This is a genomic window from Paenibacillus sp. JCM 10914 (assembly GCF_001315105.1).
Taxonomy (GTDB): domain Bacteria; phylum Bacillota; class Bacilli; order Paenibacillales; family Paenibacillaceae; genus Paenibacillus_AQ.
In genome coordinates, this window is record NZ_BAZR01000021.1 from 1 (window position 1) to 57,671 (window position 57,671).

Genomic DNA, 57,671 nt, shown 5'->3' on the forward strand with positions numbered 1-57,671 from the left:
GCAACAGGTTCAGCAGGAGTAACCGGCCCAGCAGGAGTAACCGGGCCGACAGGTTCAACAGGCGCTACGGGGGTGACAGGAGCAACAGGAGTCACCGGTCCAATCGGGGTTACAGGTCCAACAGGGGCAACCGGACCAATTGGAGTTACTGGCTCAACAGGCGCTACGGGTTCAATAGGCCCAACCGGACCAATCGGAGTAACGGGTGTTACCGGTCCAACTGGGGCTACCGGAGCAACAGGCCCAATCGGGGTTACCGGTTCAACGGGAGTCACCGGCTCAACCGGCCCGACAGGACCAATCGGAGTAACAGGAGCAACGGGTTCAACGGGTCCAACCGGAGCAATCGGAGCAACTGGTGTGACCGGCCCGACAGGAGCGATCGGAATTACCGGCTCAACGGGAGCAACAGGTCCAACCGGAAACACCGGGTCGACGGGTCCAACGGGTCCAACAGGCGCTACGGGTTCAACAGGTCCAACCGGAAACACCGGAGCGGTCGGCCCTACAGGTGTAACCGGAGTTACAGGAGCCACAGGTCCGATCGGAATAACTGGTCCGACGGGTGCAACGGGTGTAACAGGTCCAACCGGTGTGACGGGCGCAACAGGGGCAACCGGAGCAACTGGCCCAATCGGGGTTACCGGTTCAACGGGAGCCACTGGTAATACAGGAGTAACGGGAGTAACAGGTCCAACCGGAAATACCGGATCGGTAGGTTCGACTGGCCCGACCGGAGCAATCGGAGCAACTGGTCCAACAGGGGCAACCGGCAACACTGGTGTTATCGGTTCGACAGGATCCACAGGTCCAACAGGAGCCACCGGCCCGACAGGGACCATCGGAGTTACCGGTGCAACAGGAACAACAGGCCCAACCGGAAACACCGGAGCAACGGGTGTGACCGGTCCGACAGGGGTTATCGGAGTTACTGGCTCAACAGGGGCAACGGGTTCAATAGGTCCAATCGGAGCAACGGGTGTGACCGGCCCCACTGGAAACACCGGCCTAACAGGAGCAACAGGAGCGACCGGAGCAATCGGAGCCACGGGCTCAACAGGTCCAACCGGGAATACGGGAGTCGCAGGTCCGGTCGGAGTTACCGGCTCAACAGGAGCCACAGGTCCAGCAGGAGTAACCGGCCCGACAGGAGCGATTGGAGTTACTGGCTCAACAGGAGCAACGGGTGTTTCCGGTGCAACTGGGACTACCGGAGCCACAGGCCCAATCGGGGTTACCGGTTCAACGGGAGTCACCGGTCCAACTGGTAATATCGGTGTCACCGGTTCGACAGGATCCACAGGTCCAACAGGAATAACCGGCTCAACCGGCCCGACCGGAGCAATCGGAGTTACTGGCCCAACAGGAGCCACTGGTAACACAGGAGCCACTGGTAACACAGGAGCAACAGGCCCAACCGGAGCCACCGGTCCGATCGGAATAACTGGCCCGATCGGGGTAACAGGTTCAACGGGTTCAACAGGTCCAACAGGTCCGACAGGACCAATCGGAGTTACGGGTCCAACAGGAGCAAGCGGCCCGACAGGTCCGATCGGAGCCACAGGTCCAACAGGATCAACGGGGGCGGTCGGCTCGACTGGCCCCATCGGCGCCACCGGTGTAACAGGAGTAACCGGCCCGACAGGATCAATCGGAGTTACTGGTTTAACGGGGGCAACGGGAGTAACAGGGCCAACCGGAAATACCGGATCGGTAGGTTCGACTGGCTCGACCGGAGCAACGGGAGTAACAGGGCCAACCGGAAACACCGGGTCGACGGGCCCGACAGGAGTAACAGGTTCAACAGGATCAACGGGTGTGACCGGCTCAACAGGAGTTACTGGTCCAACAGGGGCAACCGGACCAATCGGAGTTACTGGCTCAACAGGCGCTACGGTTCAACAGGACCAACAGGAGTAACCGGCCCGACAGGCAACACAGGCAACACGGGAGCAACAGGTCTGAGCGGAATAACCGGCCCGACGGGTGCAACGGGTGTGGCAGGGGCAACAGGCATAACGGGAGCAACCGGAAATACCGGAGTGATCGGTTCGACTGGCCACACCGGTAACACTGGGCCAACCGGAGTAACGGGTCCAACGGGCGCCACGGGTCCTGCAGGAGCAACCGGTATTACCGGAGCAACGGGAGCCAGTGGTCCGACGGGTCCAACCGGTCCAACCGGTACAGTCGCTTTAGGTTACGGATCATTATTTGGTTCAGCCACGACATTAATTACCGTCGTGGATAATACTCAAGTGACGTTTACCGGTGCGGGTCCAACCTTAAATACGGTGTCCAATGTAGCAGGTGGCAGCATTACGGTGAGTGCGGCAGGCACATATAACATTGATTATGCAATCACCGTACATTTATCTGCTACGTCAACTCTGCTGGGGTCTGCCAACCGTCTCGTAAGTTTTTATGTACAATTAAACGGCACGACGCAAGATGCCAGGAGCATTGGAAGTTTCTCCATAGAGAACTTTTCAGGCGTTGCAGCAACTCTGGGCACGAACGGTCAGGCCAATAAGTCATATATAACAACCTTGAACAGTGGCGATGTACTGAGAATTATCATGAATACTTCAGGCTCGGGTAGCTCGGCAACTTATTCCGGTCAAGTATTTAATGTCATTCGGATTGGGTAAGTTGAGATTTTCTTTGTTTGGTGAGGAAGGACATTTGTCACCCTAAATGTCCTTCCTTTTTTTCATGCAGTAACTTCCTGTAACTAATAGTTGTCTATATGTTCGGTGCATGGTATTATCTCAGCAAAAATGTGAGGTGTTATTATGGATTTGAGGTATCCAATCGGTCCCTTCGTTCCACTAGAACCTCCCACGAGAGGGCAATTGCATACGTGGATCCGCGATATTGATGAACTGCCGGACAAACTGCATCAGGCAGTCAAGGGCTTGACTAACGAACAGCTCGACATCGCATATCGGGATGGAGGATGGACGATTCGGCAAGTGGTGCATCATGTAGCGGATAGTCATATCAACAGTTACATTCGATTTAAGCTGGCTTTGACGGAAGATAACCCTACCATTAAACCATATGATGAGAATAAATGGGCAACTCTTCACGATGCCATGACAATGGATATTGAACCATCGCTCCAATTAATAGAAGGAACACACGCCCGGTGGATTTCTACATTAAGCAATATGGGGGAGTATGAATTTAAGCGTACGTTTTATCACCCTGGACTTTTACGTGAGACAAGCCTGGCAGCTTCAACAGGGATGTACGCTTGGCATGGTAAACATCACACTGCTCATATTACATCGGTAAGGGAACGACTTGGCATTTAGTGACGTTCGGTTTCCACAGTAGGGAATATCTTCAATCCTAGAGTAGTGTGTCGTAATATCTAAATGGATTGTCGTAATTTTATACTGTGAATTGGGCTTTCTGTGTGATAGATTAATGGCATAATGTCTTAATATTTAATACTGAGGTGACGACGATGATTAGAATCGGAAAAATAAGTTATTGGCATGTACACGCATGGGATTATACAAAACAAGCTCAGGAGCACCCGGATGCTCAGATCGTAGCAGTATGGGATGAGAATCCTCAGCGCGGTAAGGAGGCGGCAGAGAAACAAGGCGTACCGTTCTTCGAATCATTGGATGACATGCTGGCTCAAGAAGACATTGATGGCGTCATTGTAGATGCCCCGACTTCCATGCATAAGGAAGTAATGTTGAAGGCTGCTAAAGCAGGCAAGCATATTTTCACTGAGAAAGTAATTGCAGCGACTCTGCAAGAAGTGAACGAGATTGTGGAAGCCGTTCAGAACAACCATGTAAAATTGACCGTGTCGCTTCCAAGATTAAATGATGGATACACATTAGCCATTCAAGATATATTGAAGCAAGGACTGCTGGGCAAGGTAACGCTGGTTCGCGTTCGTCTGTCTCATAACGGTGCAACGGCCGGATGGTTGCCAGAGCATTTCTACAGTCTTGAAGAATGCCGCGGTGGCGCACTAATCGATCTGGGTTGCCATCCGATGTATTTGACACGTTTGTTCCTGGGAGAAGAAGTTGTGGATGTCCATGCTAATTTTGGATACATAACAGGCAAAGAAGTGGAAGACAATGCCGTCGCCTCGCTGTCAACAGCCTCTGGAGCTGCAGGGATTGTGGAAGCTGGGTTTGTTAATAACTTCTCGCCGTTTACGATTGAAATTCACGGCACCGAAGGAACCGTTTTATACGGAACACCGGATAGCAAGCTCCTGATTCGTTCTTCTAATAAAGAAGAATATAAGGATGCGTGGGTTGAGGTTCCAGTGCCTGCGAATCGTGCCAGTGCATTTGATCAGTGGGTTTCTCATGTTCAGGAAGATACAGTGGCTGAAGAGAACGTGGCTCATGCCATTGAGCTGACAAAATTGATGGAAGCATCCAATCGCTCGGCTAAGGAACGACGCGCGGTACGACTGGATGAATTACAAGCTTAATTTACAAGGATGATATAACAACATGAGCCATCATTTTCCATATGAAGCGATGAAGGACCGTAAGGATTCATTGGAGAGGCTTGACCTGCGAATTCATTGGGGCCATTACGAGATCAGAGTGTTGAGGTTTCACCTCACCTCGTTTCCGCCTGGTAAGATAGTGTCCTTTCACAAACATGCTGAATATGAATTTCATTTCATCCCGCGCGGCAAGGGTACGGTTATTATGGAAGAAACACCGTTTGCACTCCGAGAAGGATTATTCTATTTGACGGGTCCTAATGTTCTGCATTATCAAGAGGCGAGTTCGGACGAAGCCATGGATGAACTCTGTTTGCACGTGGATATCATAAAGCGTGACCCATATCCTGTTTCAGACCGGCCAGAGGAAGAGTCTCTTCCTCTGGTCGATCCGTGGGAAGTGGCAGAGGCAGAGGACTGCATGGAGAAGATTAGCCGACTTCCGCTGAAGCCGACAACGGACCTACATCGTGCCATGCCGTACTTTCTGGAGGCATTTCAGGCCTCGCAAGACAAATTTCCGGGTCTGTATACGACGATCAAACAATGTATTATTCAGATTCTGTTACGTGCTGTGAGAGCATATGAAGCAGAACCATTGGAGACGGATTATCCCTCAAGGGATATGAAGGCATATCGCTACCAGTTGGCATTAGAGTATATCAATGCGAACGCGTCTGGTGAAGTTGTGCTGGAGGATGTCGCAGATAAACTGCATATCAGTTCGCGTCAATTGCAACGTATCTTTAAAGATCAAGCGAAAGGACGATCATTTAGCGAGATTCTGGAGCATGTTCGGCTGGAATCCGTCTGTCGACGATTAACGGAGACGAATTGGCCGATAGACAAGATCGCTCTGAGCGAAGGATTTTCCAGTGGCAGTTATCTGCACACGGTATTTCGCAAAAGATACGGTTATACGCCATCGGCTTATCGGACGATGAATGTGAAATAGTAGGGGGAGTAATAGCAATGAGCAGAGCAATACGAATTGGAATTATAGGCAGCGGGGGAATTGCCGGAGAACATGCTAAATACTACAAGCAAATTGATGATGTACAGATCGTTGCTGTAGCCGACATCCTCCCAGGTCGGGCGGATCAATTCATTGAACGTCATGGTTTACAAGGTGCGATTGGATTTGATGATCATCGTAGAATGTTGGAACTGGAGCTAGACGGTGTGAGCATTTGTACGCCGAACGTGGCCCATTATGCAACGACGGTGGATGCGTTGTCTGCCGGCAAGCACGTCATGTTGGAAAAGCCGATGTCCGTCACGTTGGACGAAGCGATTGAAATGGTGCAAGTCTCGAAGAAAACGGGTTATATGTTGAACGTCGGGTTTCAGCCTCGCTATGACCCGAACATGGGTCTCATGAAGAGTCTGATACAGAAGGGTGAGCTTGGCAAGGTCTATTATGTGGAGACTGGCGGCGGTCGCCGTCGCGGTATGCCAGGCGGAACCTTCATTCGTCAGGAAATAGCCGGAGCTGGAGCGATGGCCGATATCGGTTGTTATTCACTGGATATGGCGTTGAATGCTCTTGGTTATCCGAAACCGCTGACCGTATCGTCGTATACCTCCAATCACTTTGGAACCAATCCGAAGTATCATTCGGAGTCGGGTTCGTTCAATGTTGAGGATTTCGGTGTAGCGATGATTCGCTTTGAAGGCGATCTGGTGTTGAACTTCAAGACCTCTTGGGCCATGCATATGGATACGCTTGGGGCAACCATGTTCCTTGGTACCGATGCGGGGATGAAGATTACGCCGGCGGGATCTGGTCCATGGAGCGGAGTATGGGACGGCAAGGTAGGCTCGATTTCCTTGTTTCATGATATTCAAGGTCACCATACGGAGAGTCCGATTCCATTGATCCAGCATCAAATCAACGTCTTCCAGGAAAAAATCAAAGATTTCGTCGACGCTGTCCGTGAAGGCAAACCGGCTCCAATCCCTGGTGAGCAGGTGCTACGCAATCAAGCGATACTGGATGGCATTCTGCGCTCATCTCAGAGCAAAAAAGAAGTAGAGATCCATTTACCGGATCTGGATTAATGTTGCAGCCTAGCCGTACCTTGTGTACGGTTTTTTTTATTATGATTTTATAGGACGCAGTCGAAATCGAATAAATCGCTTCCAATTACAACATCATTATGATAAGATAAACGCGAACTATTGTTCTTGTTTATTGAATCTTTGGATTATCATATACAACAATGGTAGGGATGGTGGAACTGAGATGACGGATCGATATCCAGAAATTGACGAAGTAATAGCCTATATTCATAAGAACATTTATGATCCGTTGCCATTATCCACCTTAGCAAGTTATATCGGTTACAGCCCTTACCACTTCTCGCGGATATTCAAGGATAGGGTCGGGATTCCCCCGCTCTATTATGTGTCCTCTCTCCGCCTGGAGAAAGCTAAGGATTTACTGTTGAACACCCACTTCAACATCCGGGAGATTGCCCTTGAGGTTGGACAGCAGAGTCTGGGTACATTCACTACGCGCTTCACAGAAAGGGTAGCTTGACGCCATCGCAGTTTCGCAATTCTATGGAGGATGCGGATAAGTACTTGAAGACGCTGCAGCAATTGAATCAATGGCGTGAAGCTGTTCCGATCGAGAATCCGAATCTGACGGTTGAAGGAACGATTGAAGCTGAAGCTGCAGCACCTTTTCAAGGAGTGATCTTAATCGGCTTATTCGCGAAGCCCATCCCAGAAGGCTTTCCTTTATATGGGACTTTATTGTCTTCGCTCGGTTCTTTTCAATTCAGCAATGTTAAACCTGGCACCTATTATCTGATGGCCACCTCTGTTCCATGGGGGATGCAGGCTGTTGATTTCCTGCTGCCTCAGACGACAACACTGCGCACGCGATCCAGGGAACCTGTAACGGTTACCGCTAACAGCAAGACACCGCCTTTACAAGTAACCCTACACGTACCTCGATTGGACGATCCGCCCATCCTCATTTCATTACCATTGTTAATGGATCATTTTCTTAAACGAGTCGAGCCAATATTACGATAATTACAAAATAAATTTAAGTGTAGGGGTGGGATCCATGGGTACAACCATGGATTTCATCCTTTTCTGATGGATTCAGTTGACATTATCAGTGCGATTCAGGATACTTAAACAAGAGTCGAGATGCCGCATTGTGTGACACGCTAATCGACGATAACGTAAGTCGTGTTAAAATATGATAGAATTATCATAAAGAATAACATGTGTGCTCACATCTTTTCATACTTGGAGGGAACTATGGAACTCATTACACTGGCCGAAGTTCAGGATCGAATCGAACAGTTGAAGAACCAGGATTTATATATTCATTTAGAAATGACGACGGGCGCTTATGCTGCCCATCACGATAGCTCGAAGCATCCGGCAGCGAATTTTATTACGAATGCTACCATTCGTTATTCTAACGGATCGATTTCCGGGAATGGACCGTATCGCGTTGGATTAAAGATGGAACAAGGCTGGATCTACACCGAAGGATTGACTCATTTCGAACAGAGCGAGACAGGCAGACTGATCATGGCTGGTCATGATACACAAGGCAAATTGGTTGTGGCACTACAGCTGAGCCCGGAGCCATTTTAAAGATAGAGAGAGGGGAGCAAGGAACAATGGGGAACAACATACTGGTGATACTACCGCATCCGGATGATGAAGCTTTTGGTCTGTCTGGGACGTTAGCTAAATTAATCGTTGACGGAGCACACGTTACTTATGCCTGCCTAACATTAGGTGAGATGGGACGTAACATGGGAATACCGCCGTTCGCGAATCGGGTCACGCTGCCTGTTATTCGCCAAGCGGAACTGGAAGAGTCGTGCAAAGCGATTGGAATTCAGGATCTGAGATTGCTGGGCTTCCACGACAAAACCATTGAGTTCGAGGATCAGCCTCGTCTGGATGGCGTAATTGGCTCATTGCTACAAGAGATCAAACCGACACGCGTCTATACATTCTACCCTGGTTATAGTGTACATCCGGATCATGATGCAACAGGGACTGCGGTCGTACGCACGATTCAACAGCTGCCGCTCGAGGAAAGACCTGAAGTGCATTGTCTCGCATTCTCCAGAAATTGCGAACAGGAACTTGGAAGCCCCGACGTAGTGGAAGATGTATCGATGTTCATGGTGCAGAAAATGAATTCGATTCAGGCGCACCGCTCGCAGTTTCAAGCGGCCGAGCTGCTTGGCGAGAAGCAGATGAAAGCCAAAGAAGTTGAGCAGCGGTTTGGTACGGAGCGTTTCTGGACATATACATTTGCATAATGGAATCTTTGAATAGGCGAGGGCCGCACAGTGTGCGGCCCTTTATTGTTATGTTCGGAGTATTAAAATAGGGTTTACTGCGATTTGCAAAGACGTTATGAATTAAGAGATTACTTCACTTATCAGTAAAACTGATAGGTGTTATAAGAACTATGTAATTGACCGCCCCCCTTAGCTATGATAGGTTCGTAAGAGTAGGATTTTAAAGTATATCGTAATACTAGGAATTTATCATGGATGCTTTGGTGAGGTGGATAATAGTTGGAACTTCAAGTAAGTAACAGTCCGTTTAATCAAGAGCAGGTGGAGTTGTTAAACCGCCTGTTGCCAACACTGACGGAATCGCAGCGAACTTGGCTCAGTGGATTCATTACAGCAATGCAAGCTACGGCAGCAGCCTCTGCGATTGCTACAGCTCCTATCGGCGATGTGTCACGGTCTGGGAGCGTAGCTGCACCAGCACCCGTGAGCTCCGCACCGAAAGAAATCACGATATTATTTGGATCGCAAACAGGGAATGGTCACGGTCTGGCCAAGAAATTATCTAAGAAATTAGAAGAAACCGGGGCCCTCGTCACCTTATCCTCCATGAGTGACTTTAAGCCGAATAATCTGAAGAAACTTCAGAATCTGCTGATTATTGTAAGTACGCATGGTGAGGGAGAGCCTCCGGATAACGCGATTCCGTTCTATGAGTTTTTGCATAGCAAACGGGCACCGAAGGTAGAAACGTTGCAATATTCCGTACTGGCGCTGGGGGACACCTCGTATGAGTTCTTTTGTCAGACCGGCAAGGATTTTGACAAACGTCTTGAGGAATTAGGTGGTACGCGTCTTTCACCTAGAGTCGATTGTGATGTGGATTTTGATGAGGCGGCTGCCGAGTGGATGAATGAAGTTCTCACATCCTTGAGCGGAAGTGGAACTGGATCATCCGCAGTAGAAGAAGTAAGCGCGGTTGCCTTGAGCAGTAGTACGGAATCGGAATATTCGCGTAGCAATCCGTTTCGAGCCGAGGTTCTGGAGAACCTCAATCTGAACGGTCGAGGATCAGACCGGGAAACGCGTCATATCGAGATATCGTTGGAGGGTTCCAATCTGCAATATCAACCAGGCGATAGCTTGGGATCTATCCGGAGAACCACCCGGGATTAGTAGATGAGTTCATATCGGAGATGTCGTGGAGTTCGGACGATACCGTTTTGGTGAATAAGAGCGGAGAGGCTCGTTCGTTGCGTGACGCTTTGCTGCGACATTTTGAGATTACCGTGCTGACCAAGCCGTTGGTTGAACAAATTGCGAAGCTTACTGGTAATCAAGGACTTCAAGAATTGTTGGCACCAGGCCGCGAACAGGATTTTAGAGATTATATAACAGAGCGGGATCTGCTGGATTTGGTTCGTGACTATGGATTGCAGAACGTAAGTGCGGCTGAATTCGTCTCGATACTCCGCAAAATCCCGGGTCGCCTGTATTCGATATCCAGCAGTCCGAGCGCATTTCCGGATGAAGTTCATATTACGGCAAGGACGGTCAGATATGATGCACATGGAAGAAACCGTAATGGTGTATGTACGGTACAATTGGCAGAGCGTATAGCAGCTGGAGACACTTTGCCAGTCTATATCCAGCACAATTCGAACTTCAAGTTGCCTGAGGATCCGAACACGGCTATCATCATGATCGGTCCCGGTACGGGAGTAGCTCCATTCAGGGCCTTCCTTGGGGAGCGAGAGGAGACTGGAGCTGAGGGGCAATCCTGGCTATTCTACGGTGATCAGCACTTCTCTACGGACTTCTTGTATCAAATCGAGTGGCAGCGCTGGCTCAAGGATGGCGTGCTGACGCAGATGGATGTAGCTTTCTCCCGTGACACCGATCAAAAAGTATATGTACAGCATCGGATGCTGGAAAAGAGCAAGGAGCTGTATCAATGGCTCCAGGACGGGGCGCACGTCTACGTGTGCGGCGATGAGAAGAAGATGGCACATGATGTGCATTCGGCTCTGGGAGCCATTCTTGAACAGGAGGGCGGCTTAAGCCCAGAAGAAGCTGCAGAGTATCTAACTTTAATGCTGCAACAGAAACGTTACCAACGGGACGTGTATTAAGCTGCAATCGGACTACCCGAAGGTTACGAGAGGAGAACAGGGATATGTCGGATAACAATTTGCTATCACCGAATAGTGCACCGCACAGCGATGTTGAAGATATTAAGAGACGAAGTAACTATCTGCGTGGCAGTCTGACGGAGACGCTGGAAGATCGAATCACGGGTTCGATTCCAGAAGATGATAACCGGTTGATGAAGTTCCACGGAAGTTATATGCAGGATGACCGAGACCTGCGTAATGAACGGCATAAGCAAAAGCTGGAACCTGCCTTTCAGTTCATGCTTCGAGTTCGGGCAGCAGGCGGCGTTGTCACGCCGGAACAGTGGTTGATGATGGACCGTGTTGCACAGCAATATGCGAATGGAACGATCCGCTTGACGACGCGTCAATCCTTCCAACTCCATGGCGTTTTGAAATGGAACCTCAAGAGCACGATTCAGGAGGTTAACGAATCGCTATTAAGCACGCTGGCTGCTTGCGGCGACGTGAACCGCAACGTGATGCTGAACCCTAATCCGTATCAATCTGAGATTCATTCGGAAGTGTACGAGTGGGCGCGTAAGGTCAGTGATCACCTGGACCCGCGTTCCCGCGCATATCATGAGATATGGCTCGATGGCGAGAAGGTAGTAGACAGTCGTGAGGAAGCGGAAGAACAAGAGCCGATTTATGGTCCAGTGTACTTACCACGTAAATTCAAGATTGGTATGGCGATTCCTCCATCCAATGATGTCGACGTTTACTCACAAGACTTGGGTTACATCGCTATTGTTGAGGAAGGCAAGCTGGTCGGGTTTAATATTAGCGTGGGCGGTGGTATGGGGATGTCTCACGGCGATCCGCTGACCTATCCTCAGGTTGCAAAGGTAATCGGTTTCTGTAAACCTGAGCAAATCATTGATGTGGCTGAGAAAACGGTCATGATTCAACGTGATTATGGCGATCGGGCGGTGAGGAAGCATGCTCGTTTCAAATATACAATCGATGATCGAGGTGTTGATTGGTTTATCGATGAACTGAACGCCCGTCTTGGATGGAATCTGGAAGAGTCACGTTCGTTCCATTTTGATGATAATGGTGACCGTTACGGCTGGGTCAAGGGAACGAATGGTAAATGGCATTTTACTATGTTTATCCAGAGCGGCCGGGTAAAAGACGATGCCGACTACTTATTGATGACAGGTCTTCGCGAGATTGCCAAAATACACACTGGCGATTTCCGACTGACAGCAAATCAGAATCTCATCATATCCAATGTGACCAGCCATAAGAAGAAAAAAGTCGAGGAACTCATAAAACGATACGGACTTACTGACGGTATCCATTACTCTGCGCTTCGTAGGAACTCGATGGCCTGCGTATCATTGCCTACTTGCGGACTTGCGATGGCTGAATCAGAGCGTTATCTCCCAAGCTTGCTCGATAAGATCGAGCCGATGCTGGAAGAGAACGGCCTGCGTGAAGAGGATATCGTCATCCGGATGACGGGATGCCCGAACGGATGCGCACGACCGATGCTCGCAGAAATCGCGTTTATTGGCAAGGCTCCAGGCAAGTACAACATGTACTTGGGCGGTGGTTTCTCTGGCAACCGATTGAACAAGTTGTTTAAGGAGAACATTGGTGAGCATGAAATTCTGGATTCGCTCCGTCCGATGATCTCTCGGTATGCAGCAGAGCGTGAGCAAGGCGAGCACTTTGGCGATTATGTTATTCGTGCAGGTTATGTAAAGGAAGTATTGGACGGACAGCAATTTCACGCATAATGCTATACACTTTCGAACCGGAGCTCTCCTTGAGGAGAGCTCCGGTTTTTTGTTGACGAAAGAGTAACCCACTGCTAAAATATAACCATTGGTTAATAACCGTTGGTTATAAATATAGTGGAGAGGGTGACGATATGTTTGCAGGACATTTCGGATTGGCTGCAGGGGTAAAGGCTAAGGTGCCGGAGGTGCCGCTTTGGGCACTGATGCTTGGAACGCAATTGCTTGACGTTGCGTTTGTTCCTTTATTGATTGCGGGAGTAGAAACGATAGACGATAAGCACGGTGGCGGTTATGGCGGTGCGATCATCCATGCCGATTATACGCATTCGCTGTTCGGTACCATGATCATTGCTCTTCTGGCAGGGCTTTTAGCCAGACGATTATGGGGCAAGCGGGCAGGTTTTACTATAGGAGCCGTCGTGTTCAGCCATTGGATTCTTGATCTGATCATGCACCGTGCGGATATGCCGCTTTTACCAGGCAATATAGGAGATTTGCCTTTACTTGGCCTTGGGGCGTGGGAGTACAAGAGCCTCTCGATCGGACTAGAAGTTGCACTGCTGGTTGTTGGATTCTCGATGTACTTATTTTCTATGCTAAAAGGACAGAAGGAAAGAACAGAAAATCTGCTTACCTTGCTTCGGGAGTGATGGGGCTCCTGCTGGCACTTTCACTTATTACTGACGTGATGGGACTTTTTTAAATCGAATATTCAAAGATTGGCAAAGTCGTTAATCAGAGGGGGCTATGCACATGAGCTTTATTTTGTTTATGCTGCTCTTTACTGTCGTTTGCGGGTGGCTCGATGCCCGGTGCTCGAACTAAACGCCGCATTTGACACTTGAAACAACGGTAGTTACAATGTCCATAGTATCAAGGAGGGCTGCTTGTGACGACCAAACAGAAGCAAAAGTCGGAGGAAACGATAAAAAAAATCGTTGCGGCATCGGAAATACTTTTTGCAAGTAAGGGGTACGATTCTGTAACGATGCGAGAAATTGCCAAAGAGGCAGGCTGCTCGCACACGACGATTTATATTTACTTCAAGGACAAAGAAGCGCTGCTTACGCATCTTTCCATGCCACCGCTTCAAGCGCTCCTAGTTAAGATCGAGGCCCTGCTTGGAGAAGAATTTGATCCTGAGGATATACTGAAGGCTATCAGCCTGGAGTTTATCGTTTTTTGTCTAACCAATCGAAATACGTACAATCTTTTCATCGCGGTAAAGTCGGTGCAGGTTGACGACAAAAACACTGACATGGAGCTTAATCAATTGCGTAATCTGATGTTTGGTAAATTTACTGGGGCTTTACAGGCTTGTCTAAAGTTGGGTTCGGATGATCAAAAGCTGCTAATGTACTCCCGAATTTTATTCTTCTCCCTTAATGGTATTGTCGCTACTTATACGAGTTCAGAGGAGTCGGTTGAACAGCTTATGAACCGACTTTCCCCTACTTTTGATGAAGCATTTGAAGTGATGCTTACGGGATTTAAACACAGAATTAGCATGAATAAATAAGAGATAAACGTCTAGCCGAAACTCGGATAGACGTTTTTTTGTTAGTTTCAGCAGCCAACGTTGACAGATGTGCCTGGGATGCGTTCCATCATCGCTCCAGGCTTCTAGTGGCATTCATGCTCTTTTTAAACAAAGGAATGAGCATGATTGTGCCAACCAGAAATAAGAGGGCGCTGGTTGAGAAGACAGCGAACAAGGAATATTGATTTTTTAGTAATCCGCCTAGCGACATACCGATGACCATCATGCCCATGAAGATCGGCGTCAGGGCGCCGCTTACGCGTCCGATGTAAGGACCTTCCGTATTGGTCAGAATCAGCGTGTTGATCCCGATGTGTATGGTGGGATTGAAGAAACCATTGATCACTTGCAGCAGCAGTGTGAAAAAGATGCTCGTTGACCAGCCGATGCCCAGGTTGCCCAATGCACTGACGATTAGGCCAAGTGCCAGCAAGGATTGCGGCGATATTTTTTTGGCTAACACCATGGCAACGGCGCCTCCAACAAGCATCGCAGTGCCGCTCGCTGTTAACAACCATTGCAGAAAAGATTTATCTTGCCCGAGATTCTCAATGGTGACAAACAGCATCATGGGTTGAATTAGCCCGACTGCAAGCCCGGCGGCGGCGAAGGTCATGCCCAGTGTTCGCAAAGTACGGTTATTCCAAACATAGCGAAGACCTTCCATCGCTTCTTGCAAGAGGTTCCGTTGTTCGGATCTGGATTGATTATGTTGATCTCTCGGCAGAAAGGACAGGGTCAGAGCGGAACCTAGGAATAATACGCCCGTTACGATAAGGGATGCTTCAATGCCGAACGTCTGGTATACATATGCTCCTGCAATGGGGCCGATCACCATAAAGAAGGCGACTAAGGATTGAAACATGGCCATGACGGATTGAAGCTGATCTTCCGGTACATGCTGTTTGAACAACTTCATCGCAGAAGGCTGTGAGAACTGAGACATTATGGCAGAAAAGAATGTAACGATCAGCAGCGCTTGCCAGGAGCCGTTATGAATAGCAATCAGTACGAGAAAGACGGAAACGGCCGACAATACATCCGCACGAACCATGGTTCGTTTGGGACGCCAGCGATCTGCGAATGTACCGCCTATAAAAGCGAACAGGAAGATGGGAGCATATTCGGCGACGGATATAAGTGAGACATACATGGGATTGTTATCTGTTAAGTCTGTCACATATAACAGAATCGCAAAGTTTCGGACCCAAATGCCAAGGTGCAAGAGAACACGTGACATGATGATTGTTCGGACATACAGGTTGTTAAGCAAAACAATGATTCTCCTTTCGTAATCAGTGTGAACTGAAGGAAAGATGAAAAACAAACTAATTGTATATTAGTCTGTTTATACATAGACATAATAATATTATATCTATAAATAATCAACAAAAATAAATTTTGTCTACTTATGCACACCAAAAAAGACACATCCCGCATGTATTCATAAGCGGGATATGCCTTTTACAGATAAAATAAACTTCAACCGAAAAATACCAAATTACAAAATCATGAACTTTCGAGCGGCTAAGGATTCGAGATGAAAGAGAGATGCAAAGTTTACCCGCTTCAAAGCGCATCGTTTAGTGCCTTTTTCATGGGGCGAGTTTACCTATTTTCCTACGATTTAAGCGCTAAACCTTGTTCGTGCTACTTAATAGAGATATAATGGACAAGGGTATTTATTGAATACCGGCTACAGATTCAATAATGAAAGTGAGCGGAAATGTATGGGCCGTAAATGGAATAATATTAAAGAGAAAAAAGCATCCAAAGATGCGAATACAAGTCGCGTCTACGCGAAGTTCGGTGTTGAGATTTATGTGGCAGCCAAGAAGGGCGAACCCGATCCAGAGTCGAACCGTGCGCTGAAAGTTGTGCTTGAACGCGCTAAAACATACAATGTGCCCAAAGCCATTATCGATCGAGCTATGGAAAAAGCCAAGGGCAGCGGGGACGAGAATTACGTGGAGCTTCGTTATGAAGGCTTTGGTCCGAATGGTTCCATGATCATTGTTGACGCCTTGACGAACAACGTGAACCGTACAGCCCCGGAAGTACGCTCTGCTTTTAACAAGAACGGCGGTAACATGGGCGTAAGTGGCTCGGTATCTTATATGTTCGATCCAACGGCAGTGTTCGGAGTTGAAGGTAAGACATCGGAAGAGGTCATGGATTTGCTGCTTGAAGCTGATCTGGATGTGCGCGATATCCTGGAAGAGGATGACGCGGTCATCGTCTATGCAGAACCGGACCAGTTCCATGCCGTGCAGGAAGCATTCAAGGCGGCAGGCGTTACTGAGTTTACGGTATCCGAGTTGACGATGCTGGCACAGAATTTCGTTTCTTTGCCGGCAGACAGCCAAACACAATTCGAGAAGCTGATTGATGCGCTGGAAGACCTGGAAGACGTACAACAAGTCTACCATAACGTAGAATTCGAAGAGTAGAACATAGATAAGGCATCCCATACAATCTTATGGGATGCCTTATTTTTATATATGGGGCTTATTCTTCGCTCTGCACAAGAATCACTTCTGCTGCTGTGATTGGCGGCAAAGATTTGGTCATAACCGGTGAATGATAAGCAACAATCTTGGTACCTGGTTTCAGTTCAGCTTCGAATCCGAGTGGCGTGATTACCTGCGTATCCTCGGAGATGTTAAGGATGACGTCATTATTTGTATTCTGATCCGAGCCTACGTTGATATAGAGTTGATCTTTGGTTGCGCGCTCAGTTGCTGTGATGGTACCTTCGATCTTAGGGGCGGACACCTCGGATACAACAATCTTATCCGCATGAGTCTGGGCAGGATAGATCATCGTCATCACCTGGCCATAGAACGCTTCTACACGCACAGATTCCTTGAGGGCATCTGCTGTCAACGGTTTACCATCACCATCTACAATCTCCGTGTCTTTATCAACGGTGAGAATTACATAGTTCACGCCGCCAGTCTCTAGCGGTGAGCCGATAACGGTGACTTTGCCGTCTTCCACGTTCGTGACGATTCCTTCCGTGCCTGCAGGTACTTCATGCTCTGGCTCGCCAGCTTCGGTCTGAACTTGAATGTAATTGGTTGTGGACTGTGGCGGCATACTCAGTGCAACGGCAGGGCCATAGAAGGATTTAATCGACATACCTACTTCCAGATCGCTGGATGCTAGAGTAGTGCCTTGTTGGTCCACGATTTTGATTTTTGGATCAAGGTGAAGAATGATGCTCTCATCATATCCTTCATAAATACTGGTTCCTTCAACAAGAATACCACGTTCATTGATTTCACTGATTGTGCCTTCAATTCCCGTCATGTTGTAATCCATGGCAATCAGGTCAATGCTTGACCTTGGGCTGGCAGGCTCTTCGTGATGGCAGGACTATAGAAAGCCTTAACTGACTGGTTGTTATCCACGATCGATTGCAGTTCGACCTTATTTCCCTTGGCATCAATGATCTTCGTATCTTCTTGAATTGCCAATCGGATCTCGCTTTGATCCGAGGCAGCCAACCCGCGGCCAGATACAGTAAGCCAAGTGCCGTGCTCATCGCTAACATAATTGCTAATTTGTCCCATGGTACCAGGTACCGACTTGACCTGGTGCTGGACGTTTCCTTGTCCCGTATGAGTAGAAGCAGGAGGGACGTCTTGGGCGCTTGCCATTGGCATCGCTACCATCGCCATCAAGGCTGAAGTTGCTAGTACTTTGTAAATTTTGTTCATCGTTGTAGTCCTCCAATGTATAAATTATCCTATTCGAGTTAGGACGCAGTCGAAGTCACATTCAAATGGTAAAATGTACTTGCTGCTTCGTTATCATAGACGTGAGAGATATGTAAATGTTGCAGCAACCCACAAAAAAATCGGTAAGTCTATCCACTTTTCAATAGGACAAAGGCCACCTAGCTCGTGAGCCCGGTGGCCTGCTGTCACTTGTGTTACGAACTTGAAGAACTTGAACCCACCAATTTCGGCGTTCGAATTAAGAGTGCCAATATGGTAATGATCGCTGTAAAGACGAAGATCAGATTGAATCCGGTTTGAATTCCGAATGCATCGGACACTTCACCGATCAATAAACCAACAACAGCACCGCCGAGCCCGGAGGCCACATAGATGAGACCCTGCAGCGATCCGGCTTGCTTGGTAAGCTTCGAGGCAATGCCTTGCGCGGTCGGGAACAGCACCGATAGTGCCAGACCGAACAGCATCATCATATAACTGGCGTTGACAACGAAAATGCGGCCAACTACGAGAGCGATTAGGGCGAATACCGAGAAGCCAATCAACGTCCGTCGCTCACCCAACTTCAAGATAATGAAGCCGCCGACGAAGCGGCCAATGGTAAAGAGAAACGCAAAGCTTGCAATGATGTAAGCTGCGGTTGATTGTTTCTGTGCGAGATCCATGCCTGCAATATCCAGCGAAGTGTAAAGAATCGGGAAGAAGTTTAAGAATCCGGCTTCCGCTGCGACATAGAACAGAATGAACAGGATCACGAACAGGATCTGACGATCCTTGAACAATCGGGCTACTGATTGTAAGCTGACTTTCTCTTGTCCTTCCAGAACGGCTTTCTGATTGGGCTTGAACATGAGCAAGGCGATGAGGATAAGAGCAATTACAACGGCAACGCGATATAGAAAAATCTCCAGCTAATATTCTGAGCAAATATCACGTTAAGCAATAGCGGCGTTGCAATCATGCCGACACCGAACAAAGCGTTCGCAAGATTGAAGACAAAGCCTGACTTTTCTTTGAAGAAAGTAGGAATAAGCGTCGCAACCGACACGGTCATCGATCCGATACCAACCCCGACGATAATGTAGAATCCGAGGAAGAACGCAACGGTATACGATGAGCCGGTTCCAATTAAGCCCAGGATCATCAGAAGCGTACCGACCGTCATCACGATCTTGATTCCTTTACGGTCAGCCAATATACCGGCCACGAGGCTGGCTATAAGAAATCCGATTTGAAAGACGGATACCATGATACCAACCTGACTAAGGTCCAGATTAATATCCGTTTGCACCTTCTCCAGAATCAGACCCTTGGTGTTCTGAATACCACCGAGGACGAACATGGTTGCGAAGATGAGAAAGTAAATGATCGGACGCTGAAGTTTGTGCATGTTAGTTCATTCCTTTCTCTCGGTAAGACTGGATGGCGTCGAATAGCTCGTCGCCTGCCCAGCCGTAACAATAGTAGAGTAATTCATCCGCAGCACTGCGCTCGCCGGCCTTAATCGCTTCAATCAAATTATTCGGCGAAACATTCCACATCTGAATTCCGCTATAGATGCGAATGGCGGGATCCGAGAGTTCGCGTACGATGTTATTCTGATCCGCTACAAACTCGATCGGGAATCCTTCTTGCTTGAATGTCTCGTAGGACAGGTCGTACGGCAACTCAAAGAAGGACTTAAACGCCTTGAAGGCCTGCTCTTGTTCTTCCGGCGTGTTGGCAAGATAGGTGATCAGACCTTGTACATCCGCACCCCCGCCAAGCTTGTGATATGGAAAATGCTTCAGCGCCGGCGCATGTTTGGTGATCGTCTTATAATCTTGTCCAAGCACCCAGCTGTATGCGGGTGGCCAGAGGTCCAACCATAAAGTGAATTCCTCATTCACCTTTCTGACACGGCGGATGAGACGTTCTACGAAATCCGTTACGCTCTGCTGACGGAACGCAATCCAGGCTTGAATAACAGAATGATTCTTAGCGAATTCAACAGCTTCATGAAAGTTCTTATCCGCAAACAGTTGTATCCACTTCCGCACCTCCTGTTTCAAGTCCTCGACATCGATGTGTTGTTCCTTCATCATCCGTTGACAATGCGGGCAGAAGCAAGTAAGCAATCCGTAAGGGTTCACTTCCTCGCCACCCCAATCGGGATAACGAATACGGTCAATCATGTACGTCGTAAATCCGTAACGTTTACGCAAATCGATGAGCGTCTTCTCCCAGAAATCAATGACATCCGGTGCATTAGGACATAGCCAGTGAGGAATCACGTTTCCATTCACATCGGTGACCAGATTGTTCTCCAGCAATTTGCCTTCGAAGTGCCCATTCAGTATGTTGAGCCATGGTATGATCTCGTATTCTTCCTCTACGAGCGCATCCTTAATGATCATTAAAGGGTCATGTTCGTCGGTCAGAGTCGATTCTCTGCGCTGATCCAGACCAGCATCTTCATAAGAAGGGAGTATGGCGTGCATCGTTCCGTTTCCGAAGACAACGTCATGAACCTGATTCCGCGGCAGATTGCCGATGGGGTTGGGATTTCTCTCGAAGATCGTGTTGACTTCTGGGAAGATATAACGTACATCTTGCAGCTTTCGAATATACGACATAATCTGGGGCATACCCTCATCAATGATGTCATGTGGATGGATTTGAATGCCTGACATGTTGCTCACGCTCCTTAATAGAGTTGTTTATCATTCATGTAGTGCAGCGATGGATAGGCCTGCTTCAAGCCTAGAATCGCAATGCCTTGCAGTGCCGATTGATGCTGAAGCTCGGAGATTTCAATAGATACGTCTTTCACATGGCTTGTATGCAGCGAGACTTTAGCATTGAGTTGTGGCAGGGATAACGATGAAGTCACGCCACCCATAAGCAGAATTTTCTCCGGGTTAAGGATGGATATGATATTGAGAATGCCCATTGCCAGGTGATCCTCAAACCGCTGGATGAGGTGAGTAGCTTGAATATCGTGATTGCGCGCCATTTCAAACACTTCGGCTGCAGAAACCTTTCGTCCAAGAGTCTCATAAGCTGCAGCTTCCAGACCGGAGCCGGAACAGATCATTTCATAGTGACCTTTCTCTGACGGAGCATATAACTGTTGCGGCTGGAACATCATATAACCTATCTCGCCGGCAGCATTGTGTGCACCGCGAATGACCTTGCCATCGATCAGAATGGCTGATCCAAGCCCCGTTCCAATGCCGATGAGGACAGCAGAGTTGAGTTTCTGCAAGGCCCCTGCATACATCTCGCCAATAAGGGCTGCGCGTACGTCATTCTCTACGGTAACAGGGACGTTAAAATGCCGGTTGAAAAATTCACCAAGTCCGATGTTCTCCCATTGCGGTAAATTAGGCGAGCCTTCAAGCACAATCCCGCTCGTGGGATCGACGATTCCGGGTGTGGCGATGCTAATAAAAGCAAGCCGTTCACGCGGCTGGTTGGACTGTTGAATGAATTCCTCCAGATCCCCTGCCATTAATTCAAGGAATTGTTGACTTGTATCACAGTGGTAAGTGGCAACGGTATGCCTTGCCATGCATTCACCTGCGAGATTGAATTGGCCAAAATGCAGAGTGGTTCCACCTAGATCAATGGCAATTCCATACGCAGCGAACTTCGCAAAGTGAAGTCGAGTGCCGCGCTTACTAAGATCGGCGTCTTCTTTCTCATCGTAGATTAATCCTTCCTCAATGAGGGTTTTGACGATGTCCGACACCGTTGCCTTCGTGATACCCGTTTGCTTGGCAATTTCTGTTCGGGAGATGGGACCCGTGTCCTTAATGGAATTGAGTACAATCTCTTGGTTCATTTTGCGGATCGTGCTGGGCAGATGTACTTCCATATTCATTCATCACTTCTTTCTACATTCAGCTAATCGTTTACCATTTAAGTATATAATATAAACCTAATTGGTTGTAAATCCTTGATATCTTGATCGATTAGATACTGTTTGTTATTGTATCCGTTAATATAAGTTTATAATATATCCTTAATGAAAACGATGTCAATGGAAAAATTATCGGTCCTAGTCCAGAAAAGCTCATTATTCTAAACCCGATCGGGGTTCTGATCCAATTGAATTGAAGACGACAAGCGATTTACGTCCACTAAATCGGGTATAATTAACGTAATACATAGGAGGGGAGCTGGTTATGTTTGGCTAAACAAACGACAGACATTATTGAGCGTTCATTGGAGCATTTGCTGGAGGAGGTCGCTTTTTTACCGCAATTGCAAGGGGCTGACCGCACGAAGGCATTCCATTCCCTTGGGGCGATACTATCTACCCCGAATCATATTCATAAGTCTTTTCTACGGATTGTTCGTGAGAATGGTGAGGTGTTTCGCATTCCTGCCTTTCGCATGCAACATAATGATACGCTTGGACCTTATAAAGGTGGCATCCGCTTTCATGAATCTGTCAACGAGGAAGAAGTCATAAATCTCGCAGCTTTGATGACACTCAAGAATGCCCTGCATGAGGTTCCTTTCGGTGGTGGTAAGGGTGGAGTCGCAATTAATCCGAGAGAATACACCGTGCGCGAAATGTATATGATATGTAAAAAATATGTTCAGTACTTCAGCGACGTCTTGGGACCAGACAAGGATATTCCGGCTCCGGATGTTGGTACCGGTCAGCGTGAGATGGATTGGATGATGAGCGAATATAAGAGCATCAATCCCGGCAAGCCGTATCTGGGGAGTTTTACGGGGAAGAGTGTTATGAACGGTGGTTCTCAGGGGAGAAGAGAGGCGACGGGGAAAGGAGCCTACTATACACTTCGATATTTATTGCATGACTACTTGAATGAACATCAGGAACGGCTAGTCGATACGACTTGTACTTATGCCCAGACGGCACTGGCCAAATGGAAACAGCCTTTATCGGTTGCGGTACAGGGATTTGGCAACGTAGGTTCAGTTGCTGCATTGGAAGCTTATCGATGTTCCTATCTAAATAACAAGGTAGTCGCTGTGAGTGATCGAAATGTGACCCTCCTGAATCAGGAGGGCTTGGACATATCCTCTCTCGTGTTATTCAGCTCGTCTAATAATGGAGAGCTGCCACGGACCAGCGACGAATTAATGGAGGCCGGGATTCAGGCTGAGATCAGGGACAGGGAAGAGATATTGTATTTGGGCGTTGATGTGTTGGTACTCGCGGCACTCGAAGATCAAATCAGGGAAGATAATGTGGAACAGGTCAAGGCCCGTATCCTTGTTGAAGGCGCTAATGCACCAATCACCGGCGAAGCGGATCAGATCCTGGCACAGCAAGGAGTCATTGTCATTCCGGATATCTTGGCTAACGCTGGCGGTGTAATCGTGTCTTATTTTGAATGGCTGCAAGGAAGGGAAACGTTGTTCTATACGGAAGAAGAAGTGTACACGATGTTGTTCGATAAGATGAAATCGACCATGAATTCAATCTTTCATTCTTATCTGGGCACTGGCAAGCCTTTGCGAAAGATATGCTATAGTCACGCTGTTATGAAGCTATCCACCAATCTGTATATACAGGGCAAGTTGTTTTGATAGATAAGCCATAACATAACCGCCGGCAACGTTACTGTTGCAGGCGGTTTTTTATCCGTTAGAGAGATGGCAGATGGATGGTGAACGTTGTTCCTTGTTCGGGTATGCTGAAGACGTCAAGTGTACCGCCATGGTTATGTATAATGTTCTTCGTGATCATCAAGCCTAGACCAGTCCCGCTATCTTTGGTAGTATAGAACGGCTCTCCCAATGATTTCATCTGTTCCGGAGTCATGCCAACCCCTTGGTCTTTGACGATAATCTGTACATCTTGGCCTATCTGCTGAATATCAATGGTGATGATACCACCGTGCGTCATGGCTTCCAGCGCATTTTTCAACAGATTTATGAATACTTGCTTGAGCTGATTCACTTCGCCTCGGATAGTCACAGGGGTGATCGGATAGTGTGGGATGATCTCAATATCTTTCAGGGCCGCTTGTACCTTCATCAAGGTAATAATCTGCTCCAGCATGGCGAATACATCAATCGGTCCACTTATATGGGCAGTTTGAGGCTTGGATAGCACGAGAAGTTCGTTTACGATCAGCTCGATTCGCTTCAGCTCCGATTCAATAATATCGAAATAGAGCGGACTGCTGCGCTCCCCGGAGCGCAACAATTTGAGAAAACCATTAATGGAGGTCAGCGGATTGCGAATCTCGTGCGCAATGCCGGCCGCTAGCTGCCCTGCCGTCGTAAGTCGCTCGGATTGCATGATCCGGTCTTCTTCAATACGTTGTTCCGTTATGTCTTTGAAGACACCAATGACCGCTTTCTCTCCTTCATGAGTAATGATGAAGCTGAAGCCGTGCACTACTTTCTGTTGGCCGTCCAGGCAACGAATGACGTAGGTAATCTCACCTAGCGTAGAAACTTCAGCGTATCGCTGTCGCCGATCAAAAAGATCTTGGTGAGAGGAAGCATCGACAATCGTGTTCGTGGACATTCCCAACACATCGCTGAGCTGCCCGGCCTTGACTAATCGCAACCCTGCGGGGTTTGTATATTGCACAATGCCTTTCCTAGTGATAAGTACGGCCAAGGGCAGTTGATCTAGTAATTGTTGGTAGGAGTCGTTTAATTCCATGAGTGTGTTGTTTTGCTGCTCTAACTTATGCCGCATCAGATCAAGTGGTGTTTGATCTGTGAATTGAATCAGATAACTGGAAGACATGGCATGTTCGTGTTGTATCGCTTGCATGTGAACGGCTAATTTTAAGGGTGAAAGGGACTTGCGCGAACAGGTGGTCTCGAAGGATTGCAACTCATGCTGATCGGACTCAGTAAGGTTACGAATTCGATGCGATATTTGATCCCATAGATCATGGATGCTCTGATCGTTCACGTCTCCTGAAATGAGAGCCGCTTGCGAATAACCAAGGAGTTTACATAATGCAGCATTGACTTTAAGTATCGTCCCTTCATAGGATACAATCGCCATTCCATTCATAGCATGTTCAAAAACAAAACCAGGATTTGAATTGGACAGCACTCAAGCCTCTCCCTTCACATATCGTTAAGGATGCAATTTACCCATATTATATGCTCGGGATTCTATTTCATCAATTGGAAGAATGAATACGATTTCACCTGCAACAAGATATCATCTCAGATAGGGTTGTCGAACTCGTAAAGCAGTACATGGATTCGATATCCAGTTTCAGTCGGATCTTGATGGAAGTGGGTTAAAATTTATGCATCATGTTTGTTAATTTTAACTTTAGTTCCTCGGAGATGGGAGTCATGGGAAGTCGAAGCGTGTCTGTAGCGATCATTCCACCGTGTTTTAACAACCATTTCATAGGGGCTGGATTCGATTCTTGAGTTAGCAATTCAAGGAAAGGACGAATGGAACTGAATTGCTGCTCGGCTTGTGGGTAATGACCAAGCTTGATGAATTGATATACACGGGAAAATGCGTCGGTATTCCAATTCGCGGTGGCAAGTATACCTCCAGCAGCTCCTCGAACGAGCATATCGTGAAAATGTAGATCATGGCCACATAGAATCGGCTTCGTATCATAAACTGCAAGTTGTTCCATAAGCTGCATGGTGAGTGTGCTATCCTTCATACCAATGATCCCTGGAATATCTAATACCCTGCGTATCGTATCAACGGATAATGCGATTCCAGTACGTAGCGGGACCTCGTAGAGGATGACGGGAATTCCGACAGCTGCAATTCGCCGAAAATGCTCGATAATACCGCTATCAGACGGTCTGCTATAATAGGGTGTAACCACCAGAACCGCATCGGCTCCTAAGGCTGCCGCGGCTTCGGTACGCTGCACGCTGGACATGGTGTCATTCGTACCTGTACCGACGACGATGGGGAGGCTTGCTTTACACTCATCCATGACTTTTCGCGCGGCCAAGACCATCTGGGCGACTTCATCCACGTCACCGTTGGGGATTCCCCTGTCGTACCGTTAATAACCAGCCCCTGGATGTCACGGGAGACAATGTTCCTTATATAGGTGCGGTAGGATGCCAAATCTAATAACCCCTCATCTGTAAAAGGTGAAACCACGGGCACATAAATCCCTTGTAAATCATGTTCATTTAACATGTTGTTTCCTCCGATCTGATGAATTTGGTTATAATTTATCACAAATCACGAATCGATATTATCTATAGTATTCGATCTCTAATATCAATAATATTGATGAGAGGTGCTGATCAGTATGGAGCTTACTTATCTACAGACATTTCGAGAAGTGGCTCTCCGGCAGAGCTTCACGAGGGCAGCGGAAGAATTGGATTATGCGCAATCGAGTGTAACTACTCAAATCCAGAAGCTTGAGAAGGAATACGGCGTGAAGTTGTTCGAGCGATACGGCAGAGGGTTGCGCCTAACGATGGCTGGAGAAGAGCTATTACAATACGCCAATCAGATATTGGATTTATATCAGCAGTCGAAGGAATCGCTGGCCAAACAAGGTGGAGGTACACTAAGCATAGGTACCATCGATTCTCTGGCTGCCTATTATTTGCCACCCATTATTCATGAGTTGAAGAGGAAGTACGGCAATCTCTCCATACGCCTGCAACCAGATCGCGAAGATCATATAATGGAGAAAATCAGTCGAGGGAACTATCATATTGGGCTTATGTTAGGTCAACATCATATAGACTCATCCTTGCGCTGGATTACGATTCGTAACGAGCCGCTGCTCCTGATCGGGAATCCCCAGCACCCTTTATTGCGATATTCCAGCATAGAACTTGAACATTTACGCGAGGCAGAGTGGATTCTACCTGAGGACGGCTGTAATTACCGTATCATGTTGGAAAAGCTGCTTCGTGCTCATCATATTCCCGTTCGAATAGGTATAGAATTAGGCAATCCCGAATCAATTAAACGATACGTGATGTCGGGCACAGGAATCGCCTTGCTCCCGCAGATGGTCGTTGATCAAGAGATTAAGCGTGGAGAACTATCCGTGCTGCCTTTTACGCACTCTGAAATTCAATTAGACATTATGATGGTTATTCATCCTAAGAAGTGGGTCTCTCATGCACAGCAAGAATTGATGGACAGGATGATGGCCGAGCCGGAATGAAGCCGATTGCGATATTGCATTTCATAGAGAGATTCAGTATGATTTAGCTAACAATGTATAGATTTATGTGTGACTGGCGCTGCATGGGTAACCATGAGGGAGCACGTAGATGACAACGGCCGTACGCCTGGGCAGAGGTAAGGGAAGTTTATTTCCCTTACCTCTTTATTATTTTCGTGAACAAGACATGACAATGAAGGGGACATGCACAATGTTGAACACGACCAAATTAATGCTGCTTGGATCGGGAGAACTTGGGAAAGAAGTCATCATTGAGGCTCAGCGGTTGGGGGTGGAGACGGTAGCCGTGGATCGTTACGCGGATGCGCCTGCCATGCACGTGGCGGACCGTCATTACGTGATCGATATGCTGGAGGGAGCGAAACTGCGCGAGATTATTGAACAGGAGCAGCCGGATCTCATCGTACCGGAAATCGAAGCGCTTGCGACCTCAGAACTGGTGAAGCTGGAAGAAGAGGGGTTTCGCGTGATTCCGACGGCAAGAGCGGCTAAGCTGACCATGGATCGCGAAGGGATACGGAGACTTGCTTCCGAGACACTTGGACTGCCTACAGCGGGCTATCGGTTTGCGAATACGTACGAGGAATTCGTGGCTGCGGTGCAGGACATGGGATATCCATGCGTAATCAAGCCTTTGATGAGCTCTTCAGGTAAAGGTCAGAGCGTTTGCCGCTCGGAGAGCGAGATTGAAACATGCTGGAATATCGCTATGGAAGGTGGGCGCGTTCAAAATGGCCGAGTGATTATTGAGGAGTTCATCACATTTCAGTCCGAGATTACCTTGCTAACAGTACGCTCTGTAGACGGCACCAGTTACTGCGCACCCATCGGTCATATTCAGGAGAGTGGGGACTATGTCGAGTCCTGGCAACCGCATCCGATGTCAGAGCAACAAATCGAAGAGGCAAAGTTCATTGCGAAGACGGTTACCGACGAGCTTGGCGGTTACGGATTGTTCGGCGTTGAGCTATTCCTGACGGAAGATAAAGTATACTTTAGCGAAGTATCCCCACGGCCGCATGATACTGGATTGGTAACGCTGGTTACACAAAATCTGTCCGAATTCGCTCTCCACGTACGCGCGATTTTGGGATATCCAATCCCGGAGATTGAGCTTATCGCACCGGGGGCAAGTCGACCTCTGAAAGCGCCGGGAGAACTTGAGAATTACAAGATATCAGGCGCTGCGCAGGCACTAGCGGTTTCGAACACACAGCTTCGAATCTTCGGTAAGCCTGTAACCAAGATCGGGCGGCGGGTTGCCGTAGCTCTATCCACTGCAGGTGATGTGGAAGAAGCTCGTTCACGTGCCAAGCAAGCACTCGATATGCTGCAGGTAGAAGAGGTTTGAGATGAAAATGGTGTTCCACATTGCTGTCTGAACATTTTTGAACCATTCTGGGCTCTTTCATGATAAGATACACTGGAATCATACTTATATAGAGATATAAGCGATCATCATGGCATAGGAGAATCTACATGAAAGACATGACACAAGGCAGCCCGATTAAGTTGATCGTGATGTTCACCATCCCGTTATTAATCGGCAACATGTTTCAGCAATTTTACAATATGGCGGATACGTTGATCGTAGGGCGTACCATCGGTGTCGACGCCCTTGCAGCAGTAGGCTCGACAGGAAGTATTCTGTTCTTTGTTATCGGGTTTGCGCAAGGCTTGACGGCAGGCTTATCGATTATAACGGCACAACGCTACGGGGCCAAGGATATAGCCGGCGTACGTAAAAGCGTGGGTACGAGTATATGGATCAGTCTTGTATTCAGCATCTTCCTGACCATCGTCAGTGTGATATTTACGCGACCGGTGCTGGTTATGATGAATACGCCCGCAGAAATCATCGACGACGCTTATTCTTACCTGATCGTAATTAACTGGGGTGTCGGGGCAGCGGTACTGTTTAACCTGCTTGCGAATCTGTTGCGGGCATTGGGAGACAGCAGGACTCCGTTATTCTTTCTGATGCTGGCGAGCATCCTTAACATTATTCTAGACCTGTTATTTATTCTGGTGTTCAAAATGGGACTGGGTGGCGTTGGGTTGGCAACGGTTGTGTCTCAACTGTTCTCCTGCCTGCTCTGCATGATCTACATCCATAAGAAGGTACCACTCCTTCAACTAAAGAACGCCGATTGGTCCATCGATTGGAAATTCATCGGCAAGCATATGTGGGTAGGCTTTCCAATGGGATTCCAGGCATCGATAATCGCTATCGGAGCTATTATTCTGCAGATTACCCTTAATGGACTCGGCGCAACGGCGGTTGCTGCATACACCGCAGCACAGAAGATCGATATGCTGGCGACGATGCCGATGAGTTCGTTCGGAATCACGATGGCCACTTTTGCGGCTCAGAACTATGGAGCGAATCAGATCGAACGCATCCGGCTCGGAGTTAGACAATGCATCTGGCTTTCCGGCTCATTCAGTATCGTGGTGGGACTGTTAGTGATTCTGGCCGGCCCGGCTGCCGTTACGTTATTCGTTGGTCAAGGTCATGAGGACATTTTGAACTATAGTCGTCTCTATTTTATCTCAAACGGCAGTACGTATTTGCTGTTATCCTTGCTGTTCATTTACCGTTTCACGCTACAAGGACTTGGACAGAGCTTCATTCCAACCGTTGCGGGGATCATGGAACTCATTATGAGGGTTCTGGCTGCTATCTTCCTGACGGCACAGATTGGCTTTCTTGGAGCAAGTCTGGCGAACCCCTTGGCCTGGGTCGGTGCGGTCATCCCGCTCGGAATTGCGTATTACATGAGCATGCGGAAGCTGACGGCCATGCCAAAGCCTGCACCAACAGCGGCCGAAGCGTAGCATTAGCGAGCATAACATAAAATCATAAACATGAATCGAAGAACGAATCCGTATCTTGTCATAACAGAAACTTATCTGTATGACCAAGGGACGTGATCCGTTCTTTTTTTATGCAGTAAAAAACGTAAAAGTAAGACATTCCTTATTCGAATGAAACAGAGTAAGATCAGATTAAATCCAGTTCGCCCATAATAAGGGAATTGCAGGAGGGGTTACATTGTATAAAGTGCTGTTGGTTGATGACGAAGCCGATGTTCGAGAAGGCCTCGTGCAGGAGATTGATTGGGAATCGTGTGGATTTGCAGTGATAGGTACAGCAGAGAATGGAAGGGAAGCTTCCGACCTTGCCGAACGATTGGAACCGGATGTGGTTATTACGGATATCAGTATGCCATTTCTTGATGGGCTTCAACTGGCTGCCTGGATCAGAGAGCATCAGCCACTTTGCAAGATTGTCATTTTGACCGGATATGATGAATTTGATTATGCCCGACAGGCGATAACGCTTAGTGTGGATGAATATCTGCTCAAGCCGTTCTCGGCAGACAGCTTCACAGATCTTCTGCGAAGAATCAAAGACCGAATGGATACGGAACTTGTGGAACGAGAGGATATTCGTCATTTGAAGGAGCATTATCGTACAAGTCTGCCCTTGTTGCGCGAATCATTTCTAGCTTCGCTGCTAACCAGAAAACTTCCCCGCACCATCATCGAAGAGAAGATGCGGAAGTACGGACTAACGCTAGGAGGGGGTTGCTATTTGACGGCGGTGATAGCCGTTTATCCTTCAGCTCTCCTCGATGAAGAGGCTTCCGGAAGCTCGCTTCGCGATTCAGGGGATCTAGATTTGATGCTGCATGCCATTTTGAATATTGCGAAGGATTCGCTTGGTTCCTTATCGCTTGGAAGCGCATTCATATACCAGGATAACATCGTGCTCTTGTTTATGAATCAGGATGGTGCTGCTGCCGCATGGCTAGAACACGTTCAGGTTACATTGAACCGATTATTAAAAAACATTCACCATTACTTGAAATTGTTCGTCACCATAGGGGTTGGCTCCAGAGTCAGGGACTTGTCCGAATTGAAATTATCGTACCAGGATGCATTGCTGGCACTGGATTATCGTCTGGTGCTTGGAGCTGAGAAGGTGATTTATATTGATGATGTTGAACAGCCCAGGCAGGAGGGCATCCGGTTGGATGAACTTAAGGAACAGACGCTGATTCGCAGCCTGAAGCTCGGAACAGAGGAGGAATTAACGAATTCGATATCACGCATTTTTGATGAACTGATTGGTATTTCATGCACAATACATGAGGTTCAGATCTATTTGCTTGAAGTCGTCACAACTGTGCTGAGAACAGCAAAAGAATCGGGAATTGAATTGGAGGATTTATTCGGTCCAGGATTTCAATTGCATGCGGAGATTTTTAAATTCTCGGGGATTCCAGAGGCGAAGGCAGGGCTGCTTGATATCGGGTTAATGATCCGTAGACAGATCGTGAGTACGCGTCAGCACACATACAAGGATATCGTGCAAAGGCCATTTCCTATACGAGGGAGAACTATGGTCAACCAGAGCTAACGCTTCAGAAGCTGTGTGCACATTTACATATTAGCGCGGGCTACTTCAGCGGTGTATTCAAACGAGAGACTAAGATGACCTACGGGCAATATGTGATGCAGATACGGATGGAGATGGCCAAAGAGCTGCTTCGTTCATCTGATCTGAAGGCCTTCGAAATCGCTGAACGCGTCGGTTATGCCGATCCTAATTACTTCAGCTTCTGCTTTAAGAAACAAGCCGGGATATCCCCGAAGGAATATCGGGCACAGATGAGGGGGTAAGCGAGGATGAAGACCACCTATACGAGGTTCCTAAGTGTCCCCAAAATGTCCCAACGTTTCGTAAGAAGATTTCGTGCATACAGCATTCAATCGATCATTATGTGGTCCTTCTCGGCGTTTATCTTGTTGATTGTTGTGGTTGTAGCCGTGCTTCTCTTCAACAAGTTCTCTCGCTCAGCGGAGCAGAGCGTATATCTGAATGCGCAACAGATCGTGGATCAGGTTAGTTATAACCTGGAGGATTATGTGGATGGTATGGCACAGCTTTATCGGGCGATTGAAGAAAATATGCTGGCAGACGGGCAGTGGGATGACGAAGAAGTTACCAAACAGCTGGATACGATTATGAGAAGTCGGGACGACATTGTATCGATTGCTCTCTTCAATGAAGAAGGAGATATGCTGCGAAATCACCCTGAGCTCCCCTTGAAAGCAAGTGCCAGAATTACCGAACAGAGCTGGTTTCATTCTGCGATGAGGGTGTCAAACCATCTTAGTTTTTCTTTGCCCCATGTTCAGAACCTGTACGATAACACCTTTAAATGGGTCGTGACGATGAGCAAAGGCATTACGGTAATTCATAACGGTGAGCCGATGTACGTCATCTTGTTGGTTGATATCAATTTCAAGAAGATCGATGAGTTGAGCAGCCGCATCAGCCTTGGTAAAAAGGGCTATGCCTATATTATCGACGAAGGCGCAGGTAATATCGTATACCATCCACAGCAGCAGTTGCTGTACATGGGACTCCGCAATGAGAGTGTCGAGAAAGCCTTAACTTCCTCCAACAGCTACATCGACGAGTCGGCGGGAGTCAAGCGATTGAATACGGTCAAATCCGTTGTGAATATCGGTTGGAAGATTGTTGGTGTATCCTACCTGGATGAGATGATGACAACGCGGGAAGAAGTCAACCGCTATTTGATTCAGGTGGTTGTCATCGTACTTGTGCTTGCGATTGTGATTTCGATGATCCTGTCCACCATGTTGACCCGGCCTATACGTCGTATGGGGAGGACAATGAAAGCGGTGGAACGGGGGGATTTCAACGTCGAACTTCCGCTTGAAGGACCGCTTGAAGTGATTCAACTGTCGAGTCGCTTTAATCTGATGGTTCATAAGATTCGCCAGCTTATGCTGCAAATTGTGAAGGAGCAGGAGTCCAAACGAAAGTACGAATTCGAAGCGCTCCAAGCACAGATTAACCCGCATTTTCTCTATAATACGCTTAATTCCGTGGTGCGAATGGTAGGTCAGAGCAAGAAGGAGGATGTCATCACGATGATCACGTCCCTTTCCAAGTTGTTCCGCTTGAGTCTAAGTAAAGGGAAAACGACGATCAGCGTAGAGGAAGAACTGGAACACGCACGGCATTATTTAACGATCCAGCAGATGCGCTTCAAACAGAGGTTTGATTTTCAGATTGATGCGGATGACGCTTCCCGGGCATGTTACACCCTTAAGCTCGTCTTGCAGCCGCTAATCGAGAATGCCATCGTGCATGGTATTGAGTATCTGGTAGATCAGGGACATATCACGATCAGAGCAGCAGTTATGGATGATGTATTGGAATTGACGGTTACGGATAATGGGGTTGGCATGACAGCGGAGCAGGTCGAGTCCATCCTGGATCAAGAGCCTAAGCGTCCACCGGAGAGGTTCATCAATACGGCGGGTTCCGGTGTAGCTGTTCGAAATGTACATGATCGAATCCAGATCTATTACGGGATGTCCTACGGGTTGGAATTTGAAAGCGAGCTCGAAGAGGGGACCACCGTTCGAGTCCGCATACCTGTCATTCACGATCACGAGAAGGGAGGAGACGAATGATGATGCGATGCACAGAACGAATCATTCACAGCCATCTCAAGTCAATCGGTACAGCCGGATATGCAGTACTTCTAGGCATCGCTATGTTAGCGATTCTTCTCTCTGCTTGTCGTGCGGATTCTGCCGAAGATGTGACGCGTACATTGCCGCATATGACACTGGTTGCGCCTGTGCACGCCGAAGAACAAGGTGATGCGATTCGATTAGGCGCTGAAGCCGCTGCGAAAGAATACGGTTATCAACTGGATTATATCTCTTTAGAATCGAGCGACGATGCGGCTGAACAGTTGGCGGCGGCTATGGTTGCACTGGACAAGGGCACAGCAGCCATTCTGATCGATCCAGCCTCAGAGGAAGTATTGCAAGAGCTTAGTCAGCATGCTCAGCAATTGGATACGCCGGTCATCGTATTGAATGATGAGCGGATGCTCCCGGGTGTTATGGCTGCCATAGCCATCAATAACAATGATGCCGGGCGTAAAGCTGGCCAACAGCTGGCTGAGCTGCTTGATCAAGACGGTGTTGTTGCTATACTGCGTTCCGATCGAGCGGATCCGGATTTAATCGCTCGGGAACAAGGCGCTAAGAGTGTACTAGGCGAGATGAGCGGTATTACGTTGGTGGATGGAGCAGCTTGCGGTAAACGGGAGGACGCGTGTTGGCAAGCTGCGAAGCAACTGCTCGACCAGGGCGGGATCGATGGTCTGTTGGCGCTGGATATCCAGGCATCATTAGGAGCGGCTCAAGAGGTTGTGAGACGCAAAGAACAAGGGGAGACCAAGATCGTGACCTTTGGCAGCGATCTGAAGCAGTTGCAGATGCTTCAAGACGGCATCATCCATACTTTGGTCGTTCAGAACGGGTTCAGCACGGGCTATCTCGGAATAGAGCAGGCGGTGAAGGTGCTTGATGGATGGAGGTACGATAAGCCCGTCGTATTGGAGACTAAGGTTATCGATGCGGATAACATGTTCTGGATGGACAATCAGAAGGTGCTCTTCCCGTTTGTGAAATGAAAATGATGAGGATTTTGCTATAAAGGATGAGAATTTTGAATTCGAAACGTTCCATCATTACGTCATAATGGCGGTAGACAGTGAATGACGGAGAGTGATGTACCGTTCATATCATTGATTATCGAGGAATCAGGGAGGTCAACCCAAGTGAAAAAGAAATGGTTGTTTGTTCTTATGACAGGCATCCTGCTGACTACGGCGGCTTGTAATAACGGTGGCAGCAGTGCAACTGGAAGCGGGGATAAGGGAAACGGAGCGGCGAATGGGGATACGCCTCAAATTGGAGTAGCTATCTATAAATTTGACGATACGTTCATGACGGGTGTACGAAACGCAATGACCGATGCATCGAACGGCGTAGCCCAAGCTTGATATTGTGGATAGTCAGAATGCGCAGCCGACCCAGAATGAGAAGATCGATCTGTTCATCTCGAAGAAGTACAACTCCATGATCATCAACCCGGTGGATCGAACAGCTGCCGGAGTACTCATTGACAAAGCGAAAGCAGCGAACACGCCGGTTGTCTTCTTGAATCGGGAGCCGATAGCGGAGGATATGAACAAGTGGGATAAAGTCTATTATGTCGGGGCAAAGGCAGAGGAATCCGGCACGATTTCCGGTCAGCTTATTGTTGACTATTGGAAAGCAAATCCTTCTGCAGACAAGAATGGAGATGGCAAGCTGCAATATGTGCTTCTGCAAGGTGAACCGGGACATCAGGATGCGGAACTGCGCACGAAATTCTCGGTGCAGGCGATTCAAGACGCCGGCATTGAAGTCGAAGCGCTTGCGGTAGATACAGCGATGTGGGATCGAGTGAAGGGCCAAGAGAAGATGCAGGCATTCCTTGCATCCCATGGCGACAAGATTGAAGCTGTGCTGGCTAATAATGATGACATGGCTCTTGGCGCGATTGAAGCTTTGAAGGCAGCCGGTTATTTCACAGGCGATAAATTCATACCAGTGGTTGGGGTGGACGCCACAGCGCCAGCAATTCAAGCCCTGGAGGATGGCACGCTGCTTGGAACGGTTCTGAACGATGCCAAGAGTCAAGGGAAGGCTTCTGTAGCTATTGCCGCGGCACTATCCAAGGGAGAAACGCCGAATAAAGATAACACCGGGTTTGATATTACGGACGGAAAATATGTCTGGATCGCGTACAAAAAAATAACGAAGGACAATATCGCCGACGCAAAATAATAACGGAGTCTAATGAAGGGGCAGCGGCCGTTTGTACCGTTGCCCCTTTGTATATCGCATAAATCTAAATTTCGAATCCGGCAGCGAAGGGGGCATCAAAGATGGAGGAGCCTTACGTGCTGGAGATGCGCAATATATCCAAAGCATTTCCAGGCGTTCAAGCGTTAAACGACGTTACATTCAGACTACGACCAGGCACCGTTCATGCGTTGATGGGTGAGAATGGAGCCGGCAAATCAACATTGATGAAGTGTCTATTCGGAATCTATAAGCCAGATGAAGGCGAGATTGTGCTGAACGGCCAATCGGTTGTGATTCAGAACTCCAGAGATGCGTTGAATCACGGCATCTCGATGATTCATCAGGAGCTTTACCCGATTCCTTTCCGCAATGTGATGGAGAATATATGGCTCGGTCGCTTTCCCATGTTCGGGTTCTGGCCGCTCAAATTCGTGAGTGAAAGGCAGATGGAGGAAGATACCCTGCGTTTGTTCCGAGAATTAGACATCGATATCGATCCAAGGGCGACAGCAGGCTCGCTATCCGTCTCCAAGATTCAATCGCTTGAGATTGTGAAAGCCGTATCGTATCACGCCAAGGTAATTGTCATGGACGAACCGACGTCATCCTTGACCGGTCATGAAGTCGAGCACTTGTTCAGCATTGTTAATAGATTAAGGTCACAGGGTGTTTCGATTATCTATATCTCGCACAAGATGGAAGAGATCTTGAGAATATCGGACGATGTGACGATCATGCGGGACGGAAAGTATGTCGGGACGTGGTCGGCCGATGAATTAACGACCGATCTGATCATCACGCGCATGGTAGGAAGAGATCTGACGAATCGTTATCCGGAACGGACACATGTTCCAGGCGAGCCGCGAATGCAGGTCAATCAGTTAAGTTCTGTGGATCCCCATTCGTTTCAGGAAATTACTTTTGAATTGCGCAGAGGCGAGATTCTGGGGATCGGCGGATTGGTTGGCGCCCAGCGGACCGAACTGATCGAGGCGATGTTCGGGCTGAGAGCTATCTTTTCGGGTTCAATCCGGATAGACGGCAAGGAAGTCAAGATCAAATCTCCCTCCGATGCCAAGCGCAATCATATGGCTTTATTAACGGAAGAACGAAGGGCTACCGGGATATTCCCGGTGCTCTCCGTCTATGACAATACGGTCATTGCGAATCTGAAACGGTATGAGAACTGGGCTTTCCTGCTAAATGAACGCAATGGTATGGCAGATGCTAAGACAAACGTGGAGAAGCTCCGCACGAAAACGCCATCCGTTGCAACCCAGATCAGAAATTTATCAGGGGGCAACCAGCAAAAGGTGCTGCTCGCGAGATGGCTGCTGACTGAACCCGAGATTCTGCTTCTGGATGAACCGACTCGCGGGATCGACGTGGGTGCCAAGTATGAAATCTATTCCATTATTACGCAGTTAGCTTTACAGGGAAAGAGCATCATCATGATTTCCTCCGAGATGCCCGAGCTTATAGGAATGTCCGATCGGATCATGGTCATGAGCGAAGGACGTCTAACCGGAATTCTGCAAGGACACGAAGCAAGTGAAGAGGAGATCATGAGGCTTGCCGCACAGCAGCGGGTAGCTGACACAGGAGGGGAAATGAGATGAATCCGCAAGTCATCGTGAAAGTGAAAGACTATTTGGCCCAGCGAGCCATCTTTGTAGTGCTCATATTGCTCGTGATTGGCATTGCTGTAGCAGACCCTAACTTCCTGGCGTTCTCTACCTTAAGGGACATATTACAGCAATCATCTACGATTAATCATTGCGTTAGGTGCGGCCTTCATTCTTATTACCGGGGGGGTGGATTTATCCGCTGGACGTGTGGTTGGTCTGACCGCGGTCGTGTCGGCTTCCATGCTGCAGATTGATATCTATACGAATCGTTTCTTTCCCGATCTACCGCAAATATGGGTAGGTGTCCCAATTCTCATCGGGATCTTTGCCGGGCTTCTGGTCGGTCTGATTAACGGGTTTATTGTAGCCAAACTGCACGTACCGCCTTTTATTGCCACATTGGGTACCATGGTCGGTATTTACGGTGTGAATTCGATTTACTTCAACATGGAGCCGAATCAATCTCAGCCTATTGGCGGCTTGCGAGACGATTTCACAATATGGGGCAGTGGTTATATTGACTTCGGTGGCGGGTATTCACTTCCTTACATCGTTCTGATCGCGGTCGCTGTGGCGTTCATCTGTTGGGTGATATTTAATAAAACCCGGCTCGGCAAGAATATGTACGCGATTGGCGGCAACGTGCAGGCCGCACACGTATCGGGCATTAACGTGGCCCGCAATCTGATTGCGATTTATGCCATCTCGGGTGCACTGTATGGGATTGCAGGGGTGCTTGAGGCAGCCCGAACCGGTGGCGCGACCAATAACTATGGTAATATGTATGAGCTTGATGCGATTGCAGCTTGCGTCGTGGGCGGCGTGTCAACCGCAGGAGGGATTGGGACGGTTCCAGGCGTTATGGCTGGCGTGCTTATCTTCGGCGTCATCAATTACGGCTTAACCTTCATCGGCGTTAGTCCTTATTGGCAATTGATTATCAAAGGATTGATTATCGTTGCTGCGGTTGCCTTTGATATTCGAAAGTATATGGTGAAAAAATAACTGAACGTTTAGCCGCCGGAGTAGATCCTGCGGCTTGTCCTCGTTTAGATCAAGGATCTAACGGTTACATTAACAAAGAGTCAACTCTCCATTGTAATCGATGAATAGATTTATGATCTGAACAAGAGGAGGAGCAGTAATCATGTCTGATCAAGATCAATATACGAAACAAGACCCAACCACACAATACCCGCAAGCCGGTCCGGAATGGAAGCAGCAGCAACCAGAGCCTGGCATTCAGAAGGAAATGAAGCCGATCCCGGATTGCGGCGAGACGAGTTACCGGGGAACAGGACGATTATCCGGCCGTAAAGCCGTCGTAACGGGTGCAGATAGCGGCATTGGACGAGCGGCTGCGATTGCTTTTGCCCGCGAAGGTGCAGATGTGGTACTGTCTTATTTACCTGAGGAGGAAGTGGATGCTCAGGAAGTTGTGAAGCTGATTAAAGAAGCTGGTCGCACGGCGATCGCCATTCCAGGTGATCTGAAGGATGAAGCCTACTGCGAGAAACTGATCACCGCCGCCGTAGAGCAACTGGGCGGTATCGATATCCTGGCTAACGTGGCGGGTAAGCAGCAGTATGTGGAAGACATAGCGAATTTGACAACCGAGCAGTTCGATGCGACATTCCGAACGAATGTGTATTCCATGTTCTGGCTCAACAAGGCTGCCGTCAAGCATATGAAGCCGGGGGGTTCCATTATCAACACCTCCTCGATCCAGGCGTACAAGCCGTCCCCGATTTTGCTTGATTACGCAACAACGAAAGCAGCCATCAACACCTTTAGCAAAGCCTTAGCCCAACAAGTAGGCAGCAAAGGAATCCGGGTGAATGTCGTTGCACCAGGTCCTGTATGGACCCCGCTTCAAGTGGCGGGAGGACAACCCGAGGAAGCTCTAGCAACATTCGGTTCGCAGACGCCGCTGGGCAGATCGGGCCAGCCGGCCGAGATGGCATCGGCTTACGTGTATCTGGCAAGTCAGGAGTCAAGCTATGTCAGTGGAGAGACGCTGAATGCAAACGGAGGTTCACCAACGCCTTGACGGGAACCTCGTCTAGGAAGCCGTTCTTTCGTAAATGGTGGGTATCACGCCATTTCACGCAAGAACGGTTTTTTTACGTCTAAATCTGCTATTTGGCCCAGTCGCTCCCCAAAGCTCCCTCATTACTTCTACATAAGTTTCCGTTACAATGTAATGATGATAGAGACCATATGCTGCCCTGACAGCTTATCCTATAAAGGACGAAGGAGAGTAACTTGATGAAGACGATACTAATCGTGGATGATGAGCCCCATATTCGAGAAGTACTGGCTTCCTATCTGGAGCAGGAGAATTTTCGGACGCTCGAAGCCGGAGACGGGGCGCAAGCTTTCCAACTTTTTCGTGATCATAACGTGCATCTCATGCTGCTGGACCTCATGCTGCCCGATATGACGGGCGAGCAGATTTGTCGTGATATTCGTGCATTCAGTTCGGTGCCGATCTTAATGTTGACGGCAAAATCGGCGTACCATCATCGAATTACCGGCCTGGGCATGGGCGCTGATGATTATATTGTTAAGCCGTTCGATCCCCGTGAGGTGGTGGCCAGGGTCAATGCCGTGCTGAGAAGGTCTGATGATATGCAATTGCTCTCGGATGTTATGGTATATCACAACGGAGCATTTACGGTGAATTCTTTAAAGCGAGAGGTGACTTGTCATGGACAACCTGTTAATCTGACCCCGAGTGAATACAAACTCTTGTTATTATTGGCCAAATATCCTCAGCGGAATTTCTCGCGCGAAGAGCTGGTTGAACGGGTGCTCGGGTTTGATTACATGGGGGATGTTCGCATTATAGATCAGCATATTAAAAATCTGAGGCACAAAATAGAAGAGGACCCGAAGGAACCGAAGTATATCGTGACGGTGTATGGGTTTGGATATCGCTTCGGGGGTGAGCCCGAATGAGAACACGACTCGATATTCGTCTGGCTGTTGTACTGATCAGCATGACGGCAGGCATATTAATCGTGTTTACGATGATCAATATTATGACGAACCATTATCACATTGAGATGTACTATCAACAGTCTGCAGAACAGCATGTGGCAGAGCAGTTGAATCATCATTTGGAGCAAGCTTTGCTGCAGTCGATTATTCTGACATGTCTTGTCTCGATCGCTTTGGCAACCATGATCGGCATCTATGTAGCCAGACGGATATCGAAACCGCTTGTGCATATGAAAGAGACCGCTGAATCGATTACGCAGGGAGATCGCGATGTTCGTGTCACCATCAGCGGGAAAGATGAAATCGCAGCACTAGGTGCTTCGCTGAATGAGCTTACCTTGCAGTTGCAGAAGCAGGAACAACTAAGACGGAATATGACACAGGACATCGCACACGAGTTGCGTACTCCTCTAACGACGCTGAAGAGTTATACGCGTGCGATGGAGGATGGCATTTGGGAGCCTGCACCCGAACGATTTCGTACCTGTTTGCATGAAATTGATCGCCTGATTGACCTCGTTACGGAGCTGGAGGATCTGCACGATATGGAATCCCCCGAGTTTCGATTGGATCGAAATGAAGTCGACCTTCATAGTATCATCGAACAGGCCATTGCATTGATGAATCCGGCGTATAGTGAGAAGAAGGTCGATCTCCAGTTTGAGGGAGCCACACCCGTATTAATCCATGTGGACGCGGATCGCTTGCTGCAGGTGCTGATGAATCTGTTGAATAATGCGCTGCATTATACGTCTGAACATGGCCGGGTGCATGTTCAAATAAAGGAAGAAGCAGATTACATCATGATTCGGATTCAGGATAACGGTCAGGGTATTCACTCAGAGGATCTTCCCTACATATTTGAGCGGTTATACAGAGGCGACAAATCACGAAGCCGGAACAGTGGCGGAAGCGGGATGGGGCTGGCGATCGTAAGGCAGATCGTTCAGGCTCACGGCGGTCAAGTCTGGGCGGAGACGCAGAATCAGGGTCAGCCTGGGCATGGGAGCTCCTTCTTTATTCGCTTGCCTAAGGAATGAAGAGGGATGGAACAAACGGATCAGAAGATCCGGTTATTCCATCCCAATATTTTAGCTAAAGCTTCTACATAGAAGTAATCGCCGTAGATGAGGGAGACGTTAATGTTCTGACCGGCAGGCAGATGGCCGGTTGCTTCCTTCAGAATCCCTTCATAGTCAGGATCGTCCCATTCCGCGTATGTATTTGTTAGCGATTCTATCATTCGGATGGCATGGTTATAATACGTATCATGCTCTTCCTTCGGCACCAGCGTGGCGATCTCCAACAAGCCAGAAGCGGCACAAGCAGCTGCGGAGGTATCTCGCGGGGGTTGATCCTGCGCGGTTCTGGCACGGAAATCCCATAAAGGTACATGATCTTCTTCTAGTGATGCGATGAAGAAATGAGCGACCTTCTTCGCCGCATCCAGGTACTTGCGTTCTCTTGTGTAACGATACGTATTGGCCAATCCATGCAGCGCCCAGGCAGCTCCGCGGCTCCAAGCAGATTCAGGAGCGTGGCCTTGTCCGGCGATTGCCTCGATAAAAGCACCTGTCAATGGATCAAAGCTGCAAATATGCCGGACGGAGCCGTCTGTCCGGATGAAATGAGTTATGACCGTATCGGCTTGTTCTCTGGCGATATGGGCAAATCGCGGATCTCCGATCTCCTCCGAAGCCCAGAAGAGAAGGGAAAGATTCATGGTTGAATCGATAATGGACCAACCCTCGTTTCGATGATTCCAGGCATCCGGTTTGACGGGATTCCATGCACGAATGAAACGCCCAACCGGATTGTATCTTCCGGCCAGCAAGGTTGCTGCTGCCAGACCTCTTCGTCTCGCATCGATATCATCGCATAAGCGGTGCTTGATCACCGCAGTTGGCAGGAATTGAAAGCCGACGTCATGGTGAAAGCGATTCTCCCGTAGGAAAGCCTCTTCAAGCTTAATATCCCATTCCCATGCCAGCTCTTTATATCGCGGTTCCTTTGTCATATCGTACATAATCCACAGCAGTCCCGGCCAAAAGCCAGACGTCCACCAGTCAATCGGAGTGGAATCGTAAGTGCCGTTTACGGTCGTATGAGGGACCTTATCACCGATTTGCTTCATCATTCGGGTAACTTTAGTCTCCAAGCGCTCCCAGAACGCAACATATGTATCGTTATTATGGGTCTTGCTGGCTCCCTGATCTATACCGTTCATCTGCTACCTCCTCATATTAGATCATTACCTTCGCCTAATAAATGGCTGCTGAACCTTGGCTCCATTGTTTCATAAGCAACAGATAATTTCCATACATATCCCCCAACTTCTAAGGATAATACAAGCCCACCATAAAGAAACACAAATTAACCGCCACCTAAAAAAAACACAAACTAGCCAATCATGTTCCATTGCTGCAAGTCCTCCCCAGCCAATAGGATAAGGTTATTCGATTACCAATTCACGGGGAGGCGAAAGACAAGTGCCACAAATTACAATCAAAATGTATGAAGGTCGCTCTGATCAGCAAAAACAAGAGATTGTGAAGGTTTTTACACGCGAGTTATCGCGAATCATCGACCGCGAACCAGCGTATATCAGCATCGAGTTCGACGAAATACCGATAGATGACAACGCTCCGGCCAATCTGAAGAACAAGAGGTGAGACATATGGCCGATCAAGCCAAAGCCATAACGGAGCCCCAGTCGAGGGCAGATAAGCGAAGACATATTCTCGGTTATATGTGGAAGTTCAAAGCGCTGTATTTCATCTCTTTACCAGGACTGCTGTTCTTCGCATTGTTCAAGTACGTTCCGCTCATGGGTTCGGTTATCGCCTTCCAGAATTATAATCTGTTTGCTGGTGTAACCAAGAGTCCATGGGCGGGGCTCGAGCATTTCCAGCGCATGTTCCAGCATTATGATTTCTTGAAAATATTGCGCAACACACTGCTGCTCGGTATTTACGATATTATCTTTGCTTTTACAGCACCGATTGTACTTGCTTTGCTGCTGAATGAAGTTCGGCAGGTGTTGTACAAGAAGATCGTTCAGACGATATTCTATGCACCGCATTTCTTGTCTTGGGTTATTGTAAGCGGTATCTTTGTCGGAATCCTGTCACCATCTTCAGGGATTGTGAATGTGATGCTAGGTTGGTTCGGCATAGATCCGATATATTTTCTCGGAGAAGATTCCTATATTCGCTCGGTTCTGGTGGGCTCCGGATTATGGAGAGATGTAGGATGGGGGACGATTATTTATCTGGCTGCATTGGCTGGCATCAATCCTGACCTGTATGAAGCCTCCAATATTGACGGAGCTGGAAGATGGCGTCAGACGCTCAGCATCACGTTACCAGCTTTGATGCCCGTCATCACTATCCTGTTCCTGCTCAAAATCGGTGATTTCCTGGATTACGGTTTCGAACGCGTATTTGTGTTTCAGAACCCGCTTAACATTCAGAATAGTGAAATACTGGACACGTATATATACAAGGCAGGCTTACAGCAATTACAGTACAGCTACGCCACGGCGATCGGTGTCTTCAAATCGGTGGTGGGCTTATTCTTAATTACGATCGCGAACACCATCAGTAAGAAAGCGACCGGCGAGTCGCTGTACTAGAAGGGGGGACCACGAACATGAGATATGATAGTGTGAGCAGAAAAGTATTTCTGGCCTTTAATTATGTATTGCTGACTTTCCTTGCCCTTACGATGCTGCTCCCTTTCCTGAATGTCATCGCCCAATCCTTCAGCAGCGCCGGCGCCATCGACCGGGGAGAAGTGATGTTCTGGCCGGTGGAGTTTACTTTTGCTTACTACGAGCATGTGTTTAACGATGTCTCCATCTGGAGAGCATTTGGTATTAGTGTCTACATTACGTTATTCGGGACATTCATTAACCTGGCGGCTACCGCCTCGCTGGCGTATCCCTTATCACGACCGGAGTATGTCGGCAGAAAGACGATCATGATCATCATCCTGCTGACGATGATATTCTCAGCGCCTTTAATCCCGCAGTTCATTCTGATGCGTGAGCTGAACCTGGTCAACACACTGTGGTCGTTAATGTTGCCAACGGCAATCAGTGCCTTTAATCTGTTCGTGCTTCGGACATTCTTCGCGCAGATTCCGAGTGAATTGATCGACTCTTCGCGTATCGACGGCTGTACGGAGCTCAGGACGCTGTGGAGTATCGTTCTTCCATTATCGAAACCTGCCTTGGCTACCGTTGGCATATTCTATTCCGTTACGAACTGGAACAAATATATGGATGCCCTGTACTACATCAATGATCGATCCAAGTATCCGCTCCAAGTCAAATTAAGAGAACTGCTCGTAAACGAAGGACTGACGGACACAGGGAATATGGCGTTCGAAGCCAGTTCGCAGTCCGTGCAAGGCATTCAGATGGCGGTTATTCTTGTCGCCACCATTCCGATCATTATGATCTACCCGTTCTTGCAGCGTTTTTTCATTCACGGATGATGATCGGTTCGATCAAGGAATAGGTCCTAAAAAAACGACAAACCGAGCCAAAGACATTCCTTGCCCCTGCGTATGAAGGCTCACTATACTGATAATAAGTTTGAAAGCGCTGTTATACCGGCGACTATTATGGCTTGAAAAGAGGGGTAAATATGAGAAAAAGCTGGACTCGCATGACCACGGCGTTGCTGGCGCTGGCTATGGTTGTCGGCTGCTCAGGCAATGGTGGGGGAACTTCTGCAGGTACGAATGCTGGGGGCGGCAACGCTCAGGAAGGCAATGAGCCGGAAGCAACGAAATTCTCAATCTCCATGCGTACGCTGAATGTCTCGTACGTAGAGAAGCACTCTGATATTAACAAGGATAAATACGTAACGGAACTGGAGAAGAAGACCAATACGGATCTGGATATCCGTCTTATTCCGCACAATGAATACCAGGACAAAATGGTTCAAATGTTCGCCACCAATGATATTCCCGATGTGGTTCAAGGTTCTGGTGGCATAAGCGGACAGGAGCTGGCAGGCGCTGTCGAGAATGGCGTATTCTTGCCGCTCAATGATCTGCTGGAGGAGCATGGTCAAGATCTGCTCAAGTTCATTCCGGAGTCAGCTTGGAAGCGAATGACGGATGCCAAGACGGGGAACATCTATGGCATCCCCGAAATCCTATCGAATCCTTCAAGACGTGCTACGTGGATTCGGACAGATCTATTGGAGAAGGTAGGCAAAGAGATTCCGACCACGGTAGAAGAGACGATGGATGTGCTGCGTGCATTCAAGGAAGCGGGTGTCGAGCAGCCTTACGCCGGGCGCCAGAACTTCAAATATGCAGATACGTTCTTCGGTGCTTACGATGTACTCGGTTATCTGAACTCGTTTAAGCTGTTCCCGGATGGCAAGGTAAAGCCGAGTTTCTTCGATGAGGAGAATATGAAAGCCGCGATTCAAATTTACAAGACGATGCACGAAGAAGGCTTGATTAGCAAGGAGTTCGCGACGATCGAAAGTGCGGACTTCAAGTCGATCGTGACCAGCGGCAAAGCCGGTATGTGGTCGATGAACGCCAACGAGCTGCCGATCTGGGGCGCACAACTGAAAGAAAGCGTGCCCGATGCTACTATCGCACTGATTCCTTCCCCAGTTGGTCCTGATGGAGCAGGAGGTTACGCGCATTACAGCCAAGTCACACGCTCATTCTTCATCAATGCCAAAGCGAAGGACAAAGCCGCGGATATCGTGAAATTCTTCAACTGGATGGTTAGCGAGGAAGCAGAACTGTTCTTCAGCTTCGGCATTGAAGGCGAAGATTATCAAGTCGTCGACGGCAAGCCGGTATTTGAAGTTCCGACGGATGCGGCTGGTAATGACAAGATGAGATACCTGAACTATTGGCTGTGGCTTGTACAAGATACAACATACAATAAGCTTGTCTCAGAATTGTCAGATACCGGTAAAGAACTGATTGATGCCTTTGATAATATGCTCTCCAAGGAAGGAAGGCGCGGGATTGAGTTTGATCCACGACTGGAATCACTCGTGAAATATCCGGAGCTGAATCCGAAGTCCGATGAGCTGCCTCCGTTGATCCTCGAACATGTACTGCGCATGGTTTACGGCAGAGAGCCGATTGAGAACTACAGCAAGGTACTGGACGAATACTTGTCCAAGGGCGGCAATGACATAATCGAGGAAGCAACCCAACGATATAACGATAAAGAAAACGCTTTCGAATAAGTGGAGCTTGATTTAGTATAGTGTTGAAGTAATACTCCTCTGCTTGTTACGGCAGAGGAGTATCTTGCTCACACATCGCATACTCTCGCTAATGTCGAAAGGGGAATGGGTTATGTACCGCATTCTGGTCGTTGATGACGAACCTATGATAAGACTAGGACTTGCCAAGTTGATTACACAGACAGATCCTTCGATGATTGAAGCGAAGACGGCCGGTAACGGTCTGGAAGCGTTGGAAGCGATTCAGTCGTTGCGTCCTGATTTTGTCTTCACGGATATCAAGATGCCGAAGATGGACGGTCTTGAGTTTAGCAAGCATTTGTATGAACAGTATGGTGATATCACGGTCGTTGTTATATCGGGGTATGGTGATTTTGAATACGCCCAGAAATGCATGTCATACGGAGTGAAGGAATACTTACTGAAGCCTGTAACCAAGTCAGTGGTTCATCACATGATGAACAAACTCATGATCGACCGGAAAGCGATGCAAGAGAAACAACGAACGTATTTTCCATTATCCAAGCTGGAGTCATGGCTAGAGCAGTTGGAACTGGCGATCTGGCATTTACAGGTGAATGATATTCAGGACAAGTTGCAGGAGATCGAGGACTACTGCCAGATTCACCGCCTGGAATCGGTACAACTGCAAGTTCTGCTTGATGAGTTGTATACGAAATTGATTAAACAGCTCAATGGCAGAGATGTATATACGTTTGATCGAATAGCCAATCTGCCAGAACCGTATCCAAGTGGACAGCCTGACTACTTCCAAGGCTTCAGGTTGCTCGTGGAGCAGACGGTCAAGCTCATACGGGAAAAGCGCAAAGGTAATACGAAGGAGCCGGTAGAAGAAGCCAAGGCGTATATCGAGCGTAATCTGTCAAAGGATTTATCATTGGATGAAGTCGCCGATATGCTGGGCTGAATCCTTCCTACTTCAGTCAGTTATTTAAGCAGATGACAGACGAGACGTTCGTTCAGTATCGAATTAAGAAACGGATGGAGAAAGCGAAGAAGCTGCTGGCGATCCCTCACTATAAAATAACGGATATTTCGTTTGAAGTGGGGTACGCAGATCATCCTCATTTTACCAAGACATTTAAAAAGGTCACAGGCCGTACGCCTTCGGAATACCGGGAGCTGCTGGGGATCGAATAATGAAAAAAAGCCTATCTCGCCAAATCTTCTTCTACTTCTTCATTGTGGTCTTATTCTCACTCACCACCGTCGGCGTGTTCATCTACGTTAAATCGTCTGAAGCGATTGATGAACAGGTGGAGAAATACTTAACGACGGTTATTACGAATGCAGCGCGGCAGACGGATAATCAATTGAAGATGTTCGAGCGGATCAGCAACACGATCCTATTGCAGGATTCCGTCAAGAGATTCTTAGATATGGATCCAGAAGATAGCTATGAGAATTACCGATTTACGAATCAGATCCGCAAGGAAGTGTTTCAGAAGATCTTCATTCAATATCCGACGCAGACCCATATGATGTACATCCTTGGGTATCATGGACGCTCGATATTCGATCAGAATCAAAACTTCTCGGCGATGTCGATCGATCCTACGCAGCGGCTGCAGGAGTTAATTAGCAAGACGCCGGAGAATGGAGAGATCGTCATTCTCAAGACGAGCCTGCTGGAACAGGACCGGGATCGCGTCATTACCGTGGCACGCAAGATCAGAGGCATGAGTTCATACGATGTCAAAGGCGTGCTTGCCGTTGAGTTCAATGAAGAACAGTTATCTAATCTATGGAATGGCGTGGATCTGGGAGAGCAAGGTTTCTTCTTCATTCTGGATCGCGAAGGTGAGATCGTATACGCCCCTGATTACGTGGGGATTGATGTTATGAGCGGAGATGGCTTGTCGGATCGCATCGTTGCCAAAGGAGATAGTCGCTTCATTGAATCCGTACAAGGTCAAAATACGATGATCATTTCCAGGCAATCGGATTATTCCGGCTGGAGTCTCGTTATTATGATGCCACTTGATGAACTGCGTGCTCCTATCTCCGGTATACGATCAACCACGATAACGGTTGGTTCCATCACGTTGATTATTTCGCTTGTACTCGCCTACCGCTTCGGTAAATCGATCGTCAATCCGATCCGTAATTTGAAGAATGGCATGCGTCAAACCGAGAAAGGCAACTGGACGCATCTGATCGATGCCAAACCGCGCGAAGATGAGATAGGTGGGTTGATTCATAGCTACAACCTGATGGTAAGCCGTTTATCGGATATGATCGAACAAGTATATGATACCGAACTGCATAATCAGAAGACCCAGCTTGAGCTTCAGAACATCCAACTGGAGCGGCAGCGAGCGGAGTTTCAGGCCTTGCAGCTGCAGATTAATCCTCATTTTTTATATAACACACTCGAGACGATCAATTGCTATGCGATCGTGCAAGACTCGGATGAAATTTCGGATATGGTCGAGTCGATGGCGTTCATGCTGCGTTATTCCATTCAGACGAACCTGGAGGAGATCACGATCGCCAACGAACTGAACCATGTTCGCCATTACATGCTCATTCTGAAGCATCGAATTGGTCGGGATTTCGAGATCGAGGTGGCTACGCCGCCCGAGCTCCTGCTTGAGAAGATGGTGCGGCTGACCTTGCAGCCCATCGTGGAGAATATATTCCAGCACGCTTTTCCAGAGGGAATTGAATCACGCCATTATATTCGAATTGATACGCGTATTGAGGATGATCATCTGCAGGTGGTTGTAGAGGACAACGGTGTTGGAATTGAAGAACCAAAGCTGGAGAAATTAATTGCGCGACTAGAAAAAAACCGGTTAGTGGACGATGTTGAAGGATCGGAGATCAGCCGTAGAGGCGGAATCGGTATCGTTAATGTTCACAGGAGAATTCAAATGGTGTTCGGGGAGAAGTATGGTATATCCATCCACAGCCAGGTGAATCAAGGAACCCAGATCGTGATGACGATGCCGCGGCGTAAGACGTCACATGCACAGGAAGACAGGCTGAAGCAACTGCAAACATAAAACTGGAGGTACAATCATGCATATTCAATTATCAGGAAATATTGCTCTTGTAACAGGATCAAGTGGAGGCATCGGCCGTGCAGCGGCAACGATGCTGGCCAGAAGCGGAGCGAAGGTTGCGCTGAACTATTTGAACAGTCAAGCAGCAGCGGAAGAGGCGGTAGCGCAAATTCGTGAATTCGGCGGCGAAGCACAAGCTTTCCAAGCGGATGTGACTCAAGTTGAACAGGCAGAAGGGCTTGTGCAAGAAGTGGAACAGTACTTTGGCGGGCATATTACGATCCTCGTCAACAATGCGGGTCATTTGGTACAGCGAGTACCGAACGTAGACATGACAGAGGAGCATTATACGAAGGTCATGGACGTCAATATGAAGAGCACGGTTTTTGTGAGCAAGGCTGTGCTGGCGGGGATGAAGGCAGAAGGGCGTGGACGCATCGTGAACATGACCTCGATCGCCGCACATAATGGCGGCGGACCTGGTGCGAGCATCTATGCAGCCAGTAAAGCGGCTGTCCTGAACTACACCAAAGGGCTGGCTAAAGAGCTGGCGGGTAGCGGGATTAATGTGAATGCAGTCTCCCCCGGCTTTATCGGGCAGACAGCGTTTCATGCAACATTCACACCGGATGACGCCAGGAGAGCAACCATACAAGGCATACCGCTTGGTCGTGAAGGTACACCGGAGGATGTGGCGGGTACGATCCTGTTCTTAGTCTCGGATCTATCTTCCTATATAACGGGTGAGACGATCGAGATCAATGGCGGCATGTATATGCGATGAAGAATTCTGAGCTCCTGCGCGACGCGATGGGAATAAGAAGTAAAGCGAATGCGTATGCTTGGTGCGGCACTACAGTTGATCAATTGAAGGTTGAGCTGGATCAAGCGATGGTTGCAGGGCTCGCTGTTCCGGTTGAACCCGGCGGGTGGTGGCATCAGTACGTTTGTCCGCAGCATCATACGGAATTGCTGTTCGATCCATTAATCGAAGATGTGAGCGTTTACTCTTGCCCTCACGGATGCTCATGGAAAGGCGAGCCGTATCGCGGGGCATGGCTTGTCTTCAAGCATCAAGCCATGGCCCGGTATATATTGCAGTCGGCGGCTGTGTATGCAGCGACAGGAGAGAAGTCATATGCCGATTACGCCAAAGAATGGATCATGGGTTATGCGCTGCAGTTCCCGCACTATCCGGTTCATCCCGATTCGCAGCCGTGGATGCTGAAGGGAAGAGCGTTTCATCAGGCATTGACGGAGGCGATATGGGCTACGACCTTGCTTCGAGGCTACTTATTATTACGTGATGAAGGTGTGGCGTTCACGGCCGATGAGTCGCAGGCGATCGACGAGTTCCTGCGCATGCTGGAGGGCAGCATGACGGAGTACCATCAGATTCTTACACAAGAACGCGGCAATCCGGAGAATAATTACACCGCGTGGTTGCTCGCCGCTCTGTTCTGCATTTATGCAGCGCGTGGCGATACAGCGAAGCTAACGGCACTGCTGGAAGCAGACGGCGGTCTTCGTCATCATCTTTCGATAGCGATTCGCGCGGATCAGTTGGAGTTTGAAGGCAGTGTCTATTATCATATCTTTGTTCTGCGCGCCTATTTGATCGCAGCAGAGATGGGAGCAAGATTAGGGCAAGAACTTTATACACTGCAAGGAGATGACGGCCAATCGATAGAAGGAATGCTATCGATTCTTGTGTCACTTGCAGATTGCAATGGAATGCTGCCTGCACTCCATGACGGTCCCTATCGCAGAGGGCCGTATGCACGTGAAATCGCAGAGATTCTGGAAATCGGCTTCTCCCGCTATAAAGACCCTAAGTATCTGCCCCTCCTGGCGAATGTATATCGCGAACTGAATCACGATGAGGGCAGATGCGGCATGCTTGAGGCGTTGCTGTATGGTCAAGGTGAGTGGGACGGACGATTGAAAGGTCTGGAGAAGATGGCAGATTCGTCAGAGCAGCACTCGCTGCTGCTGCCGCATAGCGGATTTGCTGTATTGAGGACGGGTGAAGAAGGTTCTGATTCTATACGTGCCATGGTCGACTATGGACCGCATGGGGGCGCGCACGGACACTTCGATAAACTGAATCTGATGCTTCATGCAGGACAACGACCGCTATCGCCGGATCGTGGCACCGTTCCTTACGGGTCTGTGCTGAAGAAGGAGTGGTATCCTCACACAGCATGTCACAACACCGTATCCATCGCCGGAAGATCCCAGCTTCCAGCGGAGGGAGAATGTAAAAACTACGAAGCAACGTCCCATAGAACTTATACTTGGCTTCGTTCGGAACAAGCATATAATCAAGGCACACTGGATCGACATTTAATGCTAACGGAAGAATGGCTGCTGGATTGGTTTGAGGTTCAAGTAGAGGATCCAGCAGTTATCGACTGGTGGTTTCACTATATCGGGCGCGGAGAACTGTATACGGAGTATATGGAAGAGCAACCTCTTCAAGACATTGGGACGATGGACGGGTACGAGTATGTGACCGTTAAGAACTGGTATAAAGCACGGCATTCCGGGACTCAAATTAATCTTCAGATTCATCAAGGATCAGATTCCGTTGCCGTTGCTTCCTTCCTATCATGCGAAGGGATGGACTATGTTAAGGTGAAGTCCCCTGGTCTTGCAGATGATCCGAGCAGAGAGATGGAAGGTATTCTGCTGCGTCAAACAGCAACTTATGCTCGGTTTATCGCTATCTATCGCAGCGGCGATGAGCCGGTTGAATTGAACTGGATCGTCGATGGTAATCGTGAAGAGCTGATAATATCATGCGCGGGTACTCGGCGCGCGATGACGATGACAAACAATGGACTGAAGGAGAGGATACTCTAGTGAATAAATTGTTTGAGCCGCAGAGCGGATTGCTATCGATTCCTTATCAACCGAATGACACGAGCAAGCTGCTGGAGAATCCACCGCGATTTACATGGATGCCTGGACAGCTTGAGAACGATCGCTACGTACTGCAAATTTCTACTTCACCTTCATTTGAACCGGATGATACTACGACTATTGGACCGATTCCTTATAACTTATATACGCCAGATAAGCCACTTCAACCAGATACATACTATTGGCGTTATGCACTGGTCGTAGAGCAGGACGAAACCTGGGAGACTTCTGATCTCAGCCGTGAATTGAAGTCGACATGGAGTCAATCCCGGATGTTTCAGATCACAGCCGGGCTGCCGGAGACGCCGCTGCCAGGTCGTGAACGGAGATATGAAGGGACAGCTACCAGTCATCCTCGTTTGTGGCTGAATGAAGCAGGCGTGGCGGCTTTTCGCAAGAGGCTGCAGGCAGACGAAGATTATTGCGGTTGGAAGAGTTTCTATGAGAAGTCGGTCATTCCTTGGCTGGATAAACCGTTGATCCCAGAACCGGAACGTTATCCGGGTAACAAGCGCGTGGCTAAGCTGTGGCGGCAGATGTATATGGATTGTCAAGAGACGTTGTATATAATCCGACATTTGAGTGTGGCGGGCGTCATTCTGCAAGATGAGAAGATGCTGGCAAGAGCCAAGCAATGGCTGCTGCACGTAGCGGGCTGGGATACCGAGGGGACGACATCAAGGGATTATAACGATGAAGCGGCCTTCCGGATTGTCGGCGCGCTCGCATGGGGTTACGACTGGTTGCACGACATTCTCTCTCCTGAAGAGATTACGTTGATCAGAAGCACCTTGCTTCGTCGAACAGAACAGGTAGCTTACCATGTGATTGAACGCTCGAAGATTCATCATGTTCCCTATGACAGCCATGCCGTGCGTTCCTTGTCTTCGGTGCTTGTTCCTGCTTGCATCGCGATGCTGCATGAAGAACCTAAGGCGCGCGAATGGCTGGATTACACGCTCGAGTATTATGCTTGCCTCTATTCGCCATGGGGAGGCGAAGACGGCGGTTGGGCAGAAGGACCGTTGTATTGGACGACAGGCATGGCCTTTGTCATTGATGCTTTGAATCTGATTCGCAATTATGTGTCGATCGATTATTATAAGCGTCCGTTCTTCGCCAAGACCGGGGACTTCCCACTGTATTGCAGCAGTCCGGACACAATAAGGGCCAGCTTCGGCGACCAGTCATACTTAGGCGAGCCCGTCAGTCTGAAGACGGCTTACAACATTCGTCATTTCGCAGGACTGACTGGAAACGGGTTATATCAATGGTACTTCGAGCAAGTCGCTCAAGTCGATACGGATGCGGATTCGAAATTTTATAATTACGGCTGGTGGGATTTCCGCTTCGATGATATGCTCTATCGTCATGATTATCCGCAAGTTGAGGCGGTTGCGCCTTCCGATGCGTATCCTTATTCCGTGACAGATCGTTCCGGCTTGCCTGAGGGGACCATACAATCGGTAAAATGGTTTCGTGATATCGATTGGGTCGCCATGCATCATCGGATGGATGACCCGAATGAGCATATCATGCTGCTGGCCAAGAGCAGCAGATACGGTTCCATGAGTCACAGCCATGGCGATCAGAATGGATTTCTGCTTCATGCCTACGGCGAGCCGCTGGCAATTGAGAGCGGGTACTATATCGCTTTCGGAAGCACGATGCATCTGAACTGGAGAAGGCAGACCAGGTCTACCAACAACATACTGATTGGCGGTCACGGTCAGTATGCGGGCAAAGACAAAGTGCTGTGCAAAGAAGCTAGCGGTGCCGTGGAGCAGGTGGATAGTGCACCCGGGTACGGGTACACTCGAATGAATGCGACCGAGGCCTACCGGGAGCATGTTCCATACATTGATCGATATGTGAGGGAGATCTATTTCTTCGATGAGTCTTATTTTGTTGTCGTAGATACGGTTGATCTCAAGCAGGCTGCAAGCGTTGAATGGCTGTTTCACACCTTGAACCGGATGAAGCTGTCAGGTCAGACCTTTCGTGTGGCTGGAAGCCGGGCGGAGATGGAAGGCCGATTCGTATACAGTTCAACGGGCGACATGTCGCTGAGCCAACACAATCAATTCACCGATGTCGATCCGGAGGAAATCGAGGGGCTGGATCCGCAGTGGCATCTTCACGCAGAGACAAAGGCAGCGAAGAGTCATCGCATCGCGACACTGCTCGTTCCGATGAAGAAAGATGAGAGCAAGTATGTTTCGTATTTCCTGGATGACCAGGACCACGGTGTTCATATTTATTTTACGAACGAAGAAGGGAAGACGAGAAAGGTAGAGGTGCCGAAGGCTTACTAATTCAATATGGAAATTCCGTCCTTGATTAAAGAGCCCCAATGCAGCGTTACGGCTGTGTTTGGGGCTCTTTATATTTTCATGATCGGGCTTGGGAGGGCGTCATGCCTTTATACTGCTTATACAGCTTCGTAAAATAGTTAGGGTTACTGCAGCCGACTTTGCCGGCGATCTCCGTGATGGTTAATTCCATTTCGCCAAGAAGCTTTTCGGCCGCATTCATTCTGGTCAAGTTCACGAAATCAACGAAAGTACGTCCGGTTAAACGCTTGAACATTTTGCAAAAATGAAAAGGGTTCAGACCAATTTGCGCGGCAGCCTCCTCAACGGTAAGCTTCTCGCCAATCTGGGTTTCGATCCGATGGATCAGTTGTTTATATCGATCCCGATTCACGAAATAAGGCTCCGTTGATTTCTCCGCGTGCGATGTAGGCAAGCATATGCGGGAGAGTTGGACGAAGAAGGTGTACAGCTTGGTTTTGGCGATGAGCTGATAGGCTGGGCGGCGTGCGTCCAATTCAGCGATGATTTCTTCCAGCAGCGGATAATGGTCAACACATGCGGGTTCGCTCTCGGCTGGCTTTGCCGGGAACCGCAGCCGCCCTTCGAGGAAGGGCGCTACATACCGGGCATGAATCGGGTCATGAAGGAACTCGTTGAATAGCGATGCATTCACCACTAAACAATCAAACCGTACGTCGCCATCCTCAAGGGCATATCCCACATGCAGGCTGCCGCCTGGGATAATGAGCACTTCACCGGTCTTTACGTGATAAGGGGTTGTATCAATATGGAAGACGGCATGTCCTTGGCGCATGCATATGATCTCAAAATGCTCATGCCAGTGAAGATACAAGATACAGTTTTTCATATTCGCATTGGAACAGACGTTATGGAATACCTGCAAGGGATAGGATTTATAGTCGAGTCTCGTATTCTCATGAAGCTCTTTGGGATTGGACACGTGGATTCACCTCAGACCGCAAGATATGAGTGGTAATGCACAAGGTTATATAGAGATATTGTTATGATTCGCGATTATAATGAAGTCACCTCATCTACATTAAGCCAATATTGGAATGATTTCAACCGTGAGAGTTCAATATTTGAAAGCGGTTAATATAACGAAATAAATCAGGGGAGTGTTGTTGTGATGACTACAGCCTTTAAAGTTGTTATTGCCGGATGCGGCGGCATGGCGAATACATGGGCGGATTATGCAAAGAGTCGAGCTGACGTCGAAATCGTGGGGCTTGTGGATATTCAGGAGGAGTTTGCGAAGGCGTTTGCGGACCGGCATGGACTTGCTTGTCCCACGTTTACGAACATCACGGAAGCCCTCGCTTCATGCGAAGCCAATGTGGTATTTGATGTTACGATTCCTGCCAGCCATTACGAGATCAGTACGGCCGCGCTTCAGCACGGATGTCACGTCTTCAGCGAAAAACCATTAGCGGAATCGATGACAGAGTGTCAGGATATCGTAAGGCTTGCCGAGACAACGGGGCTTACGCATGCCGTGATGCAGAACCGTCGTTTCGATCCGAGGATACGGGCCTATAAGGATTTGATTGACAGTGGAACGATCGGGAAGCCGGGTTTTATCGGAGCGGATTTTTTTCTTGGCGCCCATTTTGGCGGGTTCCGGGATCTAATGGACAGCCCACTATTGCTCGACATGGCGATTCATACCTTCGATCAAGCGCGAATGATCAGCGGAGCCGATCCGGTGTCCGTCAACTGTCAGGAGTTTAACCCACCAGGCTCCTGGTATGCCGGGAATGCGATGGCCATATGCATTTATGAAATGTCGGACGGCTCCGTGTTTAATTATCGAGGGTCCTGGTGTGCCGAGGGCGCTCAGACTTCCTGGGAGTCGGCCTGGCGAGTAACCGGAGAGAAGGGTACAGCCATTTGGGACGGCCATGATGAGATATATGCAGAGATTGTAGCGAGCGGCGATCAATCGGGTAATTTCATTCGCAAGTATGAGCGGATCGAAGGGACGCAGCCGCATATGGAGAAGACCGGACATCACGGCTGCCTGGAAAATATGTTTCATGCACTGGAAGCGGGCACCAAACCGGAGACCGACTGTAGCGACAACGTGTATAGCATGGCTATGGTGTTGGCCGCATTGGAGAGCGCCAAGTTGGGGCGGAAAGTGATGATTTCCGAGTTGATGAACGACGTAGGGTTAGAGAAAGAGCGTATCAAGTAACATGCTCTGTAAATGAAGTTATAAGCCATTGCGCAAGCGCGGTGGCTTTTTTTCGTTTCGGTCGATGCCATTCATTAGGCCACAGCTTACAATTTTGATCCCGTGTCAACAGATGATGTAGAAGCCGACCCAATACGTTTGCGAAATTCCGCTGGCGCGACTCCTTTCCATCTACGAAAGGCTTTGCTGAAATGAAATTCGTCGCTGTAGCCGCAAGCCTGGGCGATCACGCGTAACGTATGGTCCGTATAGATCAGATATCGTTCGGCATGCTGCATACGAATGGCGGTTAGATACTCTTTTGGCGGGAGGTGGGTGTACTTGAGGAATAGCTTTCGCAGATAAGAAACCGAAAGGGCATGCTTTCGGGCCAACTGCTCGATATGAAGAGGCTCCGCGAAATGATGCTCCATCTCCTGTTTAATGCAAACATAACGTTCAAAAGCCTG

43 protein-coding genes, 8 pseudogenes and 1 riboswitch (1 of these 52 running past the window's edge) are annotated in these 57,671 nt (G+C 48.5%); of the genes and pseudogenes, 38 read left to right on the plus strand and 13 right to left on the minus strand.

The window, feature by feature from the left end:
- From JCM10914_RS19615 to JCM10914_RS19675, 12 genes and pseudogenes are all read left to right on the plus strand, one after another.
- Positions 1-2,651: pseudogene (locus tag JCM10914_RS19615) on the plus strand (beta strand repeat-containing protein); the annotation flags it as partial.
- A 144-nt stretch (positions 2,652-2,795) separates the two neighbouring features.
- Complete coding sequence (locus JCM10914_RS19625; protein ID WP_023963914.1) at positions 2,796-3,320, plus strand: YfiT family bacillithiol transferase; 525 nt, start codon at positions 2,796-2,798, stop codon at positions 3,318-3,320.
- Between the two features lie 155 nt (positions 3,321-3,475).
- Positions 3,476-4,477, plus strand: a complete 1,002-nt coding sequence (locus tag JCM10914_RS19630; protein ID WP_023963916.1) for a Gfo/Idh/MocA family protein — start codon at positions 3,476-3,478, stop codon at positions 4,475-4,477.
- Between the two features lie 22 nt (positions 4,478-4,499).
- Positions 4,500-5,453, plus strand: a complete 954-nt coding sequence (locus JCM10914_RS19635; RefSeq protein ID WP_023963918.1) for an AraC family transcriptional regulator — start codon at positions 4,500-4,502, stop codon at positions 5,451-5,453.
- A gap of 17 nt (positions 5,454-5,470) precedes the next feature.
- Positions 5,471-6,559, plus strand: coding sequence for a Gfo/Idh/MocA family protein (locus tag JCM10914_RS19640; RefSeq protein ID WP_023963920.1), 1,089 nt, complete (start codon positions 5,471-5,473; stop codon positions 6,557-6,559).
- Between the two features lie 184 nt (positions 6,560-6,743).
- Positions 6,744-7,543: pseudogene (locus tag JCM10914_RS19645) on the plus strand (helix-turn-helix domain-containing protein).
- A 234-nt stretch (positions 7,544-7,777) separates the two neighbouring features.
- Positions 7,778-8,122, plus strand: coding sequence for a YojF family protein (locus tag JCM10914_RS19650; RefSeq protein WP_023963926.1), 345 nt, complete (start codon positions 7,778-7,780; stop codon positions 8,120-8,122).
- Between the two features lie 26 nt (positions 8,123-8,148).
- On the plus strand, positions 8,149-8,805 hold the full coding sequence (bshB2, locus tag JCM10914_RS19655; protein ID WP_023963928.1) for a bacillithiol biosynthesis deacetylase BshB2: 657 nt from the start codon (positions 8,149-8,151) through the stop codon (positions 8,803-8,805).
- Positions 8,806-9,066: 261 nt separating this feature from the next.
- Positions 9,067-10,916: pseudogene (locus JCM10914_RS19660) on the plus strand (assimilatory sulfite reductase (NADPH) flavoprotein subunit).
- 44 nt (positions 10,917-10,960) lie between these two features.
- Positions 10,961-12,685 (plus strand): assimilatory sulfite reductase (NADPH) hemoprotein subunit, encoded by a 1,725-nt coding sequence (gene cysI / locus JCM10914_RS19665; RefSeq protein WP_023963934.1) that lies wholly within the window; start codon positions 10,961-10,963, stop codon positions 12,683-12,685.
- 134 nt (positions 12,686-12,819) lie between these two features.
- A pseudogene (locus tag JCM10914_RS19670) lies at positions 12,820-13,391 on the plus strand (permease).
- A gap of 186 nt (positions 13,392-13,577) precedes the next feature.
- Entirely contained in the window at positions 13,578-14,207 is a 630-nt protein-coding gene (locus tag JCM10914_RS19675; protein WP_023963938.1) for a TetR/AcrR family transcriptional regulator, read from the plus strand.
- A gap of 88 nt (positions 14,208-14,295) precedes the next feature.
- Here JCM10914_RS19675 and JCM10914_RS19680 read toward each other — a convergent pair whose 3' ends face one another.
- Positions 14,296-15,501, minus strand: coding sequence for an MFS transporter (locus tag JCM10914_RS19680; protein ID WP_023963940.1), 1,206 nt, complete (start codon positions 15,499-15,501; stop codon positions 14,296-14,298).
- Positions 15,502-15,958: 457 nt separating this feature from the next.
- Between JCM10914_RS19680 and JCM10914_RS19685 the strand changes: the two genes are divergently transcribed.
- Positions 15,959-16,678: a YebC/PmpR family DNA-binding transcriptional regulator gene (locus JCM10914_RS19685; protein ID WP_023963942.1), complete on the plus strand. Its 720-nt coding sequence runs from the start codon at positions 15,959-15,961 to the stop codon at positions 16,676-16,678.
- A 58-nt stretch (positions 16,679-16,736) separates the two neighbouring features.
- Here JCM10914_RS19685 and JCM10914_RS19690 read toward each other — a convergent pair whose 3' ends face one another.
- The 6 genes from JCM10914_RS19690 to JCM10914_RS19705 form a co-directional block, all read right to left on the minus strand.
- A complete protein-coding gene (locus JCM10914_RS19690) occupies positions 16,737-17,540 on the minus strand; it encodes a hypothetical protein (RefSeq protein WP_231638712.1) in 804 nt (267 codons plus the stop codon).
- Positions 17,541-17,557: 17 nt separating this feature from the next.
- Entirely contained in the window at positions 17,558-17,950 is a 393-nt protein-coding gene (locus tag JCM10914_RS30710) for a hypothetical protein (RefSeq protein WP_023963946.1), read from the minus strand.
- Between the two features lie 215 nt (positions 17,951-18,165).
- Complete coding sequence (locus JCM10914_RS31470) at positions 18,166-18,822, minus strand: sugar MFS transporter (RefSeq protein WP_023963948.1); 657 nt, start codon at positions 18,820-18,822, stop codon at positions 18,166-18,168.
- Between the two features lie 26 nt (positions 18,823-18,848).
- A complete protein-coding gene (locus JCM10914_RS31475) occupies positions 18,849-19,361 on the minus strand; it encodes a sugar MFS transporter (protein WP_023963950.1) in 513 nt (170 codons plus the stop codon).
- A 1-nt stretch (position 19,362) separates the two neighbouring features.
- Positions 19,363-20,643: a hypothetical protein gene (locus tag JCM10914_RS19700; RefSeq protein ID WP_036719163.1), complete on the minus strand. Its 1,281-nt coding sequence runs from the start codon at positions 20,641-20,643 to the stop codon at positions 19,363-19,365.
- Between the two features lie 14 nt (positions 20,644-20,657).
- Positions 20,658-21,836 (minus strand): ROK family transcriptional regulator, encoded by a 1,179-nt coding sequence (locus JCM10914_RS19705; RefSeq protein WP_023963956.1) that lies wholly within the window; start codon positions 21,834-21,836, stop codon positions 20,658-20,660.
- A 308-nt stretch (positions 21,837-22,144) separates the two neighbouring features.
- On the opposite strand from JCM10914_RS19705, the gene JCM10914_RS19710 reads away from it, so the two are divergent.
- Positions 22,145-23,524: a Glu/Leu/Phe/Val dehydrogenase gene (locus JCM10914_RS19710; protein ID WP_023963958.1), complete on the plus strand. Its 1,380-nt coding sequence runs from the start codon at positions 22,145-22,147 to the stop codon at positions 23,522-23,524.
- Positions 23,525-23,582: 58 nt separating this feature from the next.
- Here JCM10914_RS19710 and JCM10914_RS19715 read toward each other — a convergent pair whose 3' ends face one another.
- From JCM10914_RS19715 to JCM10914_RS31960, 3 genes and pseudogenes are all read right to left on the minus strand, one after another.
- The gene (locus JCM10914_RS19715) at positions 23,583-25,019 is read right to left on the minus strand and encodes a PAS domain-containing sensor histidine kinase (protein WP_023963960.1); all 1,437 of its coding nucleotides are present in this window, start codon (positions 25,017-25,019) and stop codon (positions 23,583-23,585) included.
- Positions 25,020-25,212: 193 nt separating this feature from the next.
- On the minus strand, positions 25,213-25,926 hold the full coding sequence (locus tag JCM10914_RS19720) for a dihydrodipicolinate synthase family protein (RefSeq protein WP_370570267.1): 714 nt from the start codon (positions 25,924-25,926) through the stop codon (positions 25,213-25,215).
- Positions 25,927-25,982: 56 nt separating this feature from the next.
- Positions 25,983-26,096: pseudogene (locus tag JCM10914_RS31960) on the minus strand (4-hydroxy-tetrahydrodipicolinate synthase); the annotation flags it as partial.
- A gap of 115 nt (positions 26,097-26,211) precedes the next feature.
- Between JCM10914_RS31960 and JCM10914_RS19725 the strand changes: the two are divergent.
- The 13 genes and pseudogenes from JCM10914_RS19725 (at position 26,212) to JCM10914_RS19780 (ending at position 41,539) form a co-directional block, all read left to right on the plus strand.
- On the plus strand, positions 26,212-27,090 hold the full coding sequence (locus tag JCM10914_RS19725) for a LysR family transcriptional regulator (RefSeq protein WP_023963964.1): 879 nt from the start codon (positions 26,212-26,214) through the stop codon (positions 27,088-27,090).
- 59 nt (positions 27,091-27,149) lie between these two features.
- Positions 27,150-27,230: riboswitch (ZMP/ZTP riboswitch) on the plus strand.
- A 53-nt stretch (positions 27,231-27,283) separates the two neighbouring features.
- A complete protein-coding gene (gene purT / locus JCM10914_RS19730; protein ID WP_081739851.1) occupies positions 27,284-28,462 on the plus strand; it encodes a formate-dependent phosphoribosylglycinamide formyltransferase in 1,179 nt (392 codons plus the stop codon).
- Positions 28,463-28,590: 128 nt separating this feature from the next.
- On the plus strand, positions 28,591-29,949 hold the full coding sequence (locus JCM10914_RS19735) for an MATE family efflux transporter (protein ID WP_023963966.1): 1,359 nt from the start codon (positions 28,591-28,593) through the stop codon (positions 29,947-29,949).
- A 226-nt stretch (positions 29,950-30,175) separates the two neighbouring features.
- Positions 30,176-31,537 (plus strand): response regulator, encoded by a 1,362-nt coding sequence (locus tag JCM10914_RS19740; RefSeq protein WP_231638716.1) that lies wholly within the window; start codon positions 30,176-30,178, stop codon positions 31,535-31,537.
- A gap of 29 nt (positions 31,538-31,566) precedes the next feature.
- Positions 31,567-31,800: an AraC family transcriptional regulator gene (locus JCM10914_RS30715; RefSeq protein ID WP_231638717.1), complete on the plus strand. Its 234-nt coding sequence runs from the start codon at positions 31,567-31,569 to the stop codon at positions 31,798-31,800.
- A gap of 6 nt (positions 31,801-31,806) precedes the next feature.
- On the plus strand, positions 31,807-33,630 hold the full coding sequence (locus JCM10914_RS19745) for a sensor histidine kinase (protein WP_023963969.1): 1,824 nt from the start codon (positions 31,807-31,809) through the stop codon (positions 33,628-33,630).
- The gene (locus JCM10914_RS19750) at positions 33,627-34,646 is read left to right on the plus strand and encodes a substrate-binding domain-containing protein (protein ID WP_148300236.1); all 1,020 of its coding nucleotides are present in this window, start codon (positions 33,627-33,629) and stop codon (positions 34,644-34,646) included. The genes JCM10914_RS19745 and JCM10914_RS19750 overlap by 4 nt, the downstream gene beginning before the upstream one ends.
- 174 nt (positions 34,647-34,820) lie before the next feature.
- Positions 34,821-35,847 (plus strand): annotated as a pseudogene (locus tag JCM10914_RS19755) (galactose ABC transporter substrate-binding protein).
- Between the two features lie 101 nt (positions 35,848-35,948).
- Complete coding sequence (locus tag JCM10914_RS19760) at positions 35,949-37,487, plus strand: sugar ABC transporter ATP-binding protein (protein WP_023963974.1); 1,539 nt, start codon at positions 35,949-35,951, stop codon at positions 37,485-37,487.
- Positions 37,484-38,501: pseudogene (mglC, locus tag JCM10914_RS19765) on the plus strand (galactose/methyl galactoside ABC transporter permease MglC). Before JCM10914_RS19760 ends, mglC begins: the two are co-directional and overlap by 4 nt.
- 142 nt (positions 38,502-38,643) lie before the next feature.
- On the plus strand, positions 38,644-39,546 hold the full coding sequence (locus JCM10914_RS19770) for an SDR family oxidoreductase (protein WP_023963977.1): 903 nt from the start codon (positions 38,644-38,646) through the stop codon (positions 39,544-39,546).
- Between the two features lie 218 nt (positions 39,547-39,764).
- A complete protein-coding gene (locus JCM10914_RS19775) occupies positions 39,765-40,457 on the plus strand; it encodes a response regulator transcription factor (protein ID WP_023963978.1) in 693 nt (230 codons plus the stop codon).
- Entirely contained in the window at positions 40,454-41,539 is a 1,086-nt protein-coding gene (locus JCM10914_RS19780; protein ID WP_023963979.1) for a cell wall metabolism sensor histidine kinase WalK, read from the plus strand. The genes JCM10914_RS19775 and JCM10914_RS19780 overlap by 4 nt, the downstream gene beginning before the upstream one ends.
- Before the next feature lie 20 nt (positions 41,540-41,559).
- On the opposite strand, the gene JCM10914_RS19785 is transcribed toward JCM10914_RS19780, so the two are convergent.
- Positions 41,560-42,726, minus strand: coding sequence for a glycoside hydrolase family 88 protein (locus JCM10914_RS19785; protein WP_023963980.1), 1,167 nt, complete (start codon positions 42,724-42,726; stop codon positions 41,560-41,562).
- A gap of 262 nt (positions 42,727-42,988) precedes the next feature.
- Here JCM10914_RS19785 and JCM10914_RS19790 point away from each other — a divergent pair, with 262 nt between their 5' ends.
- The 10 genes and pseudogenes from JCM10914_RS19790 (at position 42,989) to JCM10914_RS19830 (ending at position 55,004) form a co-directional block, all read left to right on the plus strand.
- Positions 42,989-43,171 (plus strand): tautomerase family protein, encoded by a 183-nt coding sequence (locus JCM10914_RS19790; protein ID WP_023963981.1) that lies wholly within the window; start codon positions 42,989-42,991, stop codon positions 43,169-43,171.
- 5 nt (positions 43,172-43,176) lie between these two features.
- Entirely contained in the window at positions 43,177-44,133 is a 957-nt protein-coding gene (locus tag JCM10914_RS19795) for a sugar ABC transporter permease (RefSeq protein WP_023963982.1), read from the plus strand.
- Between the two features lie 17 nt (positions 44,134-44,150).
- Positions 44,151-45,022 (plus strand): annotated as a pseudogene (locus tag JCM10914_RS19800) (carbohydrate ABC transporter permease).
- Between the two features lie 129 nt (positions 45,023-45,151).
- On the plus strand, positions 45,152-46,735 hold the full coding sequence (locus JCM10914_RS19805) for an extracellular solute-binding protein (RefSeq protein WP_023963984.1): 1,584 nt from the start codon (positions 45,152-45,154) through the stop codon (positions 46,733-46,735).
- Positions 46,736-46,847: 112 nt separating this feature from the next.
- Positions 46,848-47,663 carry a response regulator gene (locus JCM10914_RS19810; RefSeq protein ID WP_023963985.1) on the plus strand — a complete coding sequence of 272 codons (816 nt, stop codon included), beginning with the start codon at positions 46,848-46,850 and terminating at the stop codon, positions 47,661-47,663.
- 32 nt (positions 47,664-47,695) lie between these two features.
- Positions 47,696-47,896 carry a helix-turn-helix transcriptional regulator gene (locus JCM10914_RS30720; RefSeq protein ID WP_023963986.1) on the plus strand — a complete coding sequence of 67 codons (201 nt, stop codon included), beginning with the start codon at positions 47,696-47,698 and terminating at the stop codon, positions 47,894-47,896.
- Positions 47,896-49,764, plus strand: coding sequence for a sensor histidine kinase (locus JCM10914_RS19815; RefSeq protein ID WP_023963987.1), 1,869 nt, complete (start codon positions 47,896-47,898; stop codon positions 49,762-49,764). Before JCM10914_RS30720 ends, JCM10914_RS19815 begins: the two co-directional genes overlap by 1 nt.
- 16 nt (positions 49,765-49,780) lie before the next feature.
- The gene (locus tag JCM10914_RS19820; RefSeq protein WP_023963988.1) at positions 49,781-50,548 is read left to right on the plus strand and encodes an SDR family NAD(P)-dependent oxidoreductase; all 768 of its coding nucleotides are present in this window, start codon (positions 49,781-49,783) and stop codon (positions 50,546-50,548) included.
- Entirely contained in the window at positions 50,545-52,629 is a 2,085-nt protein-coding gene (locus JCM10914_RS19825; RefSeq protein ID WP_023963989.1) for a heparinase II/III family protein, read from the plus strand. The genes JCM10914_RS19820 and JCM10914_RS19825 overlap by 4 nt, the downstream gene beginning before the upstream one ends.
- A complete protein-coding gene (locus tag JCM10914_RS19830) occupies positions 52,629-55,004 on the plus strand; it encodes a DUF4962 domain-containing protein (protein WP_023963990.1) in 2,376 nt (791 codons plus the stop codon). The genes JCM10914_RS19825 and JCM10914_RS19830 overlap by 1 nt, the downstream gene beginning before the upstream one ends.
- Positions 55,005-55,080: 76 nt before the next feature.
- On the opposite strand, the gene JCM10914_RS19835 is transcribed toward JCM10914_RS19830, so the two are convergent.
- The gene (locus JCM10914_RS19835; protein ID WP_023963991.1) at positions 55,081-55,965 is read right to left on the minus strand and encodes an AraC family transcriptional regulator; all 885 of its coding nucleotides are present in this window, start codon (positions 55,963-55,965) and stop codon (positions 55,081-55,083) included.
- 189 nt (positions 55,966-56,154) lie between these two features.
- On the opposite strand from JCM10914_RS19835, the gene JCM10914_RS19840 reads away from it, so the two are divergent.
- Entirely contained in the window at positions 56,155-57,222 is a 1,068-nt protein-coding gene (locus tag JCM10914_RS19840) for a Gfo/Idh/MocA family protein (protein WP_023963992.1), read from the plus strand.
- Positions 57,223-57,308: 86 nt separating this feature from the next.
- Here the strand turns inward: JCM10914_RS19840 and JCM10914_RS19845 are convergent, their stop codons facing one another.
- A protein-coding gene (locus tag JCM10914_RS19845) for an AraC family transcriptional regulator (protein WP_023963993.1) crosses the window boundary here: on the minus strand, positions 57,309-57,671 show its 3' end. Its footprint extends 495 nt past the window's final position; only the last 363 of its 858 coding nucleotides appear in the window; the start codon falls outside the window, past its right edge; it ends in the stop codon at positions 57,309-57,311.

Bases quoted from the DNA above. Each gene is read 5' to 3' on its own strand.
- JCM10914_RS19625 (WP_023963914.1), top strand. From the start codon at position 2,796: ATGGATTTGAGGTATCCAATCGGTCCCTTCGTTCCACTAGAACCTCCC.
- JCM10914_RS19630 (WP_023963916.1), top strand. From the start codon at position 3,476: ATGATTAGAATCGGAAAAATAAGTTATTGGCATGTACACGCATGGGAT.
- JCM10914_RS19635 (WP_023963918.1), top strand. From the start codon at position 4,500: ATGAGCCATCATTTTCCATATGAAGCGATGAAGGACCGTAAGGATTCA.
- JCM10914_RS19640 (WP_023963920.1), top strand. From the start codon at position 5,471: ATGAGCAGAGCAATACGAATTGGAATTATAGGCAGCGGGGGAATTGCC.
- JCM10914_RS19650 (WP_023963926.1), top strand. From the start codon at position 7,778: ATGGAACTCATTACACTGGCCGAAGTTCAGGATCGAATCGAACAGTTG.
- bshB2 (WP_023963928.1), top strand. From the start codon at position 8,149: ATGGGGAACAACATACTGGTGATACTACCGCATCCGGATGATGAAGCT.
- cysI (WP_023963934.1), top strand. From the start codon at position 10,961: ATGTCGGATAACAATTTGCTATCACCGAATAGTGCACCGCACAGCGAT.
- JCM10914_RS19685 (WP_023963942.1), top strand. From the start codon at position 15,959: ATGGGCCGTAAATGGAATAATATTAAAGAGAAAAAAGCATCCAAAGAT.
- JCM10914_RS19690 (WP_231638712.1), bottom strand. From the start codon at position 17,540: ATGACGGGAATTGAAGGCACAATCAGTGAAATCAATGAACGTGGTATT.
- JCM10914_RS30710 (WP_023963946.1), bottom strand. From the start codon at position 17,950: ATGAACAAAATTTACAAAGTACTAGCAACTTCAGCCTTGATGGCGATG.
- JCM10914_RS31470 (WP_023963948.1), bottom strand. From the start codon at position 18,822: ATGTTCAAGCCCAATCAGAAAGCCGTTCTGGAAGGACAAGAGAAAGTC.
- JCM10914_RS31475 (WP_023963950.1), bottom strand. From the start codon at position 19,361: ATGCACAAACTTCAGCGTCCGATCATTTACTTTCTCATCTTCGCAACC.
- JCM10914_RS19700 (WP_036719163.1), bottom strand. From the start codon at position 20,643: ATGTCAGGCATTCAAATCCATCCACATGACATCATTGATGAGGGTATG.
- JCM10914_RS19705 (WP_023963956.1), bottom strand. From the start codon at position 21,836: ATGAATATGGAAGTACATCTGCCCAGCACGATCCGCAAAATGAACCAA.
- JCM10914_RS19725 (WP_023963964.1), top strand. From the start codon at position 26,212: ATGGAGCTTACTTATCTACAGACATTTCGAGAAGTGGCTCTCCGGCAG.
- purT (WP_081739851.1), top strand. From the start codon at position 27,284: ATGAAGGGGACATGCACAATGTTGAACACGACCAAATTAATGCTGCTT.
- JCM10914_RS19735 (WP_023963966.1), top strand. From the start codon at position 28,591: ATGAAAGACATGACACAAGGCAGCCCGATTAAGTTGATCGTGATGTTC.
- JCM10914_RS19745 (WP_023963969.1), top strand. From the start codon at position 31,807: ATGAAGACCACCTATACGAGGTTCCTAAGTGTCCCCAAAATGTCCCAA.
- JCM10914_RS19750 (WP_148300236.1), top strand. From the start codon at position 33,627: ATGATGATGCGATGCACAGAACGAATCATTCACAGCCATCTCAAGTCA.
- JCM10914_RS19760 (WP_023963974.1), top strand. From the start codon at position 35,949: ATGGAGGAGCCTTACGTGCTGGAGATGCGCAATATATCCAAAGCATTT.
- JCM10914_RS19770 (WP_023963977.1), top strand. From the start codon at position 38,644: ATGTCTGATCAAGATCAATATACGAAACAAGACCCAACCACACAATAC.
- JCM10914_RS19775 (WP_023963978.1), top strand. From the start codon at position 39,765: ATGAAGACGATACTAATCGTGGATGATGAGCCCCATATTCGAGAAGTA.
- JCM10914_RS19780 (WP_023963979.1), top strand. From the start codon at position 40,454: ATGAGAACACGACTCGATATTCGTCTGGCTGTTGTACTGATCAGCATG.
- JCM10914_RS19785 (WP_023963980.1), bottom strand. From the start codon at position 42,726: ATGAACGGTATAGATCAGGGAGCCAGCAAGACCCATAATAACGATACA.
- JCM10914_RS19795 (WP_023963982.1), top strand. From the start codon at position 43,177: ATGGCCGATCAAGCCAAAGCCATAACGGAGCCCCAGTCGAGGGCAGAT.
- JCM10914_RS19805 (WP_023963984.1), top strand. From the start codon at position 45,152: ATGAGAAAAAGCTGGACTCGCATGACCACGGCGTTGCTGGCGCTGGCT.
- JCM10914_RS19810 (WP_023963985.1), top strand. From the start codon at position 46,848: ATGTACCGCATTCTGGTCGTTGATGACGAACCTATGATAAGACTAGGA.
- JCM10914_RS30720 (WP_023963986.1), top strand. From the start codon at position 47,696: ATGACAGACGAGACGTTCGTTCAGTATCGAATTAAGAAACGGATGGAG.
- JCM10914_RS19815 (WP_023963987.1), top strand. From the start codon at position 47,896: ATGAAAAAAAGCCTATCTCGCCAAATCTTCTTCTACTTCTTCATTGTG.
- JCM10914_RS19820 (WP_023963988.1), top strand. From the start codon at position 49,781: ATGCATATTCAATTATCAGGAAATATTGCTCTTGTAACAGGATCAAGT.
- JCM10914_RS19825 (WP_023963989.1), top strand. From the start codon at position 50,545: ATGAAGAATTCTGAGCTCCTGCGCGACGCGATGGGAATAAGAAGTAAA.
- JCM10914_RS19840 (WP_023963992.1), top strand. From the start codon at position 56,155: ATGACTACAGCCTTTAAAGTTGTTATTGCCGGATGCGGCGGCATGGCG.